Consider the following 57,671-nt stretch of genomic DNA (forward strand, 5'->3'; position numbering starts at 1 on the left):
TGAGTTTATTACCGCGGCGAAATACAGATAGTATTAGCGCCTGCTACGTGATGAGCAGCTGGTGGGATTTTCATCTATACTGCCTAATGAAACGGAATACACTTGGAGTCGCACAATGACCCATCTATTTGCACAGAGAACCCTGGTCAATCTACCTGCAACCATTGACGAGATTGCTGACAGAATAAACGATTCGAACGAAGAAATAACACTGTGCTACTCCAATAACCCCAACCACTCACCCAAGGTCTGGCTGGAAGCCCCCAACTGCTATATCGATCCGATCTATGAAACCCAGGTCGATGAGGCCATCGACCTGCTGGACCAGATGCTGGGAGAGCTGCGGGAATAGCTTACATAATTTCGTCCCGAATCTTGTAGAACATCATTCCCAATGCCATTAGCTGCTGCCCAAACATGCGCCCGCCGGGGAACGGCCAGTGTTTGACCTTAGCCATAATGTCAAACCGCTCCGCCTGATTCTGAATCAACTCCGAAATGATACGACCGGACATATGGGTCGGCGCCACCCCATGACCGGAATAGGCCTGCACGTAATAAACATTGTCACTTAAACGTCCGAACTGCGGCACGCGGTTAAGCCCGATGCCCATGTGCCCTCCCCACTCATATTCCACCTTGACGCCACGCAACTGCGGAAACACTTTGTGCATACTGGCACTCATGGTGGCCGTGATGGACTTGGGATCCCTGGCGCTGTAATTCGACATGCCACCAAACAGTAGGCGCTTGTCAGCACTCAGGCGAAAATAATCCAATGCGGTGCGTTGGTCACAGACCGCAAAATCTTCGCTTAACACTGACTGCGCCAGTGCGTCACCCAATGGTTCGGTTGCAATCACATAGCTGCTGGCGGGCAGAATTTTTGAAGACAGCTTGGGCGCCAAATCAGGCGACAGCTGGCTCAAGTAGGCATTGCCCGCCAGTACCACAAACTTTGCCTTCACACTGCCCTTGGCGGTTCGAACGCAGCAGGTGTCACCGTACTCCAACCCAGTTACCAACGACTGTTCATAGATCTGCGCGCCCTGTGACTGGGCCGCTCTGGCCTCACCTTTGCACAAATCCAGCACCTGTACGTGCCCATAACCCATGTTGACCAGACCGCCAGTGTAACGATCACTACCGACCACTCGGCGAGTTTCTGCGCGCTCCAACCAGCGCACCTCCTCCGAATAATGTTTGTCCCGCAGTTCCTGCTGCCAGGCTTTAAGGTTGTCTTCCTCGCGAGAGTTACGGGCAACATCCAGGTAGCCCCAACGCAGGTCACATTCAATGTCGTACTTGGCCACTCGTTCGCGAATGATATTCACGCACTCGAAACCCATGTCCCAAAGTGCCTTTGAAGCACCGCGACCGAACTGTTGCTCCACTTTGTCGTGGCTGCCGGCCAGTGCTTCGCCAAAACCGCCGATAATCTGGCCACCGTTGCGGCCACTGGCTCCCCAGCCGATGCATTGGGCCTCAAGCAGCGCGACCTTGTATCCCGCCTCACTTAGCTCCACGGCCGTGGCAACGCCGGAGAGGCCACCGCCAACGATGCACACATCAACGGAAATATCTTGCTCCAGGCAAGCAAACGGGGCTTTGTCCCGCTGTGACGCCGCATAGTAAGAACGGGCATGTTCAGCGCTGTGAATAGGGCTTTTGTCCAGAAAAGTCATGGTTCACCTCAGTGCTCATTCATTTGCAGCCATTGTGCGCGGGATTTTATTATGAGTAAAATAGAAGTATTGGATCTGAATTATCAAAATATTAGATAAAATGAAAACCTTCGGTAACAAGGCCCTGCTGTCCTACCTGCACTGCTTTTGGCAGGTTGCCTGCCACCAGAGCTTCACCCGCGCGGCACAAAGCCTGCACATCAGCCAGTCCGCCGTCAGCTACCAGGTAAAGTTGCTGGAGCAACAGCTGGATGTCGCGCTGCTGGATCGGGAAAAACGACGCCAGATCAAACTAACCCCCGCCGGGCAGCTGTTGGCGGATCATTGCCAGACGATGTTTACCCAACTGCAGGAAACACTGGATACGGTGCAGGGCAAGACCCTCAGCGGCGAGATTAATATTGCCTCCACCTCCTGCTTTGGTTCTGTGATTATGGGACCGGTGATTTCCGACATGAAGTCCAGCTACCCCAACCTGCAAGTCAATCTGCATATTTCCGATGACCATGTGAATTTGCGCAGGGAACACTTTGACCTTGCCATACGCACGCTGACCAGCGCGCCAGGGCTGCACACTCAGGCGCTGTTCCGATCTCCGATGCGGCTGGTGTGTGGTCAAGGGTATGCCGAAAACCACGGCCTGCCACAATCCCTTGAACAACTTCGACAGCACCAGATGTTGTTGACCGAGCCGGAAGATATCGATTGGCGCTCACTGTGCGAACAGAAACCGGAGGTTCCGGTGGAGCCGCCCAATGTCAGTTACATCAGCACCACCTGGGCACAGCTGCACGCCATTGGCTCTGGTCTGGGATTGGGTTACCTGCCACTCTACGCCATCTATCGCGAATTGGAAAACGGCAGTTTCCAGCAGGTTTTGCCCAAGGTGTTTGCCGATTGCCATGTGGTGTTTTATTCCTGCACACCTCACCGCATCGAGCATAATCCAAAAGTGGAAGCGGTGATTGAAGCCATTCGTCACCGCGTGGAAGCGCCCGAGTTTGCAGGCATGTTCGAATGGTTGGGCTGAGCGTGTTTACTTGCGCGAAGCCCCAAGCATGTCCCTCAGGCGATAATACCAACTGCCCATTACCACGGCAGGTACTTTTAAATACTTGCCGCCAGGGAACGGCACCTGTCGAATACGTGAAAAGTAATCAAACCTTTCCGCATTGCCGGCGAGCATTTCTGACAGCAAACGACCGACAATATGCGTGGTCGTAACGCCGTGCCCCGAATACCCATGGGCATAGAATACGTTGCTGTCGCGTAAGCGCCCAACGTCCGGCATGCGACTGTAGGTAATGGCAAAGTTGCCACCCCATGCATAATCAATTTTGACGTCGCTCAGTTGCGGAAACACTTTGAGCATATCCTGGCGCATAGCCTCGGCGAAGTTTGCCGGTTGCGCGCCGCCATAGTACGACTTGCCCCCAAACAGCAGGCGCTTGTCGGCACTCAGACGATAATAATCCAGCACATAACGCCAGTCCGTATAACCGTAATCCTTTTTCAGCAACGCCGCCGCCCTTTCTTCGCCCAACGGCTCAGTGGCGATTACGAATGAACTGACGGGAATCAATTTGGCCTCAATGCTGGGTATCAAATTACCCAGGTAGGCGTTGCCGGCCAAGAGCACATAGTCTGCATTAACGCGGCCTTCTTCAGTATGCACAACCGGTTTTTGGTGAACATCCACCTTCGTCACCGGGGAATGCTCGTGGATAACCCCACCCAGGGATTCCAGCGCCCTGGCTTCGCCCAGGGCAAGATTGAGAGGGTGCAGGTGAGCACTGTTGGGGTCAAAGAATCCACCCACATAGTTCGAGCTGGCCACCAGATCCTGAACGCCCGGGCGATCCGGAATCAACTCCAGATCATCACGACCGCAGCGCGCCCAGACTTGACGTTCTTTTTCCATGGCGTGCAGTTGTTTTTGATCTGTGGCGAGTCCCACATGGCCGGGTTTAAAATCACAGCTGATCTGAAACTCCTCGATGTGCTGGCGAATAATGTCGCAACCTTCCAGCGCCATACTCAGATAGTTTTTGGCAGCGTCGAGACCAAAGCGGGATTCCAGTGCACCAATGCCGGAGTTATAGCCGATAATCGCCTGGCCACCGTTGCGCCCTGAAGCTCCCCAGCCGATGCGGTTGGCTTCCAGCAGTACCACCTTGTAACCCGCCCTGGCCAGATGAATCCCGGCTGACAGCCCGGTAAAACCTCCCCCGACAATGCACACATCGGCCTTGACAGTGCCTTGCAGGCCGGCTCGTTCAGAGTCGTCGTTGCGGCTGGCGGCATAGTAGGAGTTGGTGTGTGCCCGGCGGGCCGGTGATACTTGAGCATTCATAGACGGAACCGAGAAATGGATAGCCTGTTTGCCTCTATTCTCGGTCATCCGTCCTGTGGTTAAAAATAGTAATTTTGGATGGGCGTTATCTAATTATTTGAGCTTACTTCCGCTCGGTAAAGCGAGCTACCCGCTCCGCCATATCCGCACAGGCACCTGGGCTGTTGGTGTACTCGTAATCCAGACCGTCGTGAATGCGCAGCCCGTCAGTGGCTTCCAGAATGGATTTGCATATGCGGTGACTGTCGCCGGAGTTCCGAACCACACTTTGAGCATAGGCCAGCACCTCATCCCCCAGTGATTCCGGCTTACAGACCCGGTCCACCAGCCCCATGGCCAGCGCCTCTGCGGCACCCACCTTGCGGCTGCTGAACATCATGTCCTTGGCCTTGGCCACGCCGATTCGGCGCGGCAGCCTTTGGGTCATCCCCCATACCGGGCTTAAACCCCATTGGCTATGGGTATCGGCCAGAACCGTATCGTCGCTGACAAAAATCAGGTCTGTGGCAAGCGCCAGCTCCAAAGCCCCTGTAAAGCAGTAACGATGCACCTGCGCGATGACCGGGACCGGCAAGCTTGCCAGCGCTTCGAGGGTGGTCGCTTCATAGTCTGAATGATCCAGCTCCGTTCCTGTGGCAATGTCTTTGAGATCGTGACCGGCGGAAAACGCCTTGCCGTTGCCTCGCAAAATCACACAGCCTATATCGTCTCCGGCACTGGCGATGTCGTCCACGGCCTTGCGCAGCTGCTGAAACAGCTCGTGGTTCAGGGCGTTCAAGGATTCGGGCCGGTTGAGGGTCAATGTGCAAATTCGATTTTGCTGCTCTACAAGCAGTGTTTGAGTCATGGCAAATTCTCCGTCGGTATAGCGACCATGGTAACAATGTAGGTGCCGGCGCCCGGACTGACAATGTCCTCAATGCGCAATATTTCTGGCTGTTGAGGACAGTACACAGATCCATGATGCAATTGGGCCAGAAAAGCTGCTCAACCGGGCCATGGCGAGCGAACTGGGCAGTCGCTAGAGTAAGGACTGTAACTCACGCTGTAACAGGATTGTTTTATGGGGATTCTCAAGACTTTTTCGCGTCGACTGGCCGCAGGCGTATGCCTTGTGGCAACGTTGGCAGCCTGTACGATCGCCCAGGCCAAGGACAAACAGCCCAATATCCTGGTGATCTGGGGCGATGATGTCGGCATGTGGAATATCAGCGCTTACCACCGGGGCATGCTGGGCAGCCGCACCCCCAATATCGATCGGATTGCCCAGGAAGGTGCGCTCTATACAGACTACTACGCTGAGCAAAGTTGCACCGCTGGTCGTTCGGCGTTTATCACCGGCCAACATCCCTTTCGCACTGGTTTACTAAAAGTCGGTATGCCGGGCTCAGATATCGGCATTCAGCCTGAGGATCCCACCATTGCCGAGTTGCTCAAACCCCTCGGGTATGTCACCGGGCAATTCGGCAAAAACCACCTGGGCGACAAAGATGAATTTTTGCCCAGCAATCATGGCTTTGACGAATTCTTTGGCAATCTTTACCACTTGAACGCAGAAGAAGAACCGGAAACCTATTTTTACCCGAAAGATCCCGCTTTTCATAAGCGCTTTGCGCCACGAGGTGTTATCCATTCATACGCCGACGGTCGGGTCGAAGACACGGGTCCCTTGAATCGCAAACGCATGGAGACGGTCGACCAGGAGTTCGCTAACGCGGCCATGGGTTTTATGGAAAAGTCACAAAAAGCCGGCAAACCTTTTTTCCTGTGGTTTAACGCCACACGCATGCACGTTTGGACACGGTTGGCCGAGCGCTGGCGCGGCAGCTCGGGTTACGGACTCTACGCCGACGGCATGATGGAGCACGATCACCACGTGGGCCAGTTACTGGACAAGCTCAAGGCGCTCGGTATTGATGACAATACCATCGTGGTTTACTCCACCGATAACGGTTCTCAAACCAACACTTACCCCGATGGTGGCATGGAGCCCTTTAAAGGTGAAAAAGGCACTACCTGGGAGGGCGGCTTTCGAGCGCCGGCAATGGTCCGCTGGCCTGGCGTGGTGAAGCCAGGCAGTGTGATTAACGATGTCACTCACCACATGGATTGGTTGCCGACATTCCTGACCGCAGCAGGAGAGCCAAACATCAAGAAAAAACTGATGAAGGGCCACCGCGCTGGTGATAAGACCTTTAAGGTTCACTTGGACGGCTTTGACCAAACCCAAAGACTGACCGGCAAAGGCCCCCATCTTCGGCAGTCCGTTTTCTTCTTTGATGACAACGCCAATCTCAACGCGGTGCGCTGGAACGACTGGAAGGTTCACTTCGCCATTATGCCTGACGGCTGGGGTGGAGAACGCCAGCAGCTCAATATCCCCATCGGCATGAATCTTCGCACCGATCCCTTTGAAGTTTCCATGGACTCGGGCATGTACACCCGCTGGATGGCAGACAATCTGTGGTTGTTTGTACCGCTGCAGCAGGTTATCGGCAAATGGTTGATGACTTACCGGGAATTCCCGCCACGCCAGCCATCCGGCAGCTTCGCCATCGACAAAGTTCTGCAGCGTATGCAGATGGCCAGCGAGCAGGCTGCGAGAGCCAGGGCCATGGGTCAGCAAGTACCGCGTTAATCAGAATCAGGAAAAATGGAGCTCAACACTATGACAGCCCTCGCCCAATCCACAGCCCAACTGGGCCAGCTCCCCACGCCGCTGGAACGCTTGTACCACCACGAACAACAGCGCGGTGGAGAAATCCGTTTTGTTCAGCCATACCCGGATGGTCATCTGGAGAACATCAGCTGGCGCGAAAGTGGTGACCAGATCCGTCGAATGGCAGCGTACCTCAAATCTCTGAAGTTGCCCGAAGGCAGCCGTATCGCATTGTTGTCCGCAAACTGTGCTCACTGGATTCTGGCCGATATGGCTATCTGGATGGCCGGCCATGTTTCCGTTCCTCTATATCCGGTATTAACCGCCGACAGTGTACGCAAGATCATGGATCACAGCGAAGCTCAGGTTATTTTTGTGGGCAAACTGGAAGACTGGGACAGCATGAAAGCAGGTATTCCTGAGGGCACACATACCATTTCTCTGCCGCTGTCCCCCGAAGGCATTCAAACCCGGCAGCAATGGCAGCGGGTGATGGAGCAGACGCCACCAATGAGCGACAGCCCTGTGCGCTCCAGGGACGATCTCGCAACGATTATCTACACCTCAGGTACCACGGGAATGCCGAAGGGCGTGATGCACTCCTTTGCCACCATGGCGACGGTCGGCTCGCTGACCGGTGAGCTCTATGGTAATCGACAATCGGATCGTATGTTGTCTTACCTGCCGCTGGCCCATGTTGCCGAGCGGGCGGCAATTGAAATCAATCAGCTCTATGCCGGGTTCCCCGTTTACTTTTCCAACTCGCTGGAAACCTTTGCCGACGACCTGCGTCGCGCCCGACCCACGTTGTTTTTTGCGGTGCCTCGCATCTGGACAAAACTGCAGCAACGTGTGCTGGAACAAGTACCTGAACAGAAACTGAAACGGCTGTTAAAATTGCCGCTGGTATCACGCTGGGTAAAACGCAAACTGACCCGTGCTTTGGGTATGGATCAGGTGCGCATCGGTGTCAGTGGCGCGGCGCCTCTGTCCACCTCGTTAATGGATTGGTACGAGTCCCTGGGCATTACCATTTTGGAAGGTTACGCCATGAGCGAGAACTTTGCCTACTCCCACAGCACCCGCCCCGGTCAATCCAAAATCGGTTTCGTTGGCGTGCCCAGCCCGTTTGTGGATTGTAAAATTTCATCGCAGGGCGAAATCCTGATCAAGTCCCCCACCAATATGCTGGGTTACTACCTTCAACCGGAGTTAACAGCAGAGACGATCGATACCGAGGGCTACTTGCATACCGGAGACAAGGGCGAAATCGATTCACAGAACCGCCTGAAAATCACCGGTCGCATCAAAGAGATTTTTAAAACCAGCAAGGGAAAATACGTGGCACCGGCCCCCATTGAGGATTTGTTGCTGCGCAATACCTGGTTGGAACAAATCTGCGTAACCGGCGATAACCTGCCACAACCCATCGCCCTGGCGACCCTCTCGGCAGCCGCGGTGGAACGCTGCAGTTGCCCGGATTTTCGGCAACAATTGCAGCAGGCTCTGCAGCAACTGTTAAAAGACACAAACAGCCGTCTGGATAAACACGAACATCTCAGCGCTCTGGTATTGTTCCGACAATTGTGGACAGTGGACAACAACTTTATGACGCCTACTCTTAAGGTAAAACGTGCCGTTTTGGAAGATGTCTACCGGCCACAGTTTGACCAATGGGGCCGGCAGGGGGGAGCCGTCGTCTGGGCAGATGCCATGTGAATGGCGGCGTGTTCGGTCAAACAAGGGTGGAATCGATGTTTGACAATGCGCCTGCCGCTGGGGTCTACTGAGGATAACAACAACGCCAGAAGTGAAGCCCAGAGAAGAGCATGGAAATCGCCACGGTCCCGGTTAATTATGTGAAAGCGATGCTGGCATCTGCGGTACGCAACGGCTGCGATGGCTCAAGCCTTCTTGATCAGGCCGGCATTGCCGAGGAGCTGCTGGCCACGGAAAAAGCGAGAGTGCCGGCCACCAAGTTTGTGCAGCTCTCCCATGATGTCATGGACCTGCTGCAGGACGAAAACCGTGGCTTTCTTGAGCGCACCTCGCGCCCGGGCACCTTTGACATGATGTGCTACGCCTGCATTCATCGGCCCACCTTGGGACAGTTCTTGCGCCGCGGCATCGACTTTTATCATATCGTCAGCGACTGCTATGACCTGCAGCTGACTGTGGATGGCGACCTCGCCACCTACACCCTCACCCCCAAAGCCGGCATGGTTGACCCCGACCATTTTATGCTGCTGTGCCTGCAGGCTATCGTCCACCGCTTGTCCTGCTGGCTGATCGGGCAAAATCTGGGGCTGCAGGTCGTTAACTTCACACACCCGCGCCCGGCCCATGCCAACGATTACAATTTGCTGTTCCGCTCACCAATTCGATTTGATCAGCCTGACAACAGCCTTGTGTTCAGTGCCAATAAACTGGATCTGCCCAACCTGCAAAATGAAGAAAGCCTGGAGAAATTTCTGACCCTGCCCTCGCTGGCATTGATGTCACTGCCGGACTACGAAACCAGCTTACTCGACCGCATTCGGTTAATGATAAAAGGCAATGTGGGTGGTGAGTTTCCGGAAATAGAAGCGATAGCCGAACGCCTGAACCTGACACCCGCCACCCTGCGCCGGCGGCTGCGGCATGAAGGCAGCTCCTACCAGAAGATCAAAGACGATATTCGCAGGGATACCGCGATTTACCTGCTCGGCAGCGGGGCGCGCAGCATCGAGCAGGTGGCGGAGGATATTGGGTTTAACGAGCCCACCTCATTTTACCGGGCCTTTCGGCGTTGGACGGGGGTAACGCCAAGGGATTATGTCAAACGAACCGCCGGATAGCGTTGCTTCGATACACCGGCATGCCCATCAAATTAGAGGCACACCGGTAATGGTGCCGTGGAAGTAGAACAGCAAACCGTAAACAGAGAGCCCCACAACAACCACAGCTACATCCCAACCGACATTGACCGGTTTTTTCTGTTTGCCGCGACCACTCATTGTCACCAGCATAAGATCCAGCACGGCAAATATCGCGAAACTTAAAAACAGAATGGTGCTGGCCAGATCTCCATTCGCCAGCAAATGAGTCCCGCCCCACAAGAACAGGCCGATCAACATCGGGTGGCGCACCCAGCGTTTAATGTTGTTGGGCATATCAGCCGCTACCAATAACAGAATGGCGATGGGCATGGTAACCATGGTTAGCGTTTTGCCCCACGGGAGAGGGCTCCACAAATGGATATAACTGGCTTGACCGAAGCCGTAGATAATCAATCCCAACCCAACCACTGAGGCGAGACTGAACAGTATTTTGTATTTGGCCAGCCCCAGGGACTCCACCATTTTGGTTCGCAAAGGTGTCGAGGGGACAAAGTGAATGCCAAAAAAAATCAGTGTTCCAAGAATAAGCAGTGTCATGGTAACCACCTCCGCTGATTGGGGTTTGGATACGATAAATTTACGGGTTCGCTCTTTGCAGGTTTTCGACAACCTGATTGAGCACTTTCGATGCGGTTTTCAGGTCGGCTTTGGAAATCCCCTGGATCATGTCACCTTCGACCCCCTCCAGTAAGGTATCAACCTGGCTGAATTTCTTATTCGGCGTTAATCTGAGGTAGTTCACCCGGCCATCCGTTGGACTGGGAACGCGCTTGACCAACCCCTGGGTTTCCAGTTTGGAAATTGCGACCGATAAGGTCGCCGCTCTAACAGCAAGCTTGTCAGCCAGATCCTTTTGGGTAATGTTGGTCTCCCCCATCAATAATCCGACAATGCGCATTTCCTGATAAGTAATGCCCAGAGGAACGAGCCGGGCTTCGATTACCCTGCTCATCAAGCGTCCAATCTGGCCAAAGCGGCTGACCATAAGCTTGTGGCTGTCTGAAATAAAGTTGGCCATTAGGTTAGCTCTCAATCTCGATATTAGTTAGTCTAACTAACTATAGTTCCGAAAACAACCCCCCAGCCCTGCCCCCCATAAATACAGTCAATTTCACCGATGCACCGCTCTGTCGCCCTCAGAGAATCAATGACTCAATGCTTACCGCAGCAGCGCCGTAATTTCCTGTATCACATTGCCCAGTACACCTGCATCCTGGGCTCCGCTCACCGAATATTGCTGATTAAAGATAAATGTCGGCACAGCGGTAATGCCCATGGAGCGATAGGCGTTTTCCTCAATGCGAACTGCCTGGGAAAGCGCCTCGTCTTCCAAAGCCGCCATCGCCTGCTCACGACTGAAGCCATTTTGCTCAGCAATGTCTACCAGCGTTTCGGCGTCCGAAATATTCCTGCGCTCCTCGAAGTAGGCACGAAACAACGCCAGCTTAAGGGCTGTCTGCGTCCCCATTGCTTCTGCCCGGAGCAATAGTTTGTGCGCCAGAAAAGTATTGTAGATACGCGATTCACTATCACTGGTAAAGGTCACCCCCTCCTCGGCTGCCACCGCCCGCAATTGCAGGCGGTTGTGCTCAATCGTGGGCACATCCAGACCATATTTTTCAGCAATATGCTCATTCACGTTCTGGCCTTCCGGGGGCATGGCGGGATTGAGCTCAAACGGCTTAAAGCTCAATTCCACTTTGAGATCCGGAAATTGAGAAAGTGCCTTCTGTAAGCGCTGGTATCCGATGGTGCACCAGGGGCACACCACATCGGAAACCATATCGATCCGCAGTACCGACTGTTCGTCAAAACTCATAGCTCGACCATTAATTTGCCGGTGTTACCACCGGTAAACAACAGATTGATGCCTTCAATTGCGCTTTCCAGCCCGTGTAGTGTGTGAGCACGGTATTTGAGCTTGCCGGTCATCAGATATTCCGCCAGCTTTTGTGACATCTCAGGAATCTTGTGCCAGTGATCCGGCATGGCAAACCCCTGAATAGTCAGTCGCTTGCGGACAATATTGATCCAGTTGGGGCCGGCGGAAGGCGAATCGGTGTTGTAGTCAGAAATCATACCGCAGACGATGATGCGCCCATGAGCATTCATACGCTCGAACACCGCGTGCTGAATCTCTCCGCCAGTGTTCTCAAAGTAAAGGTCCACGCCATCAGGGGTGGCATCTGCCAGTGCTTGCCGCAGGTTGGCTGACTTGTAGTTGATGGCTTTGTCGAAACCAAGCTCTTCCTCCAGCCAACGGCACTTGTCATCGCTGCCCGCAGTACCCACCACACGCAAACCTTCGGCCTTGGCCAGCTGCCCGACCAGGGAACCGACGGAGCCGGCCGCACCGGACACCACTATGGTCTCCCCAGTCTTGGGTTTGCCCATTTCCATCAGCCCCTGATAAGCCGTCAGCCCCGGCAGAGACAGCACGCAAAGAATAGCCTCTGCAGGGATCTCGGCTGGCACGATATTCAAACCTTCGCCATTGCTGACGGCGTATTCTGTCCAACCAATAAGGCCGACCACACGGCTGCCCACCGGGAAGTCAGCATTGCGCGATTCCACCACCTCGCCCAGACCACTGGAGCGCATGACCTCGCCCAGACCCACGGGTGGAATATAGCTGTCGGTATCCGGCATCATCCAACCCTTCATGGCCGGGTCCAGTGACATATGGGTTTGCTTGACCAGAATCTGGCCCTCCTCCAGCTCCGGGGTCTGCAGCTTGACCACCTCGAACAGGTCCGGGGTAATGTTCAGAACAGGGCGCTTAACCAGCTTAACGGCGGTATATTCCATGGGATTGGCTCTCGTGAATAGGGGTAAACGTTAATGTCAGGTGCCAGCGTACGCCTTTCCAGATTTGACGATAAGATGGCATAATCGCGAAACACTATTGCTGAATTTGCAAAAGCGAACTCGGCGAACCAAGCCACGTGAAACCAAGCCACGTGAAACCAAGCCACGTGAAAAAGTAGAGGCATCTTTGGATAAACTCGGCGCCATGCGCCATTTTTGCCGCATCAGCGAGATGGGCAGTTTTAGCGGAGTCGCCAGAGAGGCCCGGATTCCGGTTTCCAGCCTCTCGCGGGGCATCCAGGCCCTGGAAGCCGAACTGGGCACGGAGCTCCTTAAGCGCAGCACCCGCCACGTCGCCCTCACCGAGATTGGCCAGATATACCTGGAACATTGCCGCGATATTCTCTCCGCGGTGGACCGCGCGGAAAGCCAGATCGGCAGCTACCAGAGCTCACCCTCCGGTATTCTGCGCATCAGCTCCCTGCCCATGTACGCCGAAGTGCGATTATTGCCACTATTGGAAGAATTGCAGGCGTTATACCCGGAAATCACCCTGGACCTGGATTTGTCAGACCGGGTCACCGATCTGAGTCGTGACGGCGTAGACATTGCCTTCCGCGGTGGCGCACTGCCCGACGGCCGCGTGATTGCCCAGTACATCGACGACAACACCTCTGTACTCTGCGCATCCCCGGCGTATCTGGAACGATACGGCACTCCGACCCGGGCAGAAGAACTGGCCGGACACAAAGCCATTGTCTATCGCGCCCCGCAGCGGGTGCTCTACTGGCATCGAAAGATCGGAAAAGAATGGCAGCCAATCCCCATGGAAATCGCACTGATCAGCAACTCCGGCAATATTCTCAAGTGCGCACTGTTAAAGGGCAAAGGTATTGGCCTGTTCCCGCGTTGGACCATGGAACAGGAATTGGAGCGAGGTGAATTGCAGCTGTTGCCGATGGAGACGGAAGTGTCAGCCACCCAGGGGATGCGCTTGGGGATTTATATGTTATACCAGCGTTCTCAGTATGTGATTCCCAAGATCAACGTGGCGGTGGACTTCCTGAAGTCGCGACTTGGATCGGGAAGTCCTGTTCCTACCGTCTAGCCCGATTTTCGCTGTCTGCGGATCAGATCATAGGCTACCTGAATTTCCTTGGAGCGCTCGGTGGCCTCCTGGATCATATCTTCGGGCAGACCCTGGCCCATTAACTTGTCGGGATGGTACTGGCTCATGAGTTTTCGATAGGCCTTTTTCAGGTCCCGGTCACTGATTCCTGATTCCACCCCCAGCGCCTCGTAGGCCAGCTGCAGCTCATCGACCGCGGCTGGCCGCTGAGTCTGCCACTGCTGCCAGTGACCGCCAAACTGGTTCTGGGCATTGATCATGCGCATCAATTGTTCGAAGGCAGAGCCGGAATACCCCAAGCGTTCGCCCACCTGGCGCAGCAGTTGTTCCTCAGCCGCGTGTACCTGCCCATCGGCCAGTGCCAAATTGATCAGGTACACCAGCAGCATCTGTTTCAGGTTGGGGTGTCGGCCACAGTTACGCAGAAAACCGGAGAGCAGAGATTCCAGCTCCACGCCCTGGCGACTGCCCTGCTGAAACAGATCAATGGCACGGCGGCGGTGATCGGCACTGAGACCGAGCTTGTCCATCAGCTGCTCTGTCTGGGCGATCTCCTCCTCGGAGACGCGACCATCCACCTTGGCCATATGGCCCAACAGGGTGAACACCGTGGTGAAGAAGCTCTCCTGAGCCTCATGCAGCGCTTCACCGTTGAGTCCCAGAGAGGCGTTTCGCAGCCCCCGGTCGAACAGGTGTCCCAAGCCGAGCCCTATCAACAGGCCAATTGGACCGCCACTGAGAAAGCCCAGCAGGGCGCCGATTAATTTCCCCATATCTGTATTCCATAGTTGGTCAGCGCGCACTATAGCCTGTTCCGCGTTCGACGACGACGGCACAATACTGAAAACCGCGTCGTTGCTGACGGTGGTAACAATCAGACAGAAGCCAATTGACTATGCAGGCAAATACAAACAGGTCGGGCCCAGAGACAGGGACGTTTCGGCTCTGTGATGGGAAGGCGCTATGACATGCCAATGAGGTGTATACCGGCCAATGATCCCCCTCACCCCCCCAAACAGTGGATATTTCGTCCCACTTGAACAATAATTGAGCGCTTTGGTTCTTTTAGATATAAGTAGTGTTGTGAATAGATCAAAGCGAGCTTTCGTACGGGGCTGTCTTGGTGGCTTGGCAGCCCTCTCGTTACCGGGAATTGCCAGCGCCGCTAGCCGGAACAAACCCTTAAGTCGACAGTTGTCCATCTACAATGCCAACACCGGTGAACGCTGGTCCGGCGAGTATTGGCGCGCCGACCGTTGGAACGGCGTCTTTTGGGAGGGGGCCACCTACCATGCGGAGGGACTCGCCGGCCTCAACCATGTCCTGCGAGACCATCGCGACGATGAAGTCTTCGACATCAAACCGGCACTCTACGACGCACTGTTTGAATTGATTCACCGAACCGGTCACCGGGGCGATGTCATACTGCATTCCGGTTATCGCTCAAAGAAAACCAACGACATTCTCAAAAAGTACCTCACCGGCGTATCTCGCGACAGCCTGCATACCCAAGGGGTCGCACTCGACTTTAAACTCGACAACCAGGATTTGATGCAAACCTTTAAAGCTGCCCTGGATCTAAAAGCCGGGGGCGTGGGTTATTACCCGGAGAAGGACTTTCTGCACATTGATATCGGTAAAGTGCGCTACTGGTGGGACCAGTGGGACAATCAGGTAGTCTCACTGGTGAATAAGGCCAAGGGTGCCTCCTGAACTGTCAGATTCATTTCAGATCAATAACTTAGAGAACCGCGTTTGCGGTTCTCATAAAGCCTGTCTAACCTCTCAGTAGAACCTTGCTTTGCTCAAGGTGCCCCTCAAGATTAAAGAAAGCAATTTTAAAACAATGTAAGGCAAATGACATTCCCACGCCTTTTTCTTTGTCAGACTGGCTCTGGAAGCAAAACTCCAAAAGACAAGAGAGGAAGAGCCACAATGATAAAAACGTTATATAAAAAATCCTGCTTAGCGGCAGCTGTATCCAGTGCCGTTTTTACGGCATACAATCCTTCGGCGTTCGCCGAAACCACGGGATGGGAAATTGAAGAAGTTATCATTACTGCGCGCAAAAAGGAGGAAAGCCTTCAGGATATTCCAGTAACCGTTCAAGCTCTTGATGCTGACGCCCTGGAAGCTTACGCAACGCGAGAGTTTCACGACCTCAATGAGATGGTTTCCGGTCTGAGTTTATACAATACAGGATCAATATTTCCTAACGTCACCCTCCGAGGTATTCAAGGAGGCGCAACCAACCCGGCCGCTGACACCTCTACTTCGCTCGATATGGACGGTGTCCCGCACAGTACACCGCAATTACTCAGATTCAGCCTCTTCGACATTCAAACCGTGGAAGTTCTGAAAGGACCGCAAGCGCTGTATTTTGGAAAGAACTCTCCGGCAGGAGTTATCGCCGTCGGCACGAAAGACCCGACCGAAGAGTTCTTCAGTGAAATTCAAGTCGGCTACGAGGACACCGCTGAGAACGTGTTTGGTCATGTTATTCTATCCGGGCCTCTGAGCGAAAACTGGGGAGCCCGAATTGGCGTTCGTCATATGGACACCCAGGGAGACTTCAACAATATTTGGGGGAAGGGTGATCCAAGCGCGAATCAACCGCCACAAGACACCGGTACGCAGTTCGACGAAACGGTTATAGTCGGCACTCTGCAGGGTACATTCGAAGACAGCTCAGTCACTTTGAAAGCCTATAATGCTAAGCGCGAGGGCGGATACCATACTGTCAACCAATTAATCCATTGTGCTGAAGTGACACTCCGAGTTAACCCCTGGGACGATTGTAAACTCAGCGACAATTTCACTGTGGAAGGCTTTGTAAATAATAAGGTACTTGCCCCATCCCGATACGATGACGATGAACCCAGCCATTCCTATGAACTCAGCCAGTACACGCTGAAGATCGACCACGATCTCAACGACACTTGGTCCATTCGCAGTGTTACCGGCTACGTTGACATGGACAACCAATTTTTCGGCGGTACCTCTTCGACGCCGGCGGCTGACTTCTCCGCCACTTTTGGATTCGCAAGCGCGTTAACAACGGAGCAGCTTTCCCAGGAGTTCAGACTGTCCGGTGAGATCGGGGACGTCGATGTGATGGTCGGAGCCTACGCAGACGATCGAGAGGTTTCTAGCGCAGGTTCTGTCTGGATTCACCCGACCTTTAAAATCATTCCCGATTCCATAGCAACCGTTTACGGGGAATCCTGGTCGGTATTCTCACAGTTGAGTTACGGATTGACGGAAGACATCGAGCTTTCTATCGGCGCCCGTTATACCGAAGAAGAGCGTTCCATGGAAGGGGAAACCCAAGAGTCCTGTTGCTTCGTATCCCAGGGGGATTACCAGATTACCAACCCGGATCTGGAATACAGTAACTTATCACCTGAACTCTCACTGACATGGAATATGAGCGATGCGCTGACCCTCTATGGCAGCTACCGAGAGGGGTTTAAGTCTGGGGGATACGACGCCAGCTTACTGGATCTGGCACCCAGTGTGGACGGAGAGCCCGCTGCAATGGATTACGAAGAAGAGACCGTACGAGGTCTGGAATTTGGCGCAAAGATGATGCTGTTTGATAATAGCCTCAGATTAAACGCTGCTGCCTTTTTCTATGAGTATGAAGACTTGCAGCAGCCCACGGTATTCACCTTGGAAGACGGCACCGTCACCACCAGAACGATCAATGCGGCCGAAGCCGTGATTCGTGGTATTGAATTCGACGCACTGTGGCTCACTCCAATGGAAGGTTTAAGTGTGACCGGCAACGTCACGCTGTTGGACAATGAGTACAAGTCCTACATTTCCCAGTGTAATGAATATCAGAGGTTCATCGAGCCCGGCGATTGCAATGTGGATGTCGACAATGACCTGGCCACCGACGCCGGCGGATTGCTCACCGGCACAGGGATCGATGCACAAAACAGAGACGGACATCGACTTCGTAATGCTCCGGACTACTCTGGCAGCTTGGGCTTCAACTACGATAGATCGCTAACCGATGGGATTCGAATGAAGCTGAATATGATGGCCAGCTTTAGTGACGGTTACATGGCGGATCGACGGGATACTCCCTGGGGAGAGGCCGACGCGTACTGGACCCTGAATGCCGGGCTCGGTTTCTACAGCGAAGATAACGCCTGGTCCGTCGACATTATCACCAAGAATCTCACCGATGAGATTGTTTTGGTGAATTCCGGTGGAATTCCCCGCTCAGGCACTGAAGAAACGCCGGAATCGCAAGGGGGTGTCAGAAATTCACCTCGTCAAGTGATGATTCAATTTACCATGAGACCGGAGCTTCTGTTCAGATAATCCGGCAGCAGCATGGGAAAATCCTCCCATGCTGTGAGAGGTATTCACCTGACAACGGGTGAATACCTGTTCTACTGACTGATGGGGATTTTCAGATAATTTCCTGTCGTATCTCCGAAGCGAATCTTCCCTCATTTTCATGTCTATCCCCTGAGATACCGGGTAATCCTTGTCACTCTCTCAGCTCTGTAAACCCAGCGAACACAGTTAAATATTCTTGGAGTCGTAAATGAAAGAGGTTAAGACATTCTGCCGCATATGTGAGCCATCCTGCGCATTGGTTGCAGAAGTGGAAAATAGCGAAATTGTTTCAGTAAAGCCTGATCGGAACCACCCAATATCGAAGGGATTCGCCTGTCATAAAGGGCTGGCAACCCTGGACATTCACAGGGATACCGACAGACTATCTCATCCGTTATCAAAATCGTCTCAAGGCTTCGAGCGAGTCACATGGGACGAAGCCTCTGATGTGGCGCAGCGTCGACTGTCCGAAATAAGAAAAAAATACGGCAACGACGCCATCGCCAGTTTTGCAGGAAACCCTCTGGCGTTCAATACACTGGGGCAACCGGCGCTTATCGAGTTTCTGAAAAAAACTGGAATCACCAGAAACTTCAGCTCCGCCACGCAAGACTGCGCCAACAAATTCGCCTGTAGCGAAGCTATCTTTGGCTCAAACACAATCCACCCCATCCCCGATATTGAGCGAACCCATTTTTTGCTCGCTTTCGGCTGCAATCCAAGGGTATCGCACATGAGCTTTATGTCGATAGCCGACCCCTTAAAGAGCTTCAGAAACGCGAAGAAGCGCGGCGCCAAAATCCGTTTTGTTGATCCCAGAATCAATGAATCTTCTGCTGGAATAGGCGAAACCGTACTAGTAAACCCCGACACAGATGTTTACCTGATGGCCGCCATGCTGAATCACTTAGACGCCAAAAATAAATTTGATGAAGAATTTCTTAGCACCCATGGTAACAACGTTGAAGGGCTAAGACGATTTATTGCCAACTATCCTCCAGAACGGGTTGCCGCCGTCGTAGGTATAAGTAGGGAACAAATCATTGATCTTGCCGACGAATTCGCCGACGCCGAATCCGCAGCAGTCTATATGTCCACCGGTGTCAATATGGGTCGGCAGGGTACGTTGGCCTATTGGCTATTGTTTATGCTGAGTGCGGTTACAGGAAATTTCGATCAACCGGGAGGTAACTACTATTCCCGCGGGTTCTATCCCGCGGCCGGTGCCGGCAAGGCACGACAAGGGTTACCCTACTTCGACACTCCCTTCGGGGAAGTGCGGGATATTATGGGATTCCTACCCGGAAACTTAATGGCCGATATGATACTGGCCAAAGAGTCTCCGATAAAAGCCCTGGTGGTAACCGCCGGCAATCCATTGATTTCTGTGGGTGACAGTTCTCGGCTGCGAGAGGCATTCCAAAGCCTTGAGTTGTTGATCGTTATTGACCTTTATTCGTCGGAGACGGCAGAGCTGGCTGATCTGGTATTACCCGCAACGGACATGTACGAACGGCAAGACATCAATATTTGCGGACTGGGTATGCAAAACCGGCCCTACGTGCAATATACCGACATGGTGGTACCGCCGAAGTATGAAAGAAAACCTGAGTGGTGGATTTTCGCGAAACTTGCGCAGGCAATGGGGCTTGAATCAGTTCTCGATCACGATCTGTCTAGAATCTATCAAAGACCCAATTACATGCTGAGTAAATCAGGGTTATCGATTGAAAGTCTCGCTCAACGGCCAGACAAGACTGAGCTTCTGCCAAACCCCGGGCCTGGCATGTTTTTCGATGAATGGATTCAAACGGAATCCGGAAAAATCGACTGCTGCCCCGAGCTATTTCAGGAACCCATCGAAGCCTGTGAAGACTTGTTTCTATCAATGTCCCATGAGGTTGAAGATCAGTTGAAGCTGATTACACGTCGAACCAACTACATGATTAATAGTTGGTTTCACAATATACCTTCCTTAAAAAGGAAGAAACATTTGGATAATCCGTTATATATGAATCCGGATGATGCCGAGGCCAGACAGGTGCTGGAAGACAGTCTGGTTCGCATTTCGAGCCGACATGGCGAAATCGTCGCCAGAGTGTCGATCGATAGCGGCCTGAAACGTGGCACTGTCGCCATGACCCATGGATGGGGGCATACGTGCGCTAAAATGCAAGTTGCAAATAAATACCCTGGGGTGAATGTTAATGAGCTGCTGCCCTCGGGGCCCGGCAGCTACGAAAAAATAAGTAACCAATCATTTATGACCGGCATTCCCGTGAAAATCGAAGCCTGTGATTAAGGAATACGACAAGATGAGCATTAAACGATCGGCCATAGTGCTGACCATCGGAATACTAGTAATTTTGTTTTTCTCACTCGACATTAATCACTATCTCCACTTTGAAACTCTAAAAGCCAACCAAGTCAAACTGAACGATATCTTTACCCAAAACCCAGTAATAACGGGTGTCATCTTTTTTGTAGTCTATGTTGTCATCACCGGTCTCTCTCTGCCCGGTGCGGCCGTTATGACGATCGCTGCCGGAGCCATCTTTGGACTGACAACAGGTTTGGTTCTGGTTTCCTTTGCCAGCAGCATTGGGGCCACTCTTGCCTTTTTGGTCTCTCGATACCTTCTGCACGACGCAATCAATAGTCGATTTTCCAAACAGCTGGAGTCTGTCAACGAAGGAGTGCGGAAAGTCGGTGCATTTTATCTGTTTACACTGCGACTGGTCCCGCTATTCCCTTTCTTTGTCATCAACCTCGTTATGGCGTTGACGCCCATCCGTACCTTCACCTTTTACTGGGTAAGTCAGATCGGTATGCTGGCTGGTACAGCGGTATTTGTAAACGCAGGAACACAGCTCGCCAAGCTGGAATCCGCTGGAGGCATCCTGTCACCCACCATGATTCTGTCTTTGTCATTGTTAGGAATATTCCCGTTGTTGGCAAAATCGATTATCAACAAAATAAACCAATTTCGAATCTACAAAAGCCATCCCCGCCCTGACAATTTCTCAACCAATGTTGTTGTGATCGGAGCCGGAGCCGGAGGCTTGGTCAGTGCCTATATTGCCGCTGCGGTCAATGCCAAAGTAACACTGATCGAAAAGGAGAAAATGGGGGGTGATTGCCTCAACACCGGATGTGTGCCCTCCAAGGCGCTAGTACGGTCGGCCAAGTTTAAGGCCGGCATTGATGAATGCGAGAAATATGGCATTGCAAATGCTAGTGCGACGATTGACTTCAAGCAGGTCATGAGCAGAGTACGAAATGTCATTACCAACATTGAACCCCATGACTCCATCGAACGCTATACAGAATTGGGCGTGGACGTTATCCAGGGCGAAGCCAAAATTACGTCCCCTTATTGTGTTGACGTCAACGGAATTACATTAACCACCCGAAATATTATTGTTGCTACCGGCGGACGTCCTTTTGTGCCCCCTATCGAGGGACTGGAGAACATCGATTACCTGACATCAGACTCTATATGGGACCTGGAGGAACTGCCGCAACGCCTGGTCGTACTCGGGGGCGGACCAATTGGTTGCGAACTGGCACAGAGCTTCGCCCGGCTCGGAAGTCAGGTTTCACTGATCGAGATGCAGTCTGACGTCATGTTCAGGGAAGACAAAGAAGTCTCGGCATTGGTCAGGACCAGTCTGTTAAAGGACAATATTGCCATTCTTACTGGCACTGAAGTTATAAGAGTCGGTCACAACAGTGGTGCAAATTACGCGATCTGCCGCACATCGCAGGGACTTGAAGAAATCGGGTTCGACAAAATGTTGGTCGCAGTTGGCAGAGTGGCGAATACAAAGGGATTCGGGTTGGAAGAGCTCGGAATCCCCCTGAACCCGAATGGCACCATCGAAGTCAACGACTACCTGCAGACAAAATACCCCAATATCTATGCGGTCGGCGACGTTGCAGGCCCCTATCAGTTCACACACGCAGCGGCGCACCAGGCATGGTACGCTACCGTCAATTCGCTGTTCGGGTCACTATGGCGTTTTGGCGTGGACTATTCAGTGATACCGAGAGCCACCTTTGTCGACCCGGAAGTGGCTCGTGTCGGTTTAAATGAGAAAGAAGCCTCGGATGCTGGTGTCGAGTATGAACTCACTCGTTATGATATCTCCGACCTGGATCGAGCCATTGCGGACAGCGAGGCCGAAGGATTCGTGAAAGTGTTAACGGTTCCAGGAAAAGACAAAATTCTCGGGGTTAGCATCGTCGGTGCAAATGCGGCAGACATGATATCAGAATTCGTGCTGGCCATGCGGTACGGTATTGGGTTAAACAAGATTCTTGGAACCGTTCATATTTACCCGACGATGGCGGAAGCCAACAAGTACGCAGCAGGAGAGTGGAAAAAAGCCAACAAACCCACGCGAATACTGGCGTTGGCAGAGAGGTTTCATCGTTGGCGGCGGGGCTAATGACCCGCTGTATCGCCATAAATGTCTTCGCAACGTTTGCGATTCAGAGGAAACTGCCACATCGCCATGGTGACGATAAGTGCTAAAGCGGCCGGCAGAACCCCTACCATGGTTCGTATCACCCAGTGCGCAGAATCATCCATGCGAGCTGTAATCGGATCAAACCCGGCCACGGCCGCAATCAGATAGGTCACACCAACCCCCAGCCCCATGCCGAGTTTGAATGTTGTTGATAGAAATGCAAAATACAATCCGGTTTGGGCATCTCCAGAGCTCTGCCGGGTTTCATCCAGTACATCTGACATAATGGATCTGGGCAGCATTTGTGCGGCACCAATGGGTAAGCCGTAGAGCATGTAACAAGCCATAGCAAAATACAGAGAGCCGGCTGGAGCCTGGCTGGCGATAACAGCAACAATGGCCGTGCAGCATACGGCGATGGAGAGCAAGTCGTGCTTCTCCCATTTGCGGGCCAAGTGCAAAAACAGCGGTAAACCAATCACCGACATCACCAGTGTCAGCAGTTGCAAAATGGCCGCACGCCCCTGCAAGTTCAAGACGATTTCTACATAAAACACGATAATCGCGGTTTGTGTACCGAGTATCAAGCCTATGCACAGGTCCGCAAGAATCAGCCTGCGAAAGGATGGATTTGCGAACGCACCTTTTAGTGACGATAAAACTGACTCACCGGGCGCTTGCAGATGCCGATCCGGACGAGGTGCAAATAACCAGTTGATGATCAGCGCGATGGGCAACAACAGGAGTATGGCGAAACCCATGGCCCGAATCCTTAATAGCTGGACATCATCAGTATTGACAAAAAACTCAATCACGGCGGGTATCACCAACACAAGTACAGTGCCGGAGAGGTTAGCGATCTGTATCGCCCCCATCACCACTGAGCGTTCATGGTAGTTCCGGGCCACCTCACTGCCCCAACTGAATAGCCCGACACTCATTAACGTCCAGGCTGCGTAGAGTACCAGAATCCATATCATCAGCGTCGTCGGATCGCCCGGTGGCTCCGCGAAAAAGATGTTCCAGATGGCCAGACTGAGAGGAATAGCACCTAGCGTGATCCAGCCCTGTTTGGGAATAAATTTGCGGGTTTTGTCCATCAGCACGCCCGCAAAAGGATCAGTAACGACGTCGAACAAACGGCCCAAGGTGAATAGGGTACCGACCGTTGCCATGCCAAGCCCCATGTGCTCGGCATAATATGGCGGGATAAAAATGACCAGCGGCATCATCAGGGCAAACATCGGAACCCCAGGAGCACTGAGTGCCGCTAATGATCGTTTGTTTAATCCCATAGATCTTTCCTGTTGAAAAAGAAAGTATAGCTGGTCATACCGGTTAGAGCTCCCGAGCGCTTTCGCAGTCAGAGGTATAAGAACCACTGCTGAGGAAGAACGACAAACTCGCTACCGGTAAACCAATGGACACCAACACCAGTGCGGTCTGCAATCCCTCAGCGGAGCCTTCTGCACCAAACAGATCGCTCAATATGCCGATCAATGCGCCACCGACACCCCAGCCTAACAGACCCAGGGCCAGGGTTTTAATCGCAGTCGCGGTACCACGCATCTGAACCGGAGCGGCATTCTGTATCATGGAGTTATTAATGCCCATCATTGCCGCTCCCATCAGAGTCGCCAGCGCGTAGAAAACCAAAGATAGATAGTAACTATCAACAACGAGTGCGAAATAGATAAAAGGGAAGTTGAGCAACAATGTGACACTGATGATCCACGGGTGCCAGCGAAGATCCCGTTCGCCGAGCCTGTCCGCAATGTACGAAGAGACCAGCATACTGATCAGCATAAAAACGCCGATAATCGGTCCCAGCGTCGTGCCGACCTCACCCATGGACAGGTCAAACTTGCGCATATAGAACGCCGGTATCCATTGAATAATACCGTTAAAGGCAATGGCTTTTATCGCACCACCGGCCACCACAAAAACAAAGGACTTTGTCATCATCAATCGTTTCAGCGACGGCATAAACCCGATACCATTGCTCTGCTCGGTCAGGCCGTCCGCATGCCCGCGTTCAGGAGCACGAACGGTGTAGATCAACAAAGGCACCAGAATCAAACCGGGAATGCCGGCAATGATAAATGTCATTCTCCAGCCGACCGTATCCGCCAATACCCCGCCTGCGGCCAACGACAACGCCATACCGAGGGTAGTCCCGGACATACACAAGGCGATGGCAAACGAACGCCTTTTAACAGGCACTTTGTCCGAAATCAGAGAAAAAGCGGTTGGTGCGAAACCCGCCGTTCCACCGCCGACGCCCAATCTTGCCAACATCAGCTGCGCAAAGTTCTGCGCAAAACCACACAGGGTTGTCGCCAGGCTCCATACACCCAAACAGGCTGACAATACGGCTTTTCGCGGATACTGAGTGTCTGCCATCCGACCGATGGGCACCGCCATCAGCGCCTGAAAAATACCAAAGGTCAGGGCCAGCATACCGATCTGTGAATCCGTCAGGCTGAGATCAAGCTTGATCTCCTCCTGCAATATCGACAGTATTTGCCGATCCAGAATGTTAAATACCGATACCAGAAACATCAAAACCAAGAGATAATTTGGTGACTCGCTCAGTCTCGCCATCAATCCTTGGTTGCCGGACTCGACTAGTGCAGGTTTAGACATTGTGTTTTTACTCCAACAGAAATACCGCTGCTGCGGATATTTGTCCGATTAGTCAGTTGTTGGAAGTATGTCAATGAAAGAGATCCATGAATGTCATCTGCTTTGCATTGTTATCGGAAAAATCTTGGTAGATTGAGCTTATGGCCGAACTCCAAACTTTGACCATACAAAGCAATTTATCAATAGACTGAATTCTACAATCTGGGGATGACATAGAATGGCGACGACATCAGGCAATTCGAATACATCAGTGCTGATCGTAGGTGGGGGCCCGGTGGGGTTGAGCCTCGCGATCGAACTTTGTCGCTGGGGCATTAAACCCATCGTGGCTGAAAAGAGGCCCGCCGACGAGCTGATCTACCCGACCGCAAATCACCTCTCCGTTCGTGGTGGAGAAATACTTCGCCGCTGGGGGCTTGCCTCCAGGATACGGGAGACCGGTTTCGACCCCAACTGGGATGGCGGCGTTGGCGTGTTCACCCATGTAGGAGGACACGAACTCCGCCGTTATGTAAAAGAGTCCAATGGGGACAGTTATCGCCCTTCCTATTCGCCGGAAAGCGAAATGTGGCAACCGAAGCGATACGTCGACCCTGTACTACGCCAGGAAGCACTGGATCTGGGGGTAATCCTGCACTCACCCGCGCAGGTCACGTCGATTCACCAGGATGACACCGGTGTGACGGTGCAAGTCAAAGACTTGAACACAGAGCAGAGCGAGGAAATTCGCGCGGATTACGTGGTCGGTTGTGACGGCGCCAACAGCCTGGTTAGACACTCAATTGGCATGGAGCTTGAAGGCCTGCCACCGGAAGAACCCAAGATTGATTCCGTGTACTTCAGGTCAACGGGACTGGCCGGTCGCATACCCGCCCGGTGGCAGTATCGACTGCTCGGCAATGCATCAGGCCCACATGACTCCGGTTGGATGCTCGTGGCTATCGACGGCAACGAACTCTGGAGATTACACGGCCCTGGTGTGGTCGATCTGGAAAACGCCGAGCAAACCAAAGCAAACCTGCAAAGCATCGCCGGTTTTGATACGGACATCGACATCATCAGCATGGGTTCCTGGCAACTTCGACAGGCGCTGTGCCCGAGCTTCGGCAAGGGTCGTGTCTTCCTGGCCGGTGATGCCGCCGCGCGCGGAACCACTTTTGGTGGCCTGTGGATGAACCGTGGAATGGCGGATGCTCTGGATCTCGGATGGAAGCTGGCCGCAAGCATTCAGGGCTGGGGCGGCGCGAAGCTTCTTGACAGTTATACGATTGAACGGCGCGATGCCACACTGCAGCTACTGTTATTTCAGGGTGCCGATCTTTCCGGCCCGGAACCCGTTAAGGTGCTGGATCGCAAATTCGGACATGCAGATGCGGTTGTGAATCCTCCCCCGGCTCTTTGGGACGACGGCGAAGAAGGCGATACCATCCGTAACGCGGTTCGCGAGCACTTCGAATCCAATAACGCCAATACGTTTGACTTCTCAGCAGCGGACGTTGGCTACCGCTATGACGGATCGCCGATTATCGTCGATGATGGCAGCGAACTGCCCGAGGCTCAGGAGGGGGCCTATGTACAGTCCTCTAAACCTGGCGGGCGTGCACCTCATGCCTGGTTACCTGACGGCACCTCAACACTGGATTGGTTCAATCAGCACTTCACGCTCGTTAACCTGGGCGAACAAGACCCTCATACTCTATTAGAGGCCGCCCGGGAACGAGGCCTGCCGATCGAAGTCAAAAGTTCGGATGATTCACAATGTAGAGATCTCTATCAACAATCCTGTACCCTGGTGCGGCCCGATGGCTTCGTCGCCTGGAGGGGAGACATGCCGGACCTTGAAACCGCGTATCAAATTATCGATACCCTGCGTGGTGCGTGATTGATACTGCGATTATCGGCCTTCGGCAATTGACTCCAGTCGGGCCAAGTCATTAACAACCAAAGAGCGGTATTGGCTGCCGACAATACCCTCTTCTTCCCACGCTCTTAGAACCTTGTTGATGGATTGCCGGGTAGTACCGATAAGCTCGGCCAAGTCCTCTTGGGTACAGTCAAGCACGTGAGACTGGTCCATCGTTGCCTCGTCGACGCTTTTGTCTCTCATCAATAATCGACACAATCTTCCCGCGAGTCTGGCCTCCAAATCTTTGGTTGCCACCGATATCATGTAGTCATTCATCCAAATCAGCTTGTGACTGAAGTTCTGCAGCAAAACCTTATCGATCTCGGGATGCTTCTCGCGCATCTCATTAAAGCAAGCCGTACTCAAAAACCCCAAAAGCGTATCTCCCATCGCTTGAGCCGATTGTGCAAAGGGAGTATCCGTCAGCACATTCGCCTCCCCAAGCAGCACGCGAGGCGAAAAAATGTTGAGAGACACCTGCTTCCCATCCGAAGCGGTTACGTAGGCTTTGATCCGCCCCTCTTGCAGCTCATATATCCCTTCAGGGTGGCCGCCTTGCTGAAGCAGAATGTCTTTATCCTTCAGATGGAGGATTTTCATCTTTTTGCGTAGAGCTTGTTGCAGATGGGGTGGGAGCTTATCCATCCAGATGTGTCGGGCACGGGAAAAGTTGCCTATCATGGGTTACTCCACTCCTATCGATTCTATAGCCGACCTTGAATAGAATTATATCACGCCGACAGCGGCTGGTTACCTCGACGCCACTGGTCTTTCGTCCAGTAGGAATGTTCTTGGGGGCCATGCCCAGTGGAACACAGAGCATGGCCTGATTTAGGAAGGGGGAAAGTACTTATTACACCATTGTCAGGTTAGAATACCCAGCCCGGTGATATGATCCAAATAAATGACGGAGTCTCGTATATCAAAAAGGAATGACACTAAAAAGGTAAAAGTGACCGCACCGCTCCATACCCCATAGATATTGCGCTCTGTCATGAATGGACGCTTTATCAGGAGCACAATCAGTGCTGGTGTCCAGAAGATCAGATGCATGAGAGAGCTGTAGCCCACTAAAGCCTCCAGCTCCAATGTTTGGGCAATCCATGACCCCAACAATTGATCGGCCAATACCCCACCCACCACCCAGCGAGAGACGCCCCTTGTAAAGACAAAGCAGAGGCTCCACAAGATGACCACTTTCATGAAAATTAGCCAGCCCTTAAGTAAAGGTGGAACGCCGGCACGAGCACTGTCGTCCCAGACTCGAAGTGCGTGGTTGACGCTTTCTGGCTCGGCGGCAAACGCACTGCAGCCCAACATCAGCCCGATTACCGTCAATAGACTTTTGGTGAAGTGGTGGTTGTTCAAAGCTGTATAACTCCTGTCAAAACAGATTATTTAGAAACACGAAATTTCTGTACACGACTGTTTTTGTCCACTTCCGCCGTATAGAGATTTCCCTTTGAATCGCTGGCCATATGGTGCAATGCATGTAGCTGCCCCAACTCGTGTCCCTTGATACCGAAACCACCAAGGACCTCCAGAGACTGCCTGTCGAGGAACCAGACTTTGCCGTTCCCATAGTCGGGAGCAAGAATATGTTTTTGCCCCACATCCGGTGAGAAAACAATTCGGGCTACGCTTTTGGGCTTGGGCCCAGTGCGGTTGACAAACCCCTGCTTGACGTAGTCCCCATTCGTTGTAAATACCTGTATGCGACGATTATCCCGGTCGGCCACGTAAACGAGTCCATCCCGGGAAACCGCGATACCATGCACGGTACCCCACGCATCCGGCCCGGGGCCTTCCGTCGTCAGAACTTCCTCCACCGGGACTTCGTCGGGCAATGGCGCACCGGGCGCCCATACGTCTTTTGGCGCTTTGCCAAAGGCTCCCCACTGGCGTTTGAATGCACCGGTATCCGCATCCAACACCCAAATACGTCGGTTGACGTATCCGTCCGCGACAAAGGCTTCGTTAGTATCCGGATGAACAAAGACATCGGCCGGCATTCTCGGGTTTTTGGTGTCGGCATTACCACCACTCTCCTCTTTTCCTCCTTTTTGGAAAAGCAGTTTTCCGTTCGTAGTGAATTTCATTACCGTGCCGCCCTTACCATCAATGCCGGTAACCCAGACATTGCGTTTATGGTCAACATGAATGCCATGCTCGATGCGAGGCCAGATATAAGCATCATCCGGCCCACCCCAGCCCTGAACAAAGTTTCCGTTTTCATCAAACTCCATCACCGCCGGCGCAGCGCGAGAGCGCTGCTCGTCCGAAACCATCCACGGTCGAGACAGAATCCAAACGTGATCAAGGGCGTCAACGGCCACAGAGGAAGGACGCCCCATGACCCACCCATTCGGCAACTCGGGAGGGAAAGATTTGTCCAGGACGTAGGAAGGTAGTGCCGTAGAATCTGTCTGGTCGACAGCGGTTTGATTGCACGCGGTGATGCCAATCATTAGGGTTAATGCTGCGACAACAAGGCTTACCGCTTTGGGAAAGGTCATATCCGAAACTCCTTAGTGGATCAGGACTCTTAGAGGGTTTTGATGTAGGCGATCAAAGCCGCATATTCTTCATCGCTAAAACTATTGCGAAAACTGGGCATAAGGGTGGGATATCCGTTCATGATGGACGCTTTGACCGCTTCCGCTGAGCGCGAACGGGGCGGTTCAAACAGGCCCGTCAGATTTGAGGCCGCACTGGGCAGCCTTAACGGGCTCTTCAACTTAAATAGCCTTGGGTCGTGACACAGCCGACAGTTTTGATTGTAGAGTGCCATGCCCCTTAGTTCCTCTTCACTTTCCGGGGCTTTGAAGGGCTTGGCCTTGACCAGTTGACTTGGATCCAATTTTTTGGGTGCCAAAGGTTTGGCTGCGTATGCCCCTGTTGACATCAACCCCATCACTATTAAAAGACATATCAACTTCTTCTGTTGAATTCTCATCGTTTCTCCACCGTCGAATCGTTACACTATGACGTATAAAGATACCGGAAGAGCATCGAGAAGAATGTAAATTGCATGACTTTCTTCAAGGATTTTGAGCGGTAGGATTGTGTCCTGCTTTGATAAATCAAAGAACGAAATGAGGAAAGGTTATGTCTAGAATATCTCACGCAGTCGCCCCTCTATTGTTGAGTGCCGGACTGTCTGGTGTCGTCACTATGGCGTCAGCGTCGCCGGACGCTTTGAAAGGGAGCATTACCGGCACAATTAAGTCTGCCACTGGAGACGTCATGGAGGGCGTTGCGGTTACAGCAAAAGCAGAGTCTTCCTCCTTCAGGACTTCTGTCTTCACAGATGCCAATGGCCACTATTACTTCCCCGAACTTAACAGCGGCAACTACAAGGTCTGGGCGCAAGCCGTCGGATACAAAAAAGTAACGACACAGTTCAACTATTCGAGGGGACAAGCGTCGGAAAACAACTTTACATTAAAGAGCACCGATAATTTCTCCATGCAGTTGACCGGTGCGGAGTGGGTGGAGAGCCTTCCGGACAACACCGAGGAAGATGCTCGCAGAAAACATATTGTGCATAACACCTGCACCACTTGCCACACTGGGAACTACTTGCTCTCTAAGCGGCTTGACGAAGAGGGATGGAATATCATAATTGACTCCATGGTCAATCTTATGACCCACCCAGGTGCAAATAACCGTGCATTGATGCAGGCTTATAAAGCGGATATTTCCAATTACCTGGGTCTGGTGAGAGGTGACAATGACCTTATGAATTATACCCGATTCCCTCGAACGACTGGGGAAGCAAATGACATTGTAGTTACCGAGTATGACATCCCCAAGGGAGATGATCCCGGCTTTGTTCAAGTACCCGATGGAAGTGATTGGTCTCTTGGGGCACCCGGTCGAGGAGGTGAGAGTTTGCATGATGTTGTTCCAGGCGGCGACGGGTTTGCCTACTTCTCGGACAATGTTTACCCCGACCGAACTGTCGGTCGATTGAACCCCGAAACCGGTGAGGTAACGAATTTTGCCTTGCCTTATAAAAATGGACTTTCAAGTAGAACGCATGCTGTTATCAATGACCCTAGGGGCGGTATATGGGCAAATAACTATTCTGACGGGACGATAATCAAACTCGATACAGAGACCGAAGAGTTTGTAACCTACCCCAAACCTGAAGGCCTCCCTGCCGGAGGACACATCGAAATTGACTCAAAGGGTAATGTATTCACCATGTCGGTCAAGGGAGGGATTGTTAAATTAAATCCTGAAACGGGAAAGTATACAGATTATGTAGCTCCTACATTGGGAGGTAAACCCTATGGAGTAGCAGTTGACTCACTGGATAATTTGTGGATGTTTAATTTAGGCAACGACCGCTTAATGGTTGTCGATGGAAAAACCGGTGAAATTGACGAAGTCAGGCTACCTCCGCTTGAAGGGGTCAGCAAGAAGGATATAGACATAGGCAAACAGGCCAACCCCAATGGAGCCGACGGAAATGCCGCTCCGCTTTACATTCGAGGGCCTCGCAGAGGCGGCGGCGATCCGAAGGGTGACTACATTTGGATAGCTCTTTACTGGTCAGGAGAGTTGGCACGAGTGGACATTCGTACCCACGAGGTAAAAATCTACCCCGTTCCGGCGCGCTACTCGCACCCCTATGACGTACAGGTCGACAGAAACCAAATGGTGTGGGTATGCCAACACAACGGCGACCGCCTGACCAAGTTTGACCCGTTCACTGAAGAGTTTACTGAATACCCTCTACCATCAGTAGGGTCAGAATGCAGGCATCTCAGCGTTGACGACTCCACCGAAATACCCACCATCTGGATAGCTTACTCGGGAACCGCAAAAGTAGCCAGAGTGCAGTTTCGAACCGACACGTCCGGTTCCAATACGCCCACAAAGTCACTCAAGACAGTGAGCCAGAAATAATGACGCTTTCATCCGAACTTCCGCATCTGAAATTGTACGAACAGCTGGGCATAGCGATACCACCATTTGACGATCGGACACTGGGCCAACAAATAGCCGACCACGCCAGGGAACGGGGAAGCGCAATAGCGCTTTCTTTCGCGGGCACTAACATCAACTATTCGGAGTATGAACGCTACGCAAACCAACTGGCCAATGCCCTGGCAGCAAGAGGCCTCAAGAAAGGTGATGTGGTCGGCATTCATCTGCCAAATATTCCACAATACCCCATTGCTCTGGCCGCTATCAGCAAGTTGGGTTGTATTGGTTGCGGAATATCCCCTTTGCTCACGCCGTCAGAAATTGAGTTCCAAATTAAGGATGCGGAAATCCAGGTCATTCTGACGCTCAATGAATTTATGGCGGTATTCAACGGCATTGAGACATTGCCGGATTGCCTGAATACCCTGGTCGTGTGCTCCACAACCGATTTGGTTCTTGGTAAAGACATTGAAATTCCTGCGCTACGCGGCATAGACACCTGCGGCTACTTGGAGATCACCTGGGAGCAATCGAGTGAGTTTGCACAAGTACTGATGCATTGGAACGACACTTTTATGATTCAGTACACTGGCGGAACCACCGGACACCCCAAAGGTACACAGCTGTCTGTCCGCAGTTTGATGCATAACCCGGCACAAGTGGCTTCCGCCGCTCCCTGGGCCATTGGTGAAGAGGTTGTTGCTTCAGCCTTCCCTATGTTTCATGTTGCCGGACTGGCGATGGTGCTTTACAGCGCGAGAGCAGCGGCCCAGCTATTACTCATCCCGGACCCAAGGGATACCGCCTTTTTCTGTGCACAAATGAAAGCCGCAAATCCGACCGTGATCGCAGCGGTGCCCGCGTTATACGACATGCTGCTGCAAACACCCGGATTCCGTGATATAGACTTCAGCCGTCTGAGGGTTGCCCATACCGGCGCTGCCCCCCTGCCTGAACAGACACGAAAGGATCTGATTGATGCATTTGGCGAACACAAGCTCTCCGACCTGTTTGGCATGACGGAAAGCAGTCCCGCTTACGTAGTGCACCCACCCAAACGCTACAAGAACGGGGCTTTGGGAATCCCCGTTCCCGGTGCAGAAGTCCGTATTATTGATACCGAGCACAGCAAACGCCCGGTCCCTATTGGCGAATCCGGAGAGATCATAACCTGTGGCCCCCAGGTTATGAAGGGGTATCTCAATCTGCCCGTGGAAACACAAAATGTGTTGCAAGAAATCGACGGCAAAACCTGGCTTCGAACTGGCGACATCGGATATCTGGACGAAGAAGGGTACCTGTACCTGTGTGACCGTGCGAAAGACATGCTGATTGTGGGCGGCTACAAAGTGTTTTCAGTGGAAATTGAAGACAAACTGCAATCATTAGCCATGATTGAGTTGTCGGCTGTGGTCGGAAAAACAGCCCCTAAAAGGCCGGGCAATGAGATTGTTACCCTCTACGTGCAACGCAGTCGTAAATATAAATCCGCCGAGGAAGACACTCTCAAAAAGGAAATTCTGGACTACTGTAAGGTACATCTGGCGCCCTACAAGGTACCTAAAGAGGTGTACTTCATAGACCAGATTCCATTGACTGCTGTAGGAAAGATCGACAAGAAAGCGCTGCGAAAGTAAATATCAATCTTCAAAACAGGCCGGTACCGCCGGCCTCTAACGTCTATGCCTGGCCAAAATGACAACCAATATTCCACCAAGGATCATCATAGAAGACAGAACCAGGTGGTAAGAGATAACCTCGCCGGAGAATACCACACCGCCTGCCGCTGCAATGACCGGAACCAGTAATTGTACGACGGCCGCCTGAATTCCGCTAAGGCCTCCCAATGCGGTATACCAAATCGCATAACCGATTCCGGACGTTATCCCGCCAGACAGTACCGCCAGAAAAATCCCCTCAGGTGACAGGGAAACGTACGAAAAGGCAACCGCAAGCAGAATCAAGATACAAGGAAGTGTGCGTAGGAAATTATAGGTCGTATCACTCAACGGGTTCTTGGATTCCTTTCCCGACAGGGTATAAAAGGCCCAGGCAATACCGGCAATGGTCATAAGAATAAACCCGGTAAGCGACGGGGTCGTCAAGCCCGGTAAGACCAGATAGACAAACCCGGAGAACGCCAGAAATACGCCTAACCATTCCAAGTAATGTAATTTATTGCCCGTTAGCAGACCCACGAGGATCATAGCGGCCTGAACAGAACCAAACAGAATTAAGGCACCAGTCGCTGTATCCAGAGATATATAAGCGAATGAAAAGGTAACGGCATAGAGGAATAAATAGAAAGACGCCTTCCAGCTTCCTCTGCCGGCGCTAGCATCATTAGTCGATCCGATTTTCAGAATGATCGCCAAGACGACGATGCCGGACAACAGCCGGATTATCGTGAAACTCGCCGCGTCGATGGTATTTTCTCCCAGCGCCAGCCTACACAGCACCGAATTACCCGCAAAGGCAAATAGCGCGAGCGATGTCAGCATAAATGTTTTCATCTAAGCCTCGATTCCCAACAATACAACGCCATTACCACCAGACTTCAGAGACTTTGTGCAACGGCCGTAACGGTAACCTCAATAAGAACGTTACCTTCCAGAAATACCCCCAAACATGCCCTCTGCGGCCAATTCTCCGGGTTATCGCCAATCCACCTCTTCCACACGCCATCCATGATTGGCTTATCGTTCATATCAGCGATATAGACCTGAGCCGACAAAATCCGTGATTTATCTGAGCCTAGCTCAATAAGGTTATCCTGAATCGTGTCCAAGGTCATTTTTGTTTGGCCTTCTATATCCAAGGTAGTATCTGAACTGGTTGCCACCGTCCAGACCAGATCCTTGTAGGCGGAAGATTTGTTTCTTCCTTCATATATTCCGCGAGCTCTTCTGATCATCTGCCTTTCCGCCTGTGTTTATCGGAGCTATTCTCCAAAATTGTCCTTAAAAGAGTAAGAGTTTGGCTCCAGGACCGCAACTCAAAGTTCCTACCAGTCTCAGTAGCCAAACCTATCCCCTCTTGAGCGCATTCGCGCTATCATTACGGCCTGGCCAAGAACTGGATCCTCCTGAAGCATCTATGAGCAATCGCACCCATTTTATCCCCTTCCGAAAGCGCGACATCATCGAGATGTGCCTGCATAAATCGCCACTCGACGATGAACAACAGCGGCAATTTCGTGAATTGGCTCAACGCATTCAGGAACACTTCCATCGCGAATTCCACCAAACACTGGAAGACCTGAAAGACAGCTACGCGCCGCACAACCCCGATGCCGACACCCGTCGGCTCCCTTCAGCGCTGCAAGACGAGCAAACACAAGAGTTCTCCGTCTTATTGAGAGCGCTATTAAGGAAAGCCAACTTCGTACAACTGTCCGAACAGGACCTGCAGATGGCATTTGAGGAGTCATCGCTGTTCAACATCCAACTGAAGGTGGACTTCTCGCCCTTTGAAGAGGTGTTGTTATTTTGTCGGGGGGCTTCAGAGCGTGAGGAAACTCTGAGCAATTTATGGGGCTTGTACAAGAAAAAGGTCCACTTTACCAATTATGACCGCGTCGTCATTTTTATCCGTTTTAAAAACAACCTGGACAAATCTAGTCACGTTTCCTCAAATTATCGCCCCGGTGCGACACTGTTAAAGCTATTCCAGAATGTACCCAAGGCGGACCTGGAAATGCTCTTCCCGAATACGCGGATCGGCATGCGCTTGATCGATAAGCTGATGATCGGAGTTCCGGCTGCGATCAGCGGCGGTTTCGTCATTACGACCAAGCTTGGAACAACCTTGATTTTGATAGGCTCTTTGATAGGTTATTGGCTGGGCCTGCACCAGCAAAGTGTTGAGCTGGACAAGAGCACATTGATTGCGCTGGCGGCTGGGCTGGGCACACTCGGCGCCTATTTGTGGAAGCAGTTCTCCAGCTTCAAAAACCGGAAGCTGCGTTTTACACAAGCGTTGACTGAAAACCTCTATTTCAAGTCACTGGACAATAACGCAGGCGTCTTCCATCGCCTCATTGACGCAGCCGAGGAAGAGGAGTGTAAAGAAGCGATACTGGCCTACTATTTCCTTTCGATATCAGAAAATCCGCTTAGCCTGGCGCAGCTCGACAAGGTTATTGAAGATTGGTTTTCCCTAAAGTGGGAATGCAATTTGGACTTTGAGGTAGACGACGCTCTGCAAAAATTGGAGCGATTGGAGCTGGTGGAAAAATCAGGAGACCACTATTCTGCAAAGCCCCTGGGCGAAAATGGTTCAGATAGATTATTATTGGTTGATGATATAAACGGATAATTTTTTAGAAGTTCTTAGACGGGTAAAGTAGATTCACGTAATCGTCCCCCTTTGGCGGGTCAATGCATGGCTGAATTAGGCTATCTTCTTCACGGTCTCTGCAATCAAAATTGGTATTAGGAAATTCTTGACGGCCCCCGATATGGCAGCTCCATCCAGAATGGATATTATCCGGAAGAGCTTTCCTGTACGCGTATTACCAAGATCATCACACGTAACAGCAACGTCATTAAAAGCTGACTGTAATGAATAGGATGCCTCTCCAAAGCGGACAGTTCAAAACGGTAAATATGAAAAAGGGTAATACCGGTGTCTACCCATTCCTGTCTTTCGTTTATCCTAAAACTCCGTTCGTCCATTGGTTTACGAGGGACAACTGTATGCCAAAACGCAGTCTCTCCGAGAAAAGACAGGTAACAACCAGTAAGCAGTCATACACAACAACAAAAATTTTCGATCATTCGAGAGGATTCATGATCCACATGATCTATCACAGAAAGCCATCCTCACCTCAACTCATCCCCTTGAGCGGCGGCACAGTTCCATTGCGCCGAATCTTCTTTTGAGACTAAAAGATGGTGCTACACAAGCTTTAACGGGGTGAAATAGAAATTCACAATCCATTGCTATATATCGATCAAGTTACCTGAAGGAAAAATCTCCATTTCTACTGTGGCTTCAACACTAGGAATATGAATGTAAACGAATCTAAAATCAGCCAGGAGATCGAGTCTATCGACCTTATCTAACCCCGATTAGCGAAACTAGACTGACATTCAGACCCTTAACTGCATCACTAAGCTGAAAATTCTTGTACTAAAGCGAATTACCTAAGCTCATTGCGGATCAATCTGCCCTCTTTCATAATCAGTGGCATTTTTTCCGGCTTTTGGAATAGGGTTAAATCTGCAAGCGGATTGCCATCGAGAACGATCATGTCTGCAAAAGCACCAGCACTGATTTCACCAACTTCCCCTTTCATTTGCACGATTTCAGCATTGACAGAAGTCGCAGAGCGCAAAATATCGATGGCCGGCTGCACTTCCGAACGGTACTCAAATTCATTGCTCTGTAGCGGGTGATACTCAGGACCAAACAGATCGGTACCCATGCCCATTTTAGCACCAGCCCGGTGCATATTTTCAACGGAGGTGAGCACCTGATCCCACAGGGGTTTTATCTTTTCCAGGCTTTCAGGATACATGCCCAACTCCGGGCCATAGTCCAGAATCTGGCGCATCACACCCAAGGTGGGCACAGCGAACGTTTTTTCCGTAGCCGCCAGCATCTCGGCGGTATCTGGAAGTATTTCTGTGGCGTGATCAATGGAGCGTACGCCATTTTTGATGCTGCGTCTGGCACCTTCGTCGGTGTGACAGTGCACCACCACATACTTGCGGCGGGTTTCACACTCGTAAACCGCTGCCTGAATTTCTTCGTCGGTAAACTGCGGCATCCAGATGGGGTCTGTGGGTGATGCTACACCACCGGAGATAAACATCTTGATATGGTCGGCGCCTTTACGCAGTTCATTGCGCACCAGCTTGCGCACATCATCAACACCATCGACCACCTGGCAGATAGTGCCGGAATAGGCACAACCACAGGCCATCTCTTCCTCATCGTGACGACGCATATCCCCATGACCGCCGGTTTGCGAAAGCGCCTGGCCACCGTAAAGAAAACGCGGACCGTTGATCAACCCTGCTTCCGTTGCCAAACGCAGCCCCACATCACCGCCACCCGGATCCCTGACCGTAGTAAAGCCACGCTGCAAGGCACCTTCGAGTAGCTTGATCGAATGACTGACTTTCAGCGGCTTGGGCATGCTGTCGAGCTTGGCCATATTAAAGCTGATGGAATAGGCGTGAAAATGCAGGTCCAATAATCCCGGCATCAGAAACTTGCCGTTCAGATCGATCACCTCGGCACCGTCGATACTGACTGCTTTATCATTCACTTCGCGAATGCGATCACCTTCGATGACAACACAACCGCCATCGATCAACTCTTCATTAAAGCCGTCAAAGATCACGGCATTTTTCAATATTTTAGGTTGGCTCATTTCTTACCTTCTTTAAGGTTAACTCAGTTTTTAGAGACTCGCTTCTTCAGCGTTATCCATACGAGCATTCAGGCCTTCAGCAAAACCCAGGCCGGTGCCGTAGAGTTTTCTGATTCCGGTGGCAATCACATGGGGAATGACCGAGGCGTGGTCCTCGCCATCAAACACTTGAGTGCTAATATGGATACCCGGCAGATCTAAATCCCTCAAGCGATCAACCATTGGCAGGCCAATACCCGCACCGGCAAACGCAGGTTCTTCAAGCTCAGCACCCCCGACAGCGTGATACACCTTTTTAACCGCAACATCGGTTTTCGACTGTCGATTTTCGATAAAGGTCTTTTCTGCTGCATCAATGTCGTCCCACCATTCGGTACCAAAGGTACCAATGGCATAGCGTGAAAATACGGGACTATTTTCCAGGAGAGCGTAGACGGCAAAGGCTGCGGCGGCCGAATGACCGAACAGACCTATATCTTCCTGGTTTATGCTATACCGATCAGACAAGGCAGGTATCAGGCTCTTTTCGATAAAGGTTAAGAAGCTGTCAGCTCCCCCAAAGATATCATCAAAGCCCCAACCCAATTGGTCGATGGCCTCTTTATACATTTTAAGAATTGGCTGGATATTTGGGCCATTGTGGGGACAGCCTGGGGTTAGATAACGCAGTCGTTTGAGGCCGCGCATGGCATTACCCTCTTCCGGCGGAGTATCAACTCCGACCACGATCACTTCCTCGGCGCTGCCAGTACCGCTTTGCGCACGGAACGAATCAAAGGCAGTGGAGAAAGCTACGCCCCCATCCAAGACAATCATTACAGGGTACGTTTTGCCTTCCTGGCTAGCATATGAAGGGGGCAATCCGACAGTAATTTCAAAATTCATGTCACAGTTTTTATCAAAACCACTTTGCAACTGGAAACACTCAACGCCCGCTAACACTTTGTCGTAGACCTTCATTTTATATATCCCTTATTTCAGATAACGTGCAAACCAGTCCAACTGAGCTTCGTCCTGTTGGCGACGCAGCTTTGGATGGCCAACTTTAGTAGCCCCGTGAAAGCCCTTCATTCGCATAAACTCCACCTTACAACCAGCCTCTTTCATGACACGATAAAGCTGTTCAGCTTGCTCCATAGGGCAGCGTAAATCCTCTTCTCCTTGAATTAGCAAGGTGGGGGTTTTGATTTTGTGGCCGTGGGCAACCGGTGAGTATTTCCACAGGGTTTCGAAACCTTCAGTTGGCGTTGTATTGAAAATGGCCCCCACCAGATCCGGGCCGCCATCGGCAACCAGATACTGGGTAATCATGTTGTAGACCCCCTGTTCTGGTACGGATGCCACAAAACGATCCGTGTGACAGGTCAACCAGGCGCTCAAATGCCCACCTCCGGAAATCCCGCATACACCTAATCTTTCAGGATCCGCAACGCCTTTATGTTGGAGTAAGTCAAGTCCGGCCATAAAATCGTCAAACTCAGGCTCGCCCCAACAGTTTTGATTGCCGGTACCAAATTCATCTCCGTATCCCGTAGAGCCTCGGGGATTGATTATCGCAACGGCGTAACCTTGGCCGTACAAGCTATGGAATTCAGCGCTAAAGGTGTGACCCCAGGCCGCAAAAGGGCCGCCGTGAATGCAAAGTACCGTGGGCAGCGGCTCGTCAATCTGCGCCGGGCGCATGACCCAACCTTGCACAGAGGTACCGTCAGCACTCGGAAAACGCAATTCCTCAATTACAGGCAGGTCAAATCGCTCACTGAGTTCCGGGTTTAACATTGAAAGCTGTTTGATATTCTGCCCCTGCAGATCACTGATAAAGAGCTCTGGCGGCTGATTGAAATCGGTCTTGGCAAAAAGCAGCCCTTGCTGGTGTACATCCAGTAAGTAAACACAACAGCCGGGATCGATCAAAGGCTCCAACTTTTCTTCCCCATCGAGGGACAAGCGACAAATTAACGTGGCACCTTCCTTCTCCACGGTGATTAACGCCGAGTGAGGTGAAATATCCGCTCGGGGTGTACTGGTCGGCATAACCCCACTCGGGAAGTCCGTCACAATAACCGGACTTACCGGCAAATCGATCGACTCACTGCAGCATTGGACCTCGCCCCCGGCACCACTAATGGCGTACAGATTGAATTGACTACCCGCTACCTTGTCAGCCGGCATAGCGGCAAAGAATGCCTTGCTGCCATCCGCGTTCCATCTCACCGGCGGCACCCAGAAAACACTGGATATGGAAGTATCACGGAACAGCTCGGTAACTTCACCGTTAAGGTTAACGGAATAGGTAGTTGTTACCGCACGTGGATTGTTCTCAGAAAATTGAGCCGTAAAGAGTACACTCTGACTATCAGGTGACCAGCATGGATTGACGTTATTACTGTCATCAGAGGTCAGCTTTTGTATTTCTCCTCCTTCTGCGGGAAGCACACAAATGTCCTTCGCGACACGATCAAGAAAACCCATGCCATCAAACAGGTAATGCATTCGTGTCGTTCTCAGAGGTTCCATAGAGTCGTCTGGCATTTTCTCAGGGTCCACAGCAGAGAAAGCCAGATAACGGCCATCCGGCGACCATACCGGCGCGCCGCCCACCCCGTACTTCAAGTCCGTCATCGCTCGGTTGGTAGCGGTTTCCAGATCAAACACAAAAACCTGAGTGGCCTTATCTGCTTTGCCCATATAAGTCAGCTTTTTTCCATCGGGGGACCAAGCGATACCTACGACCATAGGAAGGTCGGCAATCAAGATCCTTTCTTCCTGACTGTCTCTGTTGACAAGGCGAATCGAATAAAGATCGCTGTCATTCTCCGTCATCGCTACCACGTAGACCACGAGCCTGCCACAGGGAGAGAACTTAGCATCCTGCAGGCGATTCAAGCGATAGAGATCATCCAATTCTAAGCGACTATTCCCCATTACTTAATCTCCAGTTGAGTGTTTTTCATTACGAATGCCAGGTATTCGGCGATTTGCTGCTTGGCCAGGCTTTCATCGTCAGAGAAATCGTGACCTGTATTGTCGTAAAAACGGGCAATTGCTGGCTTGTCAGACGCGACCGAAGAACCCGCCGCTTGCAGTTTTGCCACGATACGACGGCCGTTACTGGGCATACACAGGGGATCTTGCAAACCCAACATCAAAAATATGGCGGGGTATTGAATGCCGTCCTTAACGTTCTGGTATGGCGAATAGCTGGCAATAATTTCCGCAAATTCAGCTTCGTTGGCATCTCCGTACAGTGCCGGTACAAAAGCCGCAAATGCACCCACATCCAGTCCAAATGGGAAGGGTTCCAGCGCGTCCAATACCGGGAATCGAGGAACCACGGCCGCCCATAGATCGGGCCGCTGAGTCATGGCGGCACTGGAAGTCATGCCGCCGTTACTTTCGCCCGACAGGGCCAATTGTTGTGGTGTGGTAATGCCGGTCTTAATAGCGTGTTCGGCCATCACGTATAGATCTTCAAAGCAGCGTTGCTTATTTTCTCTGTTGCCCTGCGCGGCCCAAAGATTTCCGTATTCACCGCCGCCTCTGAGAACGGGGTGAATATAAACACCGCCGGCCTCAATAAAGGGCTGGTACTGCCACAAAAAAGTAGGCAACCAAGCAATATTTCCACCACCATAGACATGGGTTAATGCCGGAGCGGGCGATCCCGAATGGGCTGATTTTTTGCGCACCACAAAGTAAGGAATGTCCACATCATCGTCCGCTTTTGCAAAAAGCTGTTCGATCGAAATATCTGACAAGCACCGTGGTTCAGGGCCGACAACAGTTGTTGTTTGTGTCGATTCATCATAATGATAAGACGCTGACGACCTATCAAAGGTTTCTTGCTGAAAGATAAATTCGTCATTCAGATAAATGTGACGCCAGACAGACGATACAATCGATGACGCAAAAGGTGCTGAAGGCACACGGGCCATTCGCTCTCCATCGCGAGAATAGAGTTGATAAACCTGAGAGGCATCCTCCAACAGACAGACAAACAGACGATTCTTACAAACCGTTACCGCTCGCAAGACATTGGTGGATTCAGCCACAAGCTCTCGCCAGCTCGACGGGTCTGTACTGGTTGCTGCGGGGATCTCAACAATCCTGCCTCGCTCTGTCCCTTCAAAGCTTAGCGCAATAAAGTGATCATCGTCCGCCCACTCGCCGTAACAAACATCCAGATAACTGTCTGGCAGGAACGGGCGCTTATCTCCACTATGTGTATCAAATATCCAATAAGGTTTTCGAGGGGCAGGTGTAAAACTGGATACCAGCAAGTAGCGACCACTTGGTGAAAGTTGTCCCAACTTATTGAGGTTCGCATCCAGCTCCTTGGTTGTTAAAGAAAAAGGAAGCGCATTGGCTGTCACGCCAGGATTATCAGCATTGATAGCGCGAGGTTCAAAAGCGTGCAGTCCTTCTGCGGTACGAGTTGGCTGGTAAAAACCACTGGAATCGGAAAACCATATGGGCAGCTCAAACATAAAGTCTGCTGAATAACTGCTATCCAACAATTGACCGGTTTCCACATCGAGAAAATACCAGGTGCCATTGCGACCGCTACCATCGTCAACGGCAAAGCCCAAGATGGCGCCATTCGGTGAAGGTTCAAAAATAGCAATACGCGGTGCCACTGCCACGGACAACATCGCACAGAGCAATGTCGGATCCAGCAGGACCCGCCCCTGCCCTTGTTTCTTCTCAGAAATATAGAGCGTATCGCCTTCGTTAGTCTTTTCGAGTGAGAACCATTTGCCACCCCGACAGCGAACCGGCGCAAACACCCTGCTCGATTTGCCACCTGTAGCGTCCAAATTTTGGTGGACAAATTCAAACTCCGGACCGCGGTTAAGAACAGTACCAGCAAAGTCGTGTTGAGTTTGTTGCCACGCAAGTGTCTCTTCGGATTCTTGCTGTAGCCAAGCATAGTCATCGCTCCATTCAACTCCGCCGATGGATTTTTGACTCGCTTCTTTTCTGCTTTCAGGGTATATCACCGTTTATTCTCCTCCCATCACCGGCACTATGCGCGGCTAAGACAATTCGAAAAATGGAGCACCAGGTGCTCCACACCTTTAAATTCCATACAGGGTAACTACCGCACCCGCAACAAGGCCAATATTGTGCTGCAACGCCACACGGGCACCAGGCACCTGGCGCTGACCTGCATCGCCACGAAGTTGCCATACCAGCTCTGCACACTGAGCCAAACCGGTGGCGCCAATCGGGTGCCCTTTTGACATGAGCCCCCCCGATGGATTTACCACCCATTTTCCGCCATAGGTGTTATTACCATCCTCTACTAACTGGGTGGCACCACCATCGTCGCAGAGGCCCAGGTTTTCATAGCTGAGCACCTCATTCGGAGTAAAGCAATCGTGCAGTTCAATCACATCCACATCCTCCGGTCCAAGCCCGGTTTGCTCATAAGTCTGTTTCGCTGCACGGCGCACCATTTCTTTTCCGGTGGCATTCATGGCATCGCTCCAAGACTGTTCGGTATCGGTGGCCATAGTTTGCGCCAAGATGCTGACTCCCTTGCTGATGCCGTGTTTCCTGGCAAAGGCTTCGCTGACAATGATTGCAGCGGCAGCACCACAGGTAGGTGGGCACGCCATAAAGCGTGTCATATAGTCGCCATAGATCTTTGGCGCGCTCATCACTTCATCCAACGTCAGCGGTGAACGAAACACAGCATTGGGATTGGCCATGGCATGGGTACGGGATTTCACCGCCACCTTGCCAAACAACTCCGGTGAAGCATCAAAGGTTTCCATATACTGTTGACCGGCTGCACCAAACCAGCGAGGTGCAAAATATGAATTCGGGTAACCCCATTCGTCCATTTTGTGGGAAATACGGTCACCCACGAATTCACGGTCAGTCCAGGGGCTACTCAACGCCCCCGGTTGCATTTCTTCAAAACCAAAGGCCATTACGCATTGCTGCTGTCCAGACTCTACCGCCTGGCGCGCCAGATAAAGCGCAGTGGACCCGGAGCAACAGGCATTATTCACGTTAAACACCGGGATCCCGGTCTGAAACGCTTCATACATGGCGTGTTGCCCGCTGCCGGTATCTCCGTAGATATAACCGGCATAGGCTTGTTGTATTAACTTTGGATCTATGCCCGCATCTTTGACAGCCGCCTTGATGGCATCGGCCCCCATCACCCGATACGGCTGGTGCTGCCCGGGTTTAACGAACTTGTTCATGCCGACACCGGCGACGATTGCGCTAGTCATAATCTGGTCCTGCCTATGCCTTTGTGGTTAGATCGTGCGATCAGCACTCTGCCAAAATCGCTCGCGAATGCTTTTCTTCAGTACTTTACCCACCGGACTGCGAGGCAGGGTTTCCCACACCTCCACCGACTTGGGTGCTTTGACACTGCCCAACTTATCCTTACACAAACGCACAATTTCATCGCTATCAACGGTCTGTCCAGGTACCGGCTCCACCACAGCTTTGACTGCTTCGCCCCACTTTTCATCGGGCACGCCAATCACCGCACAATCCTGTACCGCAGGATGAGACCAGATAACTTGCTCCACCTCGGCGGGGTAAACGTTAAATCCGCCGGAGATAATCATGTCTTTTTTTCGGTCGACGATGTAAACGAAACCCTCTTCGTCGATATAGCCAATATCTCCGGTATGATGCCAACCGTGCTCGCTGGCTTCAGCGGTAGCTTCGGGGTTATCAAAATACCCCTCCATCACCAAGCCGCCACGTACTACCAATTCGCCTCTTTCCCCCTGAGCCAGAATGTTGCCTTGATCATCCATAACCTCCAGACGAGTAAAAGGGGTCACTTGACCGCAGGATTTAAGTCGCTGATGATTGCCGTCCTCCAGAGCGCGCTCATGATCCTGCGGGGAAAGGTAAGTACAGATCATAGGCGCTTCGGCCTGACCAAAGGTTTGCGCCATTACCGGGCCAAAAATGTCCAATGCCTGCTTCAGTTTTTCTGAAGACATGGGCGCAGCCGCATAAAGAAAATACTCCAGGCTACTGTAATCATAGTCTCTGGCCTTGGGGTGAGCCAACATCATGTAGATGACGGTTGGTGGCAGAAACAGGTGGGTCACCTTATGATGTTCAATCATCCGCATCACTTCTTGCGGATCAGCCTCCTCCATCACAACGGTAGTAGCCCCCTGACACAGTAACGGGAAACAGGTCATGCCGGCACCGTGGGTCATGGGCGCCACCAGCAAATGTACAGGCGGTTTGTCGGTAGGCGAGTTTCTCGGCACAGTCGAAAGATAGGTGGCCACCATAGTTTCCATGGATCTGTTGGTATGGATAATACCTTTAGGTTTTCCGGTGGTGCCGCCGGAAGCAATCAGAAATACCACCTCACCGGGGTCATCTGGACGGGACGGAAATTGCGTTTTCTCACTGTCGCCATTGTTCACAGACAACCAACTAGCAAACTCAGCCTGGACAAAGCGCTGGAACTGGTCTGATCCGGATTGTTCGATCTGATCAAGACAAACGACCTGCCTTAGCTGCGGCAGCTGCTCCGCCATCTGCGGCAGAGTATCGGTGAATTTTCTGTGGTAAAACAGAAAACTCGTGCTGGTTTGCTCAAGAAAATGAAGATTCTCATCCAATGCATTGCGGGCATTGATCGGCACCCAAACGGCTCCGTAACGGAAGATACCAAACATGGCCACAAACGCCATGGCATGGTTAGGACTGTACACCGCCACCCTGTCTCCGGGTTTTATGCCACTGGCCTGCAGCGCAAACGCGACCTGGTGGGTCAGCGCTTCCGCCTCCGTAAATGTCCAACGCTGCTTCCCCTGTACCAGACAATCGCGCTGCGGAAACAATCGGGCTCCGCGGTCCAAATAATCCACCAACCTCATTCGATCAAACTCCCGCTCAATTACATATGCCGTTGTTTAAAGATTAGCAGTGACTGTTCCAGTTTGTTCACCAGCTCGTCGACCTGCTCGGCATTGATAATTAACGGTGGTGTAACCATCAGCCATTCACCATAACGCCCACCACAGAGGCGGCGCGAGAGCAGCATCAGACCGTTGTCCATGCAGATCTTTTTGATGATATTGAGCGCGTTGGATTCTTCAGAAAATACCGCTTTGCTCTCCCGATCACTGACGATCTCGATCGCCAGGGCCAGGCCCCGACCGCGAACATCACCTACCAGACCAGTACTCTCCTTTAGACATTCCAGCCGCTTGCGCAGCTGAGTCCCCATGGCCTCAGCGTTGCCAAGGAGATTCTGGTCCCGCATCTCATCAAGCACTGCCACACCAATGGCGCAGCTCATGGGGTTACCCGCGTAGGTATGACCATGGAAGAAGCCCCCCATTTCACGCACCGGCTGCACCAGATCGTGATTGGTTAATATGCCACCCAGTGGCGCATAGCCACCACTTAAGCCCTTGGCCAAGGCAACTATGTCCGGGCGACAGTCAGGCCACTGCTGGGCGGCGAGGAAGGTGCCCGAGCGGCCGGAACCGGACAGAATTTCATCAAAAATCAGCAGCAAACCGTACTTGTCGCAGATCTGGCGAACACCGCTGTAGTAGAGATCCGGTGCAATCAGACAACCGGAGGAGGTGCCGCCAATGGGCTCCATAATAAAAGCCAGCACCGAATCTGCTCCCTCGGCAATAATGGTCTGTTCCAGCTCCACCAGACAGCGTTTGGCATTTTCTTCTGGCGAAAGACCATCGGGCGCCCGGTAAGTCAGCGGCGCACTCACCTTGGGCATCTGTACAAACATTTTTTCGAAAGGGCCGCCAAAGTCGGGATCGCCGGTAATGCCCAACAAACCCATAGTCGCACCGTGATAGGAGGGTGTTCGACTGATCACCTTCCATCGGGAGGTTTCGCCGCGGGCATAGGCTGCCTGTTTGGCAAATTTAACCGCCGTCTCTACCGCCTCAGAGCCTCCGGAGACGTAAAAGCAGGCGTCATAGCCCCAGTCGACAATGCCACATAGCCTTTCGGAGAGAGCCACACTGGCGTCGTTGTCCCAGACACGGCCGTAGGCGTGTACAACCTTGTCGAACTGGGCCAGCATGGCCTCACGAACCCGTGCATTACCGTGGCCAATATTGGCGGTGACAGCGCCGGAGGAACCATCCAGATACTGGCGACCCTGCTTGTCCCAAAGGTAGACGCCTTCCCCATGGGAAACATGGGGAAAGTCATTGACCTGGGCTGGAGAAACAAATTGTAGAATTCTATCCATACTGATACACCTATGGAGAAAGGGACTGATACACCTATGGAGAAAAGGCGCTTAGACAAGCCAAGATGGGATGCGAATGACGGGGCTCTGGTCTGAGCCCCGCTTACAAAACGCTAGAATTTAATAGCGATAAGACGCTTCCAAACCAATAGTGCGTGGCCGCATACGATTGGCCGGCACTCCGAGCGGAGCTGTTGACGCCAGCAGACTGATTTGCCCGTCTTCGTCTGTGAGGTTTTCACCGGTCAAGTAAACAGACCAGCTCTCTGCCTCCACACCCAAGCGAGCATTCAGCACCGCAAAGGAGTCTGACTCGGTACTGGCACCTAAAGTATAGTCAGGGCGACCATCTGTGTACTGGTAGGCCATATGGAAACGACCGTCGAGCCCTGAATCACTCAGTGCCCACTGATAAGCGGCTGAGGCCGAGAATGTGGTCTCAGGCACTTGCACGACGGTGTCGCCGTCGTCGACGTTCGCCAGCGGCAGAGCTTCGCCGTATTCAGTGCTATTGAAGTTACCGGATACCTGCAGAGTCAAACCTGGAATGCCTCGATAAAGAACACCCAGATCCAGCCCCACGCCTTCAGCTTCGCCCACGTTTTCAGCGTAGGCAATCGGCAACAGAGTCACCGAATCAATAGTAGTCAGCACCGTGATTATGTCATCCCACTGCAGATAGTAGACCGCCACCTCGAGCTGCAGTTTATCGTCCATAAAGCTCAGTTTTGTACCCAGCTCATAACTGATTAAATCTTCAGGATCTGAAAATTGAGGGGCCGAAACACTAGCGGCCGCAGCCGATAGCAGTGAAATACCCTGCTGAGCCACCCCACTGCGGAAACCTTGGGCCACATTCAGGTAATAAAGGCTGTCTTCGTTGGGGGTATAAGACACATTCACTCGGCTTGTGACCTTGTCAAACTCTTCACTGCGCTTAGCATCAATACCAAACAGAGCCAGGGTTGAAATAGTGGTCGCATCCAGGTCTTCCTCTTCCCGCTCATCTTCAAAATAGCGGGTACCCAAAGTCAGCTTCCACTCATCATTGAATTCGTAGTGCGCTTCGCCAAATACCGCCCATTGCTGTGAACGTTTTTGCTGATCAGCTGCGACTGCCATAACCGGATCGGGGACACCCGCCAATAACAGGCCTGTGGCCAGCTGTTGCTCCTGCTTGGCGTCCATATAGAACACGCCCGCCGTCCAGGAGAGATCGCTGTCACCGGTTGAGGCCAGGCGCAATTCCTGATTCAGGGTACGGTTTTCCACCGGCAGCAATGCCATGCTGCCCAACACATTACTGTCGAGCTGCTGCTCGGACTCGATCAGTGAGGTGGTGCTGTAAAGTGAGATATTTTCAAAATCATACTCCATCGTCATATTGTACAGATCGAACTCTGTCTGGCTCCTCAGGTCCTCCGCTGTTACTGGTCGAGCGCCAGCTGGGTCCAAAGCCGGTAGAGACAGAGGATCAAATTCCACATAGAGCGGCGAGAACTCGTAGTTGTCATCGCCGTAGGGGATAGCCGTGTCCACTTCGCTGTGCCAGGCGCTCAATTTCAAGGTAAAATTATCCCCCGGGGTGAACAACAGCTTGGCACGGTAGCTTTTATCCTCACCGTCATTGTAATCATCTTCGCCAGTCAGGGGCAGATCGATAAAACCATCCTCATCAACACGAGAAGCGACGAGGCGAGCCGAGAGAGTGTCCTCGATTAACGGCAGGTTAACCGCAGCCTGGACTTTCCAACTATCACCGTGACCAGACGTGGATGAGACACCCGCATTGGCTTTGAACTCGAACTCATTATGTTGAGGTTCGCGGGTAAGCACACGGACTGTGCCCCCCTGAGAGCTGGCGCCGTAGAGCGTGCCCTGAGGACCACGCAGCACTTCAATCCGTTCCAAGTCGTAGGGGTTGGTATCCGGCACAAACTGTTGTCCCACCTGGGTGTAGGGCAAGTCATCCAAGTAATAGCCCACGGTGGAGTCACCAAACAGGGAAGACACTCCACGGATTTGTAGAGCGTTATTACCGCCGCCGCCAACTTCCACACTGGACACGCCGGGATTCATTGCAATGGCGTCCGCGACGGAGGTAATACCCTGCTCCTCCAGCTTTTCACCGTTCATGGCACTGATCGAAAAAGAGGTATCCATAATGCTCTTGGCACCAATTTTCTCAGCAGTGACAATTATCTCCTCTAGCACAAAATCATCTAAATCCTCTGCCAGAGCCTGGGCGGAAAAGGCAGATATTGCCATGGCCAGCACTGCTCCCCCGGCCAATCCAACTTTATCAACGGTTTGGTCAGTAGCTGCATGTATTGTTTGGCAGCGGCCTTTGGTACTGGCCTGTTCTTTTATCGTTATCATCATCAAATCTCCTCAATTGGGAAGTGCATCGCTTCAAACATATACAATTGTATATATACTCTCAATATACGACTGTATATATCCCGTGTCAACGGGATTAACTTTGAAACCCATTCCAATTAGGTATTACTAAGCGGGCTGGATAGAAGAATTACAGATAAAGCAGGACACGCAGGCGCCAATAGTGCGCCCACTGGTGGAGACTCTTCAATAAGTTGGGAAATTCCCGGAGGTATAGAGGGCTATTAGCTTACTTGACCAAAAAACCGCGCGTCAGCATACGCGACAACATTTTATTCCGCGCCGCCACCATGGATGCATCATACATAGAGGCACCATACAATTGGTGGGAAAAAGGTTCGAGAATCAGCGGCCCCAATAAATCAAAGAACATCATTAACGCTGCTTGTTCTTTATCAACATCGGGCTGGAGATTGCCTTGCGCTTCACAGGTATCGATATAGCGACGAGTAATGTCGCGAATTTCCTGCATCATCGCCAGGCTGCCCTGATTTTTTTGCAACAACGCAGTGCGCAGGTACAACATCACATCTCGGTCGCGTTCGATAAATGCGACTATGTCGTCTGCCAGCCCCTCCAGGCCTGCTGCTTCACCGAGTTCGGCAATGCCCTCGTACATGGAGGCAAGTTCGCGGAGCACAAAGGCATCCAACTCCTGTCGTAACCCATCCTTGGAGCCAAAATGAATGCGGATCAATCCCAGGGAAACTTCCGCCTCAGCGGCAATTTCCCGCATACCCACCGCGTCAAAACCTCGCTCGGCAAACAACTTGAGGGAGACATCTAGCAAGCGCTGGCGCTTTTCTGTATTTTCATCCGGGCTTCTGGGTTTGGTGGTTGGCGCTGGCATGGTTCTTTGACGGTACAACGACTAATATTGTATGCGCAATATACAATCGTATATATCAGCAGTCAACCCCTCGTTTACTTACATATTAAGATCATTAATAGAAGGAAAGTGGCAAATCCACCCTAGCAGTGATCCCTACCACACCCGCTACCGAGAATATGTAGACTTTGATCATTTGCACTAGAGGATATCAAATCATCTGTTACTTAGGTTGCAGGGGAATGGGTTCGGCTTGCATGTACCCCTCTCCCTTTTTCTTTTGGCAGTCGCACTTTTGGTTTTCCCGAACGAAGAGTGATCATTTATTCAAGTAGGATCAATGCCCGAAGAAGTATTGAAACCGGACAAATGGGTCCCTCAAATTACTGCACCGTTACGACAGCTTTAGGCCAGATTTTTTCCGTTAGAGATTCATAGTTGTGAGAGTACGGCCACTACCGCTCATGGCTGTTAGCTGCGGTAGGGCAGAACTTCGGCTTTTTTGAACGATCAAAATTCCAGGGCGTAAAATTAACTCTCGAATGACAGCTTGCTGACGTCTCTTTCTATGGTATGAGCTGCACCGGCGAACCAGCCTAAAAGCACCGCTGTTAACGACAACAAAACCTCGACACATCGACGAGCAACGGTGAAGATGCGCAGGTTTTTCTTTTGCGTGAATGGAAAATGCCTCAATATAGTAACGGTATTCCACTTCCACCGTTAATTGGAAAACTGAAATGGGCCTGCGCATCGCCATTCTGTCTGACATCCACTCTGAGTTTCACCCCCAGGGATGGCTGCCACCCATGCTTCAGGAAACGGAGTGTGACGTGCTGGTACTGACCGGCGATATCGGCATGGGCGATGGCACTATCGAGTTCGTCACGAGAGTTGCCGAAATTAAGAGTGACACGTCGATCTTGTGGGTGGCAGGAAACCATGATTTCTATGGCCAGGATTATGATCGCCAGTTGAGTCAGTATCGGTCCGCCTTCTCGAATTTTGACAACGTCTATTTTCTTGAGTGTGACACCGTCACCATCCAGGGCGTCACGTTTCTGGGAGCGACCCTCTGGACTGGCTTTGATACTCTTGGCGAACACAGTATTGGTCCGGGGATGCAAGTCGCAGGTGCAGCCATTGCTGATTTCTTCCGCATTGAGAAACAGGATGGCAGGCGCTTATTCACACCTGCGGACGCTGCGGCGTTGTTTAAGACAAGCCGTCAATGGCTGGCACAGACCCTGGAAAGCTGTGAACCCGGCAAGACCGTGGTAGTGACGCACTTTCCGCCACTGCGGGTCGCAAGACACGCGGGCTTTCCCGAAGACTTGATGTCTACCTATTTCCAGGCCAACTGCGAATCACTGATTGAGCGCTACCAGCCCGCACTTTGGATCTATGGGCACAATCACTGGAGTGATGAGCACCAGGTAGGCCGTACTCGCCTTGTGAGTAACCAACTCGGGTATCCGGGCGAGGATGGTATTCCCGGAGCCCAAGTGGTTATCCTGGAGATATGATCGAAGTTCACCCGCTCGCTCGATCACATCCCTTTGATTCGCGGTTGGCGTAAACGAAGCCAAACTATGTTAGTGAGCGCCAACAACCACCCTATAACCAGCCAAAATCTGATAAAAACGGCAATTTTGGCTGATTATAAGCTATAAGTAGCCAAAATATATATTTTTGACTTGTTTTTGGCTACTTATAAGATTAGCCTACATCAATTGATGTAGCTCACTACAAGTGATTGGAATGGCAGATATTGTTGGTCGCTCGGCCGAAAAGGAGGTCTTACAGCGAACTCTGGACTCTAGAGAGGCCGAGTTTGTGGCTATTTATGGTCGCCGTCGCGTTGGCAAGACCTACCTGATTCGTGCTTTCTACGAAAACCACATGAGATTTGAGCTGACGGGCGAGTACAAGGCAAGCCTTGCAGATCAGCTGGAGAACTTCGCTTTCGCACTCGGAAGGGCTCAGAACCGTAACATTGAAGCTCCTGAGTCTTGGCGAAAAGCATTTCAGCTTCTGATCTCGTTTATCGACACACTGGACAAAAAACAGAAGCATGTATTGTTTTTTGATGAGCTGCCATGGCTTTGTTCTCCACGCTCTCAGTTCCTTTCTAATCTGGAGTATTTCTGGAACGCCTGGTGTGTGAAGTACCCCAATATTATCTTGGTTGTATGCGGTTCTGCCGCTTCCTGGATGATCCAAAAGATCATTAACAACAAGGGGGGGCTGCACAATCGCACGACTCGAAGAATTCAACTCGCACCGTTCTCACTGACGGAATCTCATAGCTACTTAAAATATCGAGGAATCAATCTCAGTCATCGCCAGGTATTGCAGCTTTATATGTCAATGGGGGGAATTCCATACTATTTGAAAGAGGTCGAACGAGGTCTTTCCGCCGCTCAGAATATCGCAAACACTTGCTTCTCAAAGACAGGATTATTAAAAAATGAGTTCCTGAATCTGTTCGCCTCCTTGTTTAAGCACTCTCACCGACATGAGAAAATTGTCAGAATTCTTGCCGCCAGCCGGATGGGACTCTCTCGGCAAGATATTCAAAATAAATCAAAGCAAAAATCAGGCGGAACCTTGACAACAACGCTTTCGGAGCTCGTGGAATCCGGGTTTATTGAAAAGCTGGCTCCTGGCAAAGGACATCGTAAGGTCGCACTTTATCGCTTGGTTGATGAATACACCTTGTTCTATTTACACTGGATAGAAAACTCAACAATTTCGAATGAAGAGGAGTGGCTCAAACGCCAGAACAGTCCGGCATGGTTGTCATGGAGTGGCTATGCATTTGAAACCATTTGCTTGAAGCATGTTGATCGACTGAAACAGGCACTCGGTATCGGATCGGTAGAGAGCGACATCTATAGCTGGCTGCATCGCTCTCCCTCTCCCGAGAACCCAGGAGCGCAAATTGACCTCGTGATTGATCGAAGAGATGATTGTATTAATCTCTGTGAAATGAAGTTTTCTCTGAACCCATTCGTGGTCGACAAAAAATATGCCTCAACGCTCCAACAGAAAAAAGAGGTGTTCAGAAATACTACTGGTACTCGAAAAAGTCTCTTCACGACGCTCATAACGGTTGAGGGGGTGAGAGTAAACGAGTATTTTGGCGAAGTTGTCGATCAATCCATCGACGCGGATGTACTCTTCAGCTGATTTCAGTGACTCTTCCGATAAGCCAAAGGCGACACTCCCTTCCAGCGCTTGAACGCATTACTGAATGCCGCCGCATCACTGTATCCCACTCGTGCAGCGATCTCTTCAATGGTGAGTTTGGTGGTGGTGAGGTACTCGGTTGAGACACTGATGCGCACATCGTCCAGTAACTCCTGAAAGCTTTTGCCCTCTTTTGCCAAGCGTCTTTGTATCGTGCGCGGTGTGGCATTCAAAATACTGGCTATCGAGTCAAGCGTCGGCGCCCGATCACGAAAATTCATTAAATGATAACGCACCAGTTCCGTAAAACTGTATTGACTGCTTAGCATTTGGGAAATTTTCTGGCACTGACCGGAGAAGACGCGCGAAGTCTCAGGGTCGGATTGTTGCAGGGGAGAGTTGATCCACTGTTTGTCAAAGGCAAAGCGGTTAAACGGCGCTGAGAACTTTGCTGGACATCGGAAGATCTCTTCGTAGGCTTCCGTCGATGTCGGCTTTGCGTGTTTGAATTCAACCTGGTGCAGGGGCAAGTGCTGGCCCAAAGCCTCCAGAGCAATACGATAGGCGGCACTGAGGTCGCGCTCTATCATAAACTGTACCGTCTCTCCGAGGTCGCGAACCGGGTCCATTTGTACAAAAGCCCAATCGCCTTCGTCATAAACACTGACTTTAAAATAGGTCCAGGTCAGTAAAATGTTGTCGAGAATGACCTCATAACACTGCTTCAGATTAATGCTGGTCATGGCCGCCAGGCCCAGCATGCCATAACTGGAGAGGTGGTAAAGCGGGCCTATTTTCAACCCCAACTGAGGTTGATTGAGGCTGTGAATGACGCTCTGGTAAAAACGCAGTTCCTGGGTGGGTGTAATGGAGAACTCAGGCTGGGACAGTGCATCGGTGGGAATCTCCGCCTGTCGCAGATGGGGTTCATAGTCTATGCCCTGCTCCTTCAGCCAACCGATAAACGGGTGTAACCCGTAGATCAGGTGGCGCAGCGCGTGGGGTTCACCGTGATTGCTTTCTATTCTCATCCTGTTCTCATCGCCTGCCTATCGCCCGCATGTTAGATGACGTCATTATTGTGTCGTTGATTGTAACCACCCCTGTCGTGATTTCGCAAATTCTTGTCGATCTACAGCATTAGAACCTGACTCGGGTCAATTTATAGTGATCTCACTGAAAACAACCCAGAGAGAGATGACGATGTCAGGAGATCCCCGCGTTTTAATTTACGGTGCCAGTGGCTATACCGGAAAGCTGATTGCCGAGTGCCTGGCCCAACGCCAAGTGCCATTCTATTTTGCCGGTCGTACTCGCAGCCGCCTGGAGGAAGCCTTGAGAATAGTCGAGGAGCGCCACGACGGTGCGGTACCGGCCACTATCGTCAGTGCCAATAATACCGTCGAGGAACTGCTGCCCTGGTTCGAAAAAGTCGATGTAGTGATCAACGTTGCCGGACCGTTTATGCAGGTTTCCTGGCCGGTGGTTGAGGCCTGTTTACAGGCGAACTGCCACTATTTGGACACCACCGGTGAGCAGGATTGGACGCTCGCCATTGCCGAAAAATATGGCGACGCCTTTGCCGAGAAAAACCTGCTGCTGTGCCCGGCGAACTCCTATATGTGGGCCGCAGGTGCCCTGGCCGCAGAGGTAGTGTTGGAAAGCCCCGGCGTTGATACGGTCGATCTCGTATACCAGATTGACAATGCACTGCCCTCCGAGGCTTCCACCAAGTCGTTTTTGCGTATGCAGGGCAACGCCGAAACCCAATACTACCTGGAGCAATTTGAGTTTAAGAGCTGGCCCCACGATGTCGCCTTTACCGTGACCGTACCCAACAAGGCGCAGCCATTACTGGCCCTGCCCTGGGGCGGTGCCTGCGAACCCATTTGGTTTTCCCGCGATGAGCGCGTGCGCAACTGTCGCGTACTGACCGCATTTGGTGACGAGATCGTCAATAACGTTGTGCAGGTGGTGAAGACATTCACCGAACAATCCAAGGGCATGACTCAGGAGGAAAAAGAGGAACTGACCAACAAGTTTGGCGAGGAGATGACCTCCGAGGAACCCCCTAAGGACAGCCGTGACCTGCACCGCACCGTAATCGTTTGCCGGGGCCAGGGTCGTCAGGTCACCACACAGTTCGATCTTTCACTCAACGCCCCCTACACCTTTACCGGTGAAATTTGCGCGGAGGGCGCCGAACGCCTGCTTGATGGCCGTCTGAAAGCGGCGGGGTTCCAATCTCCGGCTGTGGCGTTTGGTCACCGGGAGCTGCTCGAAGTCTTCCACGAGCTTGGCTACACCAACTTGCCCAAGTAAAGGCGTCGCAAGAGGAATACCCATATGAAGATGCACGCCTATGTGGCCGGGGTTGGTATGACCCCGTTTGGCAAACATCCGCAACGCAGCTTAAAGGGCCTGGCTGGCGAAGCCATAGTGGCTGCGCTGGAGGATGCCGGACTGCAACTCAACGACATCGACGTTGCCTATATGGGCAATGCTGCGGGCGGTGTTGTTCAGGGGCAGGAGATGATCAGTGGCCAGGTCGCCCTGCGCGAGCTGGGCCTCGGCAGAGTACCGGTGATCAATGTCGAGAACGCTTGCGCCACCTCTTCTACGGCTTTTCAACAAGCCAGCGCCATGGTCAGCAGCGGCGTTTACGAAGTCGCCCTGGTATGCGGCTTTGAAAAGCTGTTTCACGAAGACAAAGCCCGCAGCTTTGCCGCCTTTGACGGTGCCGTGGACACCGAAAACCCAGACGGAATGTCAGGCGCGCTGGAGGCCCTGGCGAAACGTGCGGGGGTTGAGGTGGATGCTGAGAACGCCGGCCAGACTCGCTCTGTGTTTATGGATATTTATTCATTGATGGCCCAGAGCCATATGAACAACTACGGCACCACCCAGGCGCAGTTTGCTGCGGTAACCGCCAAGAACGCTTTGCATGGGAGCTTGAATCCCAAGGCGCAGTTCCGACAGAAACTCAGTGTTGAGGAGGTATTGGCCGCTCGGGAGATTGTCTATCCATTGACGTTGCCCATGTGCTCTCCGATTGGTGACGGGGCTGCAGCGCTGGTGATTGTCAGCGAGCGTTTGGCCAAACGTCTCCACACGCCACGGGTTCGTGTCAGGGCCTCGGCACTGGTGTCCGGCTGGGACGATTCCACCGAAGTGGGCGCCTATGCCGCGCAGAGGGCCTATGAAGCTGCCGGTATTGGACCCACGGAGCTGGACCTGGTGGAGCTGCACGACGCCTCTGCCCCGTCGGAAATTCTGGCGTATGAATACCTCGGACTTTGCGACAAGGGTGAGGGCGGCGCCTGGGTGGAGCAAGGTTTTACCACCCTGGGTGGCCGCCTGCCCGTCAATACATCAGGCGGGTTGCTGCGCAAGGGCCACCCCATAGGGGCGTCCGGCGCCGGTCAAATCGTCGAGCTGACGCAACAACTTCGCGGCCGCGCCGGTGCCCGTCAGGTTGAGGGCGCCCGCACAGCGCTGGCTCATAACGGCGGCGGCATGATCGACCTGGACGCCGCCGCGACAGTCGTCAGCATTTTAACCCTGGAGAATTAATGTGAACGATTCAGCCTTAATCCTCGCCAACCTGGTTCGGCAATGGTGCGATAGAGACCCTGATCGCGATGTACTGACGTTTGTTGCCATTGGCAACAACGGTGAATTCCTCGACCAAATACGGACCTACCGACAACTCTGGGAAAACGGTCAGAAGCTTGCCCACTGGCTGCAACAACAGGGTATGGGTAAAGGCGACGCCTTTGCCATCATGATGCCGAACCATCCG

The 57,671-nt window shown here is 52.0% G+C and carries 46 protein-coding genes (2 of these 46 running past the window's edge); 20 read left to right on the forward strand and 26 right to left on the reverse strand.

What is annotated here, in order from left to right:
* Both HBA55_RS18300 and HBA55_RS18305 read left to right on the forward strand, forming a co-directional pair.
* Nucleotides 1–31, forward strand: the end of a protein-coding gene (locus HBA55_RS18300; protein ID WP_166994413.1) for a DM13 domain-containing protein. It extends 443 nt beyond the left edge of the window; the window shows 31 of its 474 coding nt (coding positions 444–474); its start codon lies off the left edge, out of view; the stop codon is at nt 29–31.
* Nucleotides 32–115: 84 nt separating this feature from the next.
* Nucleotides 116–352, forward strand: a complete 237-nt coding sequence (locus tag HBA55_RS18305) for a hypothetical protein (RefSeq protein ID WP_166994415.1) — start codon at nt 116–118, stop codon at nt 350–352.
* Nucleotide 353: 1 nt separating this feature from the next.
* Here the strand turns inward: HBA55_RS18305 and HBA55_RS18310 are convergent, their stop codons facing one another.
* On the reverse strand, nt 354–1,685 hold the full coding sequence (locus HBA55_RS18310) for an NAD(P)/FAD-dependent oxidoreductase (RefSeq protein WP_166994417.1): 1,332 nt from the start codon (nt 1,683–1,685) through the stop codon (nt 354–356).
* 100 nt (nt 1,686–1,785) lie between these two features.
* On the opposite strand from HBA55_RS18310, the gene HBA55_RS18315 reads away from it, so the two are divergent.
* Nucleotides 1,786–2,715 carry a LysR family transcriptional regulator gene (locus tag HBA55_RS18315; protein WP_166994419.1) on the forward strand — a complete coding sequence of 310 codons (930 nt, stop codon included), beginning with the start codon at nt 1,786–1,788 and terminating at the stop codon, nt 2,713–2,715.
* 6 nt (nt 2,716–2,721) lie between these two features.
* Here HBA55_RS18315 and HBA55_RS18320 read toward each other — a convergent pair whose 3' ends face one another.
* Together HBA55_RS18320 and HBA55_RS18325 are read right to left on the reverse strand one after the other, a co-directional pair.
* Entirely contained in the window at nt 2,722–4,038 is a 1,317-nt protein-coding gene (locus HBA55_RS18320) for an NAD(P)/FAD-dependent oxidoreductase (RefSeq protein WP_166994421.1), read from the reverse strand.
* A gap of 103 nt (nt 4,039–4,141) precedes the next feature.
* Nucleotides 4,142–4,885, reverse strand: a complete 744-nt coding sequence (locus tag HBA55_RS18325) for an enoyl-CoA hydratase/isomerase family protein (protein WP_166994423.1) — start codon at nt 4,883–4,885, stop codon at nt 4,142–4,144.
* Nucleotides 4,886–5,101: 216 nt separating this feature from the next.
* Here HBA55_RS18325 and HBA55_RS18330 point away from each other — a divergent pair, with 216 nt between their 5' ends.
* The 3 genes from HBA55_RS18330 (at nt 5,102) to HBA55_RS18340 (ending at nt 9,534) form a co-directional block, all read left to right on the forward strand.
* Nucleotides 5,102–6,676 carry an arylsulfatase gene (locus HBA55_RS18330; RefSeq protein ID WP_166994425.1) on the forward strand — a complete coding sequence of 525 codons (1,575 nt, stop codon included), beginning with the start codon at nt 5,102–5,104 and terminating at the stop codon, nt 6,674–6,676.
* Nucleotides 6,677–6,706: 30 nt separating this feature from the next.
* Nucleotides 6,707–8,416 carry an AMP-binding protein gene (locus tag HBA55_RS18335; protein ID WP_166994427.1) on the forward strand — a complete coding sequence of 570 codons (1,710 nt, stop codon included), beginning with the start codon at nt 6,707–6,709 and terminating at the stop codon, nt 8,414–8,416.
* Between the two features lie 110 nt (nt 8,417–8,526).
* Entirely contained in the window at nt 8,527–9,534 is a 1,008-nt protein-coding gene (locus HBA55_RS18340; protein WP_166994429.1) for an AraC family transcriptional regulator, read from the forward strand.
* A gap of 27 nt (nt 9,535–9,561) precedes the next feature.
* On the opposite strand, the gene HBA55_RS18345 is transcribed toward HBA55_RS18340, so the two are convergent.
* From HBA55_RS18345 to HBA55_RS18360, 4 genes are all read right to left on the reverse strand, one after another.
* Entirely contained in the window at nt 9,562–10,113 is a 552-nt protein-coding gene (locus HBA55_RS18345; protein ID WP_166994431.1) for an NnrU family protein, read from the reverse strand.
* Nucleotides 10,114–10,153: 40 nt separating this feature from the next.
* Entirely contained in the window at nt 10,154–10,594 is a 441-nt protein-coding gene (locus HBA55_RS18350) for a MarR family winged helix-turn-helix transcriptional regulator (protein WP_166994433.1), read from the reverse strand.
* A 141-nt stretch (nt 10,595–10,735) separates the two neighbouring features.
* Nucleotides 10,736–11,395 carry a DsbA family oxidoreductase gene (locus HBA55_RS18355; protein WP_166994435.1) on the reverse strand — a complete coding sequence of 220 codons (660 nt, stop codon included), beginning with the start codon at nt 11,393–11,395 and terminating at the stop codon, nt 10,736–10,738.
* The gene (locus tag HBA55_RS18360; protein ID WP_166994437.1) at nt 11,392–12,384 is read right to left on the reverse strand and encodes an NADP-dependent oxidoreductase; all 993 of its coding nucleotides are present in this window, start codon (nt 12,382–12,384) and stop codon (nt 11,392–11,394) included. The genes HBA55_RS18355 and HBA55_RS18360 overlap by 4 nt, the downstream gene beginning before the upstream one ends.
* A gap of 187 nt (nt 12,385–12,571) precedes the next feature.
* Here HBA55_RS18360 and HBA55_RS18365 point away from each other — a divergent pair, with 187 nt between their 5' ends.
* Nucleotides 12,572–13,492 (forward strand): LysR family transcriptional regulator, encoded by a 921-nt coding sequence (locus HBA55_RS18365; RefSeq protein WP_166994439.1) that lies wholly within the window; start codon nt 12,572–12,574, stop codon nt 13,490–13,492.
* Here HBA55_RS18365 and djlA read toward each other — a convergent pair.
* The gene (djlA, locus tag HBA55_RS18370) at nt 13,489–14,286 is read right to left on the reverse strand and encodes a co-chaperone DjlA (RefSeq protein ID WP_166994441.1); all 798 of its coding nucleotides are present in this window, start codon (nt 14,284–14,286) and stop codon (nt 13,489–13,491) included. The two genes, HBA55_RS18365 and djlA, sit on opposite strands and share 4 nt — an antisense overlap.
* A gap of 310 nt (nt 14,287–14,596) precedes the next feature.
* On the opposite strand from djlA, the gene HBA55_RS18375 reads away from it, so the two are divergent.
* From HBA55_RS18375 to HBA55_RS18390, 4 genes are all read left to right on the forward strand, one after another.
* Entirely contained in the window at nt 14,597–15,226 is a 630-nt protein-coding gene (locus HBA55_RS18375) for a peptidoglycan L,D-endopeptidase MepK (protein ID WP_166994443.1), read from the forward strand.
* A 222-nt stretch (nt 15,227–15,448) separates the two neighbouring features.
* The gene (locus HBA55_RS18380) at nt 15,449–17,848 is read left to right on the forward strand and encodes a TonB-dependent receptor (protein ID WP_166994445.1); all 2,400 of its coding nucleotides are present in this window, start codon (nt 15,449–15,451) and stop codon (nt 17,846–17,848) included.
* Nucleotides 17,849–18,077: 229 nt separating this feature from the next.
* Nucleotides 18,078–20,171 carry a molybdopterin-containing oxidoreductase family protein gene (locus tag HBA55_RS18385; RefSeq protein ID WP_166994446.1) on the forward strand — a complete coding sequence of 698 codons (2,094 nt, stop codon included), beginning with the start codon at nt 18,078–18,080 and terminating at the stop codon, nt 20,169–20,171.
* Nucleotides 20,172–20,184: 13 nt separating this feature from the next.
* Entirely contained in the window at nt 20,185–22,320 is a 2,136-nt protein-coding gene (locus HBA55_RS18390; RefSeq protein ID WP_166994448.1) for an FAD-dependent oxidoreductase, read from the forward strand.
* On the opposite strand, the gene HBA55_RS18395 is transcribed toward HBA55_RS18390, so the two are convergent.
* Nucleotides 22,317–23,636: an MFS transporter gene (locus HBA55_RS18395; protein ID WP_166994450.1), complete on the reverse strand. Its 1,320-nt coding sequence runs from the start codon at nt 23,634–23,636 to the stop codon at nt 22,317–22,319. The two genes, HBA55_RS18390 and HBA55_RS18395, sit on opposite strands and share 4 nt — an antisense overlap.
* 43 nt (nt 23,637–23,679) lie before the next feature.
* Nucleotides 23,680–24,987, reverse strand: a complete 1,308-nt coding sequence (locus HBA55_RS18400; RefSeq protein WP_166994452.1) for a spinster family MFS transporter — start codon at nt 24,985–24,987, stop codon at nt 23,680–23,682.
* A 217-nt stretch (nt 24,988–25,204) separates the two neighbouring features.
* Between HBA55_RS18400 and HBA55_RS18405 the strand changes: the two genes are divergently transcribed.
* Nucleotides 25,205–26,869, forward strand: a complete 1,665-nt coding sequence (locus tag HBA55_RS18405) for an FAD-dependent monooxygenase (protein ID WP_166994454.1) — start codon at nt 25,205–25,207, stop codon at nt 26,867–26,869.
* A 12-nt stretch (nt 26,870–26,881) separates the two neighbouring features.
* On the opposite strand, the gene HBA55_RS18410 is transcribed toward HBA55_RS18405, so the two are convergent.
* The 4 genes from HBA55_RS18410 to HBA55_RS18425 form a co-directional block, all read right to left on the reverse strand.
* On the reverse strand, nt 26,882–27,574 hold the full coding sequence (locus tag HBA55_RS18410; protein ID WP_166994456.1) for a Crp/Fnr family transcriptional regulator: 693 nt from the start codon (nt 27,572–27,574) through the stop codon (nt 26,882–26,884).
* A gap of 183 nt (nt 27,575–27,757) precedes the next feature.
* Complete coding sequence (locus tag HBA55_RS18415) at nt 27,758–28,261, reverse strand: hypothetical protein (RefSeq protein ID WP_166994458.1); 504 nt, start codon at nt 28,259–28,261, stop codon at nt 27,758–27,760.
* 26 nt (nt 28,262–28,287) lie between these two features.
* Nucleotides 28,288–29,409: an NHL repeat-containing protein gene (locus tag HBA55_RS18420; protein ID WP_166994460.1), complete on the reverse strand. Its 1,122-nt coding sequence runs from the start codon at nt 29,407–29,409 to the stop codon at nt 28,288–28,290.
* A gap of 29 nt (nt 29,410–29,438) precedes the next feature.
* Nucleotides 29,439–29,849 carry a c-type cytochrome gene (locus HBA55_RS18425; RefSeq protein ID WP_166994462.1) on the reverse strand — a complete coding sequence of 137 codons (411 nt, stop codon included), beginning with the start codon at nt 29,847–29,849 and terminating at the stop codon, nt 29,439–29,441.
* Between the two features lie 218 nt (nt 29,850–30,067).
* Here HBA55_RS18425 and HBA55_RS18430 point away from each other — a divergent pair, with 218 nt between their 5' ends.
* Together HBA55_RS18430 and HBA55_RS18435 are read left to right on the forward strand one after the other, a co-directional pair.
* The gene (locus tag HBA55_RS18430; protein WP_277345648.1) at nt 30,068–31,810 is read left to right on the forward strand and encodes a carboxypeptidase regulatory-like domain-containing protein; all 1,743 of its coding nucleotides are present in this window, start codon (nt 30,068–30,070) and stop codon (nt 31,808–31,810) included.
* Nucleotides 31,810–33,468: a class I adenylate-forming enzyme family protein gene (locus HBA55_RS18435; protein ID WP_166994466.1), complete on the forward strand. Its 1,659-nt coding sequence runs from the start codon at nt 31,810–31,812 to the stop codon at nt 33,466–33,468. Before HBA55_RS18430 ends, HBA55_RS18435 begins: the two co-directional genes overlap by 1 nt.
* Before the next feature lie 36 nt (nt 33,469–33,504).
* Here the strand turns inward: HBA55_RS18435 and HBA55_RS18440 are convergent, their stop codons facing one another.
* Together HBA55_RS18440 and HBA55_RS18445 are read right to left on the reverse strand one after the other, a co-directional pair.
* Nucleotides 33,505–34,344, reverse strand: coding sequence for a DMT family transporter (locus tag HBA55_RS18440; protein WP_166994468.1), 840 nt, complete (start codon nt 34,342–34,344; stop codon nt 33,505–33,507).
* Nucleotides 34,345–34,388: 44 nt separating this feature from the next.
* Nucleotides 34,389–34,745, reverse strand: a complete 357-nt coding sequence (locus HBA55_RS18445) for a RidA family protein (RefSeq protein ID WP_166994470.1) — start codon at nt 34,743–34,745, stop codon at nt 34,389–34,391.
* Between the two features lie 182 nt (nt 34,746–34,927).
* Here HBA55_RS18445 and HBA55_RS18450 point away from each other — a divergent pair, with 182 nt between their 5' ends.
* Nucleotides 34,928–36,148 carry a TMEM143 family protein gene (locus tag HBA55_RS18450; protein WP_240946165.1) on the forward strand — a complete coding sequence of 407 codons (1,221 nt, stop codon included), beginning with the start codon at nt 34,928–34,930 and terminating at the stop codon, nt 36,146–36,148.
* 826 nt (nt 36,149–36,974) lie between these two features.
* Here HBA55_RS18450 and HBA55_RS18455 read toward each other — a convergent pair.
* The 9 genes from HBA55_RS18455 to HBA55_RS18495 form a co-directional block, all read right to left on the reverse strand.
* The gene (locus HBA55_RS18455; protein ID WP_166994472.1) at nt 36,975–38,213 is read right to left on the reverse strand and encodes a metal-dependent hydrolase family protein; all 1,239 of its coding nucleotides are present in this window, start codon (nt 38,211–38,213) and stop codon (nt 36,975–36,977) included.
* A gap of 30 nt (nt 38,214–38,243) precedes the next feature.
* On the reverse strand, nt 38,244–39,128 hold the full coding sequence (locus HBA55_RS18460; protein ID WP_166994475.1) for an alpha/beta hydrolase: 885 nt from the start codon (nt 39,126–39,128) through the stop codon (nt 38,244–38,246).
* A 57-nt stretch (nt 39,129–39,185) separates the two neighbouring features.
* Complete coding sequence (locus HBA55_RS18465; protein WP_166994477.1) at nt 39,186–41,138, reverse strand: S9 family peptidase; 1,953 nt, start codon at nt 41,136–41,138, stop codon at nt 39,186–39,188.
* A complete protein-coding gene (locus HBA55_RS38045; protein ID WP_166994479.1) occupies nt 41,138–43,213 on the reverse strand; it encodes a prolyl oligopeptidase family serine peptidase in 2,076 nt (691 codons plus the stop codon). Before HBA55_RS38045 ends, HBA55_RS18465 begins: the two co-directional genes overlap by 1 nt.
* A gap of 78 nt (nt 43,214–43,291) precedes the next feature.
* Nucleotides 43,292–44,461, reverse strand: a complete 1,170-nt coding sequence (locus tag HBA55_RS18475; RefSeq protein WP_206019867.1) for a thiolase C-terminal domain-containing protein — start codon at nt 44,459–44,461, stop codon at nt 43,292–43,294.
* Between the two features lie 27 nt (nt 44,462–44,488).
* Nucleotides 44,489–46,093 carry an acyl-CoA synthetase gene (locus tag HBA55_RS18480; RefSeq protein ID WP_166994481.1) on the reverse strand — a complete coding sequence of 535 codons (1,605 nt, stop codon included), beginning with the start codon at nt 46,091–46,093 and terminating at the stop codon, nt 44,489–44,491.
* Between the two features lie 20 nt (nt 46,094–46,113).
* On the reverse strand, nt 46,114–47,448 hold the full coding sequence (locus tag HBA55_RS18485) for an aminotransferase family protein (protein WP_166994483.1): 1,335 nt from the start codon (nt 47,446–47,448) through the stop codon (nt 46,114–46,116).
* 120 nt (nt 47,449–47,568) lie between these two features.
* The gene (locus tag HBA55_RS18490; protein ID WP_166994485.1) at nt 47,569–49,830 is read right to left on the reverse strand and encodes a TonB-dependent receptor; all 2,262 of its coding nucleotides are present in this window, start codon (nt 49,828–49,830) and stop codon (nt 47,569–47,571) included.
* Nucleotides 49,831–50,077: 247 nt separating this feature from the next.
* Nucleotides 50,078–50,698 (reverse strand): TetR/AcrR family transcriptional regulator, encoded by a 621-nt coding sequence (locus HBA55_RS18495; protein ID WP_166994487.1) that lies wholly within the window; start codon nt 50,696–50,698, stop codon nt 50,078–50,080.
* A gap of 719 nt (nt 50,699–51,417) precedes the next feature.
* Between HBA55_RS18495 and HBA55_RS18500 the strand changes: the two genes are divergently transcribed.
* The gene (locus HBA55_RS18500) at nt 51,418–52,203 is read left to right on the forward strand and encodes a metallophosphoesterase (RefSeq protein WP_166994489.1); all 786 of its coding nucleotides are present in this window, start codon (nt 51,418–51,420) and stop codon (nt 52,201–52,203) included.
* A gap of 235 nt (nt 52,204–52,438) precedes the next feature.
* Entirely contained in the window at nt 52,439–53,869 is a 1,431-nt protein-coding gene (locus HBA55_RS18505; RefSeq protein ID WP_166994491.1) for an AAA family ATPase, read from the forward strand.
* Between the two features lie 2 nt (nt 53,870–53,871).
* On the opposite strand, the gene HBA55_RS18510 is transcribed toward HBA55_RS18505, so the two are convergent.
* Nucleotides 53,872–54,900, reverse strand: coding sequence for an AraC family transcriptional regulator (locus tag HBA55_RS18510; protein ID WP_166994492.1), 1,029 nt, complete (start codon nt 54,898–54,900; stop codon nt 53,872–53,874).
* 172 nt (nt 54,901–55,072) lie between these two features.
* Here HBA55_RS18510 and HBA55_RS18515 point away from each other — a divergent pair, with 172 nt between their 5' ends.
* The 3 genes in view from HBA55_RS18515 to HBA55_RS18525 are tightly spaced (at most 24 nt apart) and all read left to right on the forward strand, a layout consistent with a single transcriptional unit that may run on beyond the window.
* Nucleotides 55,073–56,191: a saccharopine dehydrogenase family protein gene (locus tag HBA55_RS18515; RefSeq protein WP_166994494.1), complete on the forward strand. Its 1,119-nt coding sequence runs from the start codon at nt 55,073–55,075 to the stop codon at nt 56,189–56,191.
* Between the two features lie 24 nt (nt 56,192–56,215).
* Nucleotides 56,216–57,442 carry a thiolase family protein gene (locus tag HBA55_RS18520; protein ID WP_166994496.1) on the forward strand — a complete coding sequence of 409 codons (1,227 nt, stop codon included), beginning with the start codon at nt 56,216–56,218 and terminating at the stop codon, nt 57,440–57,442.
* A 1-nt stretch (nt 57,443) separates the two neighbouring features.
* A protein-coding gene (locus tag HBA55_RS18525; protein WP_166994498.1) for an AMP-binding protein crosses the window boundary here: on the forward strand, nt 57,444–57,671 show its 5' portion. It continues 1,386 nt past the right edge of the window; the window shows 228 of its 1,614 coding nt (coding positions 1–228); it begins with the start codon at nt 57,444–57,446; its stop codon lies beyond the right edge, outside the window.

It is taken from the genome of Pseudomaricurvus alkylphenolicus (genome assembly GCF_011683955.1).
Classification (GTDB): domain Bacteria; phylum Pseudomonadota; class Gammaproteobacteria; order Pseudomonadales; family Cellvibrionaceae; genus Pseudomaricurvus; species Pseudomaricurvus alkylphenolicus.

Excerpts from the sequence above, each read along its gene's own strand:
- HBA55_RS18360 (WP_166994437.1), bottom strand. The coding sequence starts at position 12,384 with ATGGAATATACCGCCGTTAAGCTGGTTAAGCGCCCTGTTCTGAACATT.
- HBA55_RS18475 (WP_206019867.1), bottom strand. The coding sequence starts at position 44,461 with ATGACTAGCGCAATCGTCGCCGGTGTCGGCATGAACAAGTTCGTTAAA.
- djlA (WP_166994441.1), bottom strand. The coding sequence starts at position 14,286 with ATGGGGAAATTAATCGGCGCCCTGCTGGGCTTTCTCAGTGGCGGTCCA.
- HBA55_RS18325 (WP_166994423.1), bottom strand. The coding sequence starts at position 4,885 with ATGACTCAAACACTGCTTGTAGAGCAGCAAAATCGAATTTGCACATTG.
- HBA55_RS18405 (WP_166994454.1), top strand. The coding sequence starts at position 25,205 with ATGGCGACGACATCAGGCAATTCGAATACATCAGTGCTGATCGTAGGT.
- HBA55_RS18305 (WP_166994415.1), top strand. The coding sequence starts at position 116 with ATGACCCATCTATTTGCACAGAGAACCCTGGTCAATCTACCTGCAACC.
- HBA55_RS18445 (WP_166994470.1), bottom strand. The coding sequence starts at position 34,745 with ATGATCAGAAGAGCTCGCGGAATATATGAAGGAAGAAACAAATCTTCC.
- HBA55_RS18480 (WP_166994481.1), bottom strand. The coding sequence starts at position 46,093 with ATGAGGTTGGTGGATTATTTGGACCGCGGAGCCCGATTGTTTCCGCAG.
- HBA55_RS18380 (WP_166994445.1), top strand. The coding sequence starts at position 15,449 with ATGATAAAAACGTTATATAAAAAATCCTGCTTAGCGGCAGCTGTATCC.
- HBA55_RS18340 (WP_166994429.1), top strand. The coding sequence starts at position 8,527 with ATGGAAATCGCCACGGTCCCGGTTAATTATGTGAAAGCGATGCTGGCA.
- HBA55_RS18495 (WP_166994487.1), bottom strand. The coding sequence starts at position 50,698 with ATGCCAGCGCCAACCACCAAACCCAGAAGCCCGGATGAAAATACAGAA.
- HBA55_RS18335 (WP_166994427.1), top strand. The coding sequence starts at position 6,707 with ATGACAGCCCTCGCCCAATCCACAGCCCAACTGGGCCAGCTCCCCACG.
- HBA55_RS18385 (WP_166994446.1), top strand. The coding sequence starts at position 18,078 with ATGAAAGAGGTTAAGACATTCTGCCGCATATGTGAGCCATCCTGCGCA.
- HBA55_RS18400 (WP_166994452.1), bottom strand. The coding sequence starts at position 24,987 with ATGTCTAAACCTGCACTAGTCGAGTCCGGCAACCAAGGATTGATGGCG.
- HBA55_RS18505 (WP_166994491.1), top strand. The coding sequence starts at position 52,439 with ATGGCAGATATTGTTGGTCGCTCGGCCGAAAAGGAGGTCTTACAGCGA.
- HBA55_RS18315 (WP_166994419.1), top strand. The coding sequence starts at position 1,786 with ATGAAAACCTTCGGTAACAAGGCCCTGCTGTCCTACCTGCACTGCTTT.
- HBA55_RS18435 (WP_166994466.1), top strand. The coding sequence starts at position 31,810 with ATGACGCTTTCATCCGAACTTCCGCATCTGAAATTGTACGAACAGCTG.
- HBA55_RS18450 (WP_240946165.1), top strand. The coding sequence starts at position 34,928 with ATGAGCAATCGCACCCATTTTATCCCCTTCCGAAAGCGCGACATCATC.
- HBA55_RS18520 (WP_166994496.1), top strand. The coding sequence starts at position 56,216 with ATGAAGATGCACGCCTATGTGGCCGGGGTTGGTATGACCCCGTTTGGC.
- HBA55_RS18455 (WP_166994472.1), bottom strand. The coding sequence starts at position 38,213 with ATGAGCCAACCTAAAATATTGAAAAATGCCGTGATCTTTGACGGCTTT.
- HBA55_RS18355 (WP_166994435.1), bottom strand. The coding sequence starts at position 11,395 with ATGAGTTTTGACGAACAGTCGGTACTGCGGATCGATATGGTTTCCGAT.
- HBA55_RS18490 (WP_166994485.1), bottom strand. The coding sequence starts at position 49,830 with ATGATGATAACGATAAAAGAACAGGCCAGTACCAAAGGCCGCTGCCAA.
- HBA55_RS18485 (WP_166994483.1), bottom strand. The coding sequence starts at position 47,448 with ATGGATAGAATTCTACAATTTGTTTCTCCAGCCCAGGTCAATGACTTT.
- HBA55_RS18465 (WP_166994477.1), bottom strand. The coding sequence starts at position 41,138 with ATGGGGAATAGTCGCTTAGAATTGGATGATCTCTATCGCTTGAATCGC.
- HBA55_RS18310 (WP_166994417.1), bottom strand. The coding sequence starts at position 1,685 with ATGACTTTTCTGGACAAAAGCCCTATTCACAGCGCTGAACATGCCCGT.
- HBA55_RS18510 (WP_166994492.1), bottom strand. The coding sequence starts at position 54,900 with ATGAGAATAGAAAGCAATCACGGTGAACCCCACGCGCTGCGCCACCTG.
- HBA55_RS18425 (WP_166994462.1), bottom strand. The coding sequence starts at position 29,849 with ATGAGAATTCAACAGAAGAAGTTGATATGTCTTTTAATAGTGATGGGG.
- HBA55_RS18420 (WP_166994460.1), bottom strand. The coding sequence starts at position 29,409 with ATGACCTTTCCCAAAGCGGTAAGCCTTGTTGTCGCAGCATTAACCCTA.
- HBA55_RS18440 (WP_166994468.1), bottom strand. The coding sequence starts at position 34,344 with ATGAAAACATTTATGCTGACATCGCTCGCGCTATTTGCCTTTGCGGGT.
- HBA55_RS18345 (WP_166994431.1), bottom strand. The coding sequence starts at position 10,113 with ATGACACTGCTTATTCTTGGAACACTGATTTTTTTTGGCATTCACTTT.
- HBA55_RS18390 (WP_166994448.1), top strand. The coding sequence starts at position 20,185 with ATGAGCATTAAACGATCGGCCATAGTGCTGACCATCGGAATACTAGTA.
- HBA55_RS18500 (WP_166994489.1), top strand. The coding sequence starts at position 51,418 with ATGGGCCTGCGCATCGCCATTCTGTCTGACATCCACTCTGAGTTTCAC.
- HBA55_RS18430 (WP_277345648.1), top strand. The coding sequence starts at position 30,068 with ATGGCGTCAGCGTCGCCGGACGCTTTGAAAGGGAGCATTACCGGCACA.
- HBA55_RS18350 (WP_166994433.1), bottom strand. The coding sequence starts at position 10,594 with ATGGCCAACTTTATTTCAGACAGCCACAAGCTTATGGTCAGCCGCTTT.
- HBA55_RS18320 (WP_166994421.1), bottom strand. The coding sequence starts at position 4,038 with ATGAATGCTCAAGTATCACCGGCCCGCCGGGCACACACCAACTCCTAC.
- HBA55_RS18395 (WP_166994450.1), bottom strand. The coding sequence starts at position 23,636 with ATGGGATTAAACAAACGATCATTAGCGGCACTCAGTGCTCCTGGGGTT.
- HBA55_RS18330 (WP_166994425.1), top strand. The coding sequence starts at position 5,102 with ATGGGGATTCTCAAGACTTTTTCGCGTCGACTGGCCGCAGGCGTATGC.
- HBA55_RS18515 (WP_166994494.1), top strand. The coding sequence starts at position 55,073 with ATGTCAGGAGATCCCCGCGTTTTAATTTACGGTGCCAGTGGCTATACC.
- HBA55_RS18410 (WP_166994456.1), bottom strand. The coding sequence starts at position 27,574 with ATGATAGGCAACTTTTCCCGTGCCCGACACATCTGGATGGATAAGCTC.